Raw genomic sequence first — 45959 nt, 5'->3', positions numbered from 1 at the left:
TAAGTTTGAAATCTAAACTATAACTTTTATTCATAATTAAACACCCCAAAAGTTGAATTTTGTAGGTTCAACTTTTGGGGTGCAGTACAAATACAAGGGATAAATGGTCACTAGTTCCATTAGAAAACTTTTCGAATCATAGTGAAATTGATTGGACTAAGAGTGTTGAAGAAATTGATAAACAACTTTACCAAAAATATAAATTGGATGAAAGTGACATTGAATTCATTGAAAAAAAAGTGCAAAAAATGGAATGAATGTTAATTAAAACCGTACTGCAAAACCCATTGTAGTACGGTTTCATTTTTTCATGTCTCTCAAAATATAGTATAATAAAGAGAATGCGAATGAATAAGAACGTTATAAATGAAAGGTGATGAATCATGGTAATTCAATGGTATCCAGGGCATATGGCGAAAGCGAAACGTGAAGTGTCTGAACAATTAAAGAAGGTTGATGTTGTTTTTGAATTAGTAGACGCACGTATTCCTTACAGCTCAAGAAACCCGATGATTGATGAAGTTATTCAAAATAAGCCGCGTGTGGTGATTATGAATAAAAAAGATATGGCAAACTTAAATGAATTAGCCAAATGGGAAGAATATTTCAAAGGTAAAGGTTATTTCCCAGTAGCTGTAGATGCTAAGCATGGCAAGGGTTTAAAACAAGTAGAGCAAGCTGCGATTGAAGCAACAAAAGAAAAGTTCGAACGTGATAAAGCAAAAGGTTTAAAACCGCGTGCAATTCGTGCCATGATTGTCGGTATTCCGAATGTAGGGAAATCTACTTTAATTAATAAACTAGCAAATAAAGCGATTGCGAAAACAGGTAATACTCCAGGCGTTACCAAGCAGCAGCAATGGATTAAAGTCGGAAAGTCGCTTCAACTGTTAGATACACCGGGGATTCTTTGGCCGAAATTCGAAGATCAGATTGTCGGTAAGAAATTAAGCTTAACAGGTGCAATCAAAGACAGTATTGTGCATTTGGATGATGTTGCGATTTATGGATTAGAGTTTTATAAAGCACATGCAATTGAAGCTCTGCAAAAGCATTATAATGTGGATTTAGATACTGAAGCAGAAAATCTAGAATGGTTTGATGCGATAGGGCGCAGACGCGGATTATTGCAGCGCGGAAATGAAGTGGATTATGAAGCGGTCATTGAATTGCTGATTAATGACATCAGAAATGCCAAATTAGGTACACAAAGTTTTGATATTTATAAAGAGATGGCAGATGAAATCAAATAATGGGACAGTCGATTAAAGAAATCAAATCCTTGCTTCAATCTATTGACAGTATAGAAATACTGGATGCACATGAATGGAACCAAGATACTAGAAAAGGTGTACAACAAGCACTTTTAAGCCGCAGGAAACAACTCTTAAAAGCACAAGCGCTGATAGACAAATATGAAACGATGTCAGTATATGAAAATGAAATATTGTCTCAAGATGCACAAGCTGTAATCTGCGGGATCGATGAAGTCGGCAGAGGACCATTAGCAGGTCCGGTTGTCGCATGTGCTGTGATCTTAAACGCTGGTCATGCTTATTATGGATTAGATGATTCGAAAAAAGTTTCACCTGCTAAAAGACTGGAACTTAAAGCAGCACTTGAACAACAAGCGACGTATGCTTATGGTTTGGCAACACCCGAAGAAATTGACGACTTGAATATATATCAAGCGACTCAAGTCGCAATGATGCGAGCGATAGAAGCTTTGCCAAAACAACCGACGCATCTTTTAATAGATGCAATGGAGCTGCCATTAGATATTGCGCAAACTTCGATAATCAAAGGGGACGCGAAAAGTGTCTCAATCGCAGCTGCGAGCATTATGGCAAAAGAATATCGTGATGCTTATATGCGTGAATTAAGTGCAGAATATCCAGGTTATGATTTTGAACATAATGTAGGCTATGGCACAAAAGCACATCTAGCAGGAATAGATAAGCTTGGAGTTACTCCAGAACACAGAAAATCTTTTGAACCTATTAAATCACTTACAACTAAAAATGATTGAAAACAAGGTTGGTGCAAATTGTAAAAATTGGTGCCAACCTTGTGTAATATTCAGAGTAATTTGAAAAACTACTATAATAGTTACAATCTCATATCTACCAAGGTTTCAAGGGATAATTAAAAAATTAACAAAATTGACAAAATAAGCCTCTTTCAGTTTACAATAGCGCTTTCATTTTCTATAATTAACAGTGTACTTAACCTAAGAAACAGGAGGATGGAGAATGAATATCCACGAGTATCAAGGAAAACAAATCTTTCGTTCAATGGGCGTTCCAGTTCCAGAAGGACGTGTAGCATTCACTGTTGACGAAGCAGTAGAAAAAGCTAAAGAATTAGACACTGATGTTTATGTTGTAAAAGCACAAATCCACGCTGGGGGTAGAGGTAAAGCTGGCGGTGTTAAAATCGCTAAGTCATTATCAGAAGTGGAAGCTTACGCTAAAGAATTATTAGGTAAAACTCTTGTAACTCACCAAACTGGACCACAAGGTAAAGAAGTTAAACGTTTATATATTGAAGAAGGCTGCGATATTCAAAAAGAATATTACGTAGGTTTCGTTATTGACCGTGCGACAGATCGCGTTACTTTAATGGCATCTGAAGAAGGCGGTACTGAAATTGAAGAAGTAGCGGCTTCAACACCAGAAAAAATCTTCAAAGAAACTATCGATCCTGTTGTTGGTTTAGCACCATACCAAGCACGTCGTATTGCTTTCAATATCAATATTCCAAAAGAATCAATCAACAAAGCGGCTAAATTCTTAATCGCTTTATACAATGTATTTATCGAAAAAGATGCTTCTATCGTTGAAATCAACCCGCTTGTAACTACAGGCGACGGAGATGTTTTAGCATTAGATGCTAAAATCAACTTTGACGATAACGCATTATTCAGACACAAAGACATTTTAGAATTCCGTGATTTAGAAGAAGAAGATCCAAAAGAAATCGAAGCTTCTAAATACGATTTATCTTACATTGCTTTAGATGGCGACATCGGTTGTATGGTTAACGGTGCCGGCTTAGCTATGGCAACAATGGATACAATCAATCACTTCGGAGGCCATCCTGCAAACTTCTTAGACGTAGGCGGCGGCGCTACAAAAGAAAAAGTTACTGAAGCATTCAAAATCATCTTAGGCGATGATCATGTTAAAGGTATCTTTGTAAATATCTTCGGTGGTATCATGCGTTGCGACATTATCGCAGAAGGTATCGTAGCAGCAGTTAAAGAAGTAGACTTAACATTGCCTTTAGTAGTACGTCTTGAAGGTACAAACGTTGAGTTAGGTAAACAAATCTTAAAAGATTCAGGTTTAGCAATTGAGCCGGCAGCAACAATGGCTGAAGGCGCTCAAAAAATTGTCAAACTTGTCAAAGAAGTCTAAGGAAAGGATGAGACACTAAGATGAGCGTATATGTTGATAAGAACACAAAAGTAATTGTACAAGGTATCACTGGGTCTACAGCCCTTTTCCATACGAAACAAATGCTTGAATACGGTACTCAAATCGTTGCAGGTGTTACACCTGGTAAAGGCGGTCAAGTAGTTGAAGGTGTACCAGTATTCAACACTGTAGAAGAAGCGAAAAAAGAAACAGGAGCAAACGTTTCAGTAATCTACGTTCCAGCTCCATTTGCGGCTGACGCAATTTTAGAATGTGCAGATGCTGAATTAGATTTAGCAATTTGTATCACAGAACATATTCCTGTTCTTGATATGGTTAAAGTTAAACGTTATTTAGAAGATAAACATACACGTTTAATCGGACCAAACTGCCCAGGTGTTATCTCTCCAGATGATTGCAAAATCGGAATTATGCCTGGCTATATCCACAAAAAAGGCCATGTAGGTGTTGTATCACGTTCTGGTACATTAACTTACGAAGCAGTGCATCAATTAACTGAAGAAGGAATCGGACAAACTTCAGCTGTTGGTATCGGTGGCGACCCAGTCAACGGTACAAACTTCATCGATGTATTAGATGCATTCAATAAAGATGAAGATACAAAAGCTGTTGTAATGATCGGTGAAATCGGCGGTACTGCTGAGGAAGAAGCGGCTGAATGGATTAAAGCTAACATGACTAAACCAGTTGTAGGCTTCATCGGAGGACAAACAGCCCCTCCAGGTAAACGTATGGGCCATGCTGGTGCGATTATTTCTGGCGGTAAAGGTACTGCTAAAGAAAAAATCAAAACACTCAATGAAAATGGTGTTAAAACAGCAGATACACCTTCTGAAATCGGTTCAACATTAATTGAAGCGGCAAAAGAAGCGGGTATCTACGAACAATTATTAACAGTTAAAAAAGACGCATAAGTTGCGTTGAAATGAATAGAGAGTCAGACACAGGTTTGCATTTTTTCGCAAATCTGTGTCTTTTCATTTTCATACTTGAGTATTCCTATAGCTATAGATTTATTTATCGTTTTACTTACATATAATAGTAGAAACTCCTAACATTAGGTTCTAATCAGAAAAGTGTTGTCTGAAATATTGATTTCTATGTATAATGACATCAAACAACATAGAAAGCAGGAAAGATATGCCTCATAAAACAATCGATTCAGAACTCCTCAAATTACGCTTTGCCGGCTATTCCACTAGGCAGATATATGCATTATTAAGCAGCAACACCGATTATTTTGATTTGACGCCTAAAGAAAAAATGACAAATCTTCGACATTTTTCAAATCATACTACTTCACGTTATGCCGCAACTTATTATCACAACTATTGTACGCTCAATGTTGAACAAATCCGACGCAAATTAGCTGACTCAAACATTGAGATTATTTCAATTTTTCATCCCCTTTATCCGAAACTGCTCAAAAATATTTATGATCCGCCATTGATTTTATTTTGCAAAGGCAACTTAGATTTATTGCGCGGGCAGAACTATTTAAGTATTGTAGGTTCCAGAGAAGCGACCTCATATACTGAGAAAGCTTTAAGAGTATTAATGGCTGATTTATCTTTGTATCCGTTTGTGATAGTCTCTGGTTTAGCAAAAGGAGGAGACTGCTTTGCACATCAAGCAGCATTGCATCATCATATGCCGACGATAGGTGTCTTAGCATTCGGACATTATCATCATTATCCGAAAGAAACAAAAGCAGTGCGTTCTATAATAGAAAGAAAAGGATTAACTATCAGTGAATATATTCCAAGCGATCCGCCGAAAAAATATAAGTTTCCAGAACGCAATCGTATTATCAGCGGATTAGCACAAGGTGTGATGATTACAGAGTCGAGGGAAAGAAGCGGAGCACAAATCACAGTGGATTTAGCTTTAGAACAAAACCGCAATGTTTATGTGTTGCCGGGCAGTCTCTTTCAATCATTAACACGCGGTAATTTAAAGCGTGCGCAAGAAGGTGCAAAGATTGTACTTTGTGCACAAGATATTATTGAAGATTATCAACAGATTGAGTGATACAATAGATGGAATTATCACTAATATTGATGTCAATCGTTGATATTCATGTAAATTAAAATATTGACAAATGTAAAATAAACCGTTTATCATTTATCTTTGTAACAAGGAACATTTAATTGGAGCAAAGGGGGATCCTACTTTGGCAGATAATTTAGTCATAGTTGAGTCGCCTGCAAAAGCAAAAACAATTGAAAAATATTTAGGGAAACGTTATAAAGTTATCGCTTCAATGGGGCATGTCAGAGATTTGCCGAGAAGCCAAATGGGCGTAGATGTTGAAGATGATTTTGAACCCAAATATATTACGATTCGTGGTAAAGGACCGGTCGTTGCTGAATTAAAGAGACATGCTAAAAAAGCAAAGAAAATCTTCCTAGCAAGTGACCCCGACCGTGAAGGTGAAGCAATTGCATGGCACTTAGCAAACATTTTAAAATTAGATGAAAATGCTAAAAACCGAGTTGTATTTAACGAAATTACTAAGGATGCAGTAAAAGAAAGTTTTAAAACGCCGAGAAGTTTAGAGCGTAATCTAGTCGATGCGCAGCAAGCACGCCGTATTGTAGACAGATTAGTAGGTTACAATATTTCACCGGTATTATGGAAAAAAGTTAAAAAAGGACTTTCAGCTGGGCGTGTACAATCTGTTGCGTTGCGTCTAGTGATTGACCGTGAAAATGAAATCCGTAATTTCAAACCAGAAGAATATTGGAAAATCGAAGGGAAATTCCGCTATAAAAAATCGACTTTCACAGCAAAATTCCTTCATTATAAGCACAAGCCTTATAAATTGAAAAATAAAGATGATGTAAAATTTGTGACGGATCAGCTTGACGGCGAGAATTTCGAAGTGACAAAAGTGACACGCAAAGAGAAAAAACGTAATCCAGCAAATCCATTCACAACTTCTACTTTGCAACAAGAAGCTTCTAGAAAACTAGGCTTCAAAACGAGAAAAACTATGATGGTTGCACAGCAGCTGTATGAAGGTATAGATTTAAAACGCCAAGGTACAGTCGGTTTGATTACTTATATGCGTACTGACTCTACACGTATCTCTGCAGATGCAAAAGCAGAAACGAAAGATTACATTACTGAAAAATACGGTAAAGAATATATTTCTCATCGCAAGGCATCAGGCAAACAAGGGGATCAAGATGCCCACGAAGCGATTCGTCCTACGAAAACTTTGCGTACACCTGATGAGATGAAAGCATATTTGACGAAAGACCAATATCGTTTGTATAAATTGATTTGGGAACGTTTTGTCGCAAGTCAAATGGCACCTGCTGTAATTGATACAGTAGCGATGGACATTGAGCAAAACGATATTAAATTCCGTGCGAATGGCCAATCTATCAAATTCAAAGGTTTCATGACTTTATATGTGGAATCAAAAGATGAAGAAGAAGAGCAAAATAAACGCTTGCCGATTATCGAAGAAGGCGAAACAGTCATTGCGACAAACATCGAACCTTCTCAACACTTTACACAACCGCCGCCAAGATATACTGAAGCGCGCTTGGTTAAAACGTTGGAAGAACTTAAAATCGGAAGACCTTCTACTTATGCACCGACGATTGACACCATTCAAAAGCGAAACTATGTTAAATTGGAAAGTAAGCGGTTTGTGCCGACAGAGTTAGGTGAAATCGTGCATGAACAAGTAAAAGAATACTTCCCTGAAATCATTGATGTCGAATTTACAGTCAACATGGAAACATTACTTGATAAAATCGCAGACGGCGATGAAAAATGGAGAAATGTTGTAGCGAATTTCTATGGCGGGTTCAAAGATGATGTAGAACGTGCTGAAAAAGAAATGGAAAAAATCGAAATCAAAGATGAACCGGCTGGAGAGGATTGCGAAAAATGCGGTGCTCCGATGGTAATTAAAATGGGACGTTACGGCAAGTTCATGGCTTGTTCCAACTTCCCAGATTGCAGAAACACGAAAGCTATCGTTAAAGAAATCGGCGTAAAATGCCCGAAATGCAAAGATGGCGAAGTCGTTGAACGCAAATCTAAAAAAGGAAGAATCTTTTACGGTTGTTCGAACTATCCAGAATGCGACTATATTTCATGGGACAAACCAGTAGGCAGAGATTGCCCTAAATGCGACCATCACTTAGTAGTACGTAAAAAAGGACGTTCAAGCCAAGTGGTTTGCTCAAATTGCGATTATAAAGAAGAAGTTCAAAAATAAAGCCAGAGTTGAGAGGTTGGACACAAAACGGCACTACGCTAATTGCGTCTTGCCTCTTTTCATCTGATTGAGGAGGATTATTAATGACAGACACAGTTAATGTAGTTGGTGCTGGTCTAGCAGGATCAGAAGCAGCGTATCAGCTGGCACAAAGAGGAATTAAAGTGAATTTAATCGAAATGCGTCCAGTAAAACAAACACCTGCGCATCATACGGATAAATTTGCGGAGTTGGTTTGTTCAAACTCTTTACGCGGTAACTCACTGACAAACGCGGTAGGTGTGTTGAAAGAAGAAATGCGCCGTTTAGATTCATTGATTATCAGAGCGGCAGATAATGCACGTGTGCCTGCTGGCGGTGCGTTAGCTGTAGACAGACATGATTTCGCAGGATATATTACGGATACATTGAAATCACATCCGAATATTACGGTTATCAATGAAGAAATCGAACAAATCCCTGAAGGCTATACAATTATTGCGACAGGACCTTTAACAACAGAAGGCCTTGCTAAAGAAATTGTAGACATTACAGGCGAAGATCAGCTTTACTTCTATGATGCAGCTGCGCCTATCATTGAAAAAGATACAATCGATATGGATAAAGTGTATTTGAAATCAAGATATGATAAAGGCGAAGCAGCTTACTTAAACTGTCCGATGACAGAAGAAGAATTCGATAGATTCTACGATGCAGTATTAAAAGCTGAAACTGCACCAGTGAATGAATTCGAGAAAGAAAAGTATTTCGAAGGCTGTATGCCGTTTGAAGTGATGGCAGAACGCGGACGCAAAACATTATTGTTCGGTCCAATGAAACCAGTCGGCTTAGAAGATCCTAAGACAGGCAAACGTCCATTTGCGGTCGTTCAATTACGTCAAGACGACGCAGCAGGCACGTTGTATAATATTGTCGGATTCCAGACACATTTAAAATGGGGTGCACAAAAAGATGTCATCCGTCTGATTCCTGGTTTAGAAAATGTAGATATTGTACGTTATGGTGTTATGCACAGAAACACATTTATCAACTCACCGGATGTATTAAGCGAAACGTATCAATTGAAAGGCCACGACAAAGTATACTTTGCAGGTCAAATGACTGGTGTTGAAGGTTATGTAGAAAGTGCCGCAAGCGGTTTAGTTGCGGGCATCAACGTTGCACATAAACTTCAAAACAAAGCAGAAGTCATCTTCCCGCGCGAAACAATGATCGGCAGCATGGCATACTACATTTCACATGCTAAAAACAATAAGAACTTCCAACCTATGAATGCAAACTTCGGTTTAGTGCCTTCATTAGAGAAACGCATTAAAGACAAAAAAGAGAGATATGAACAACAAGCAAATCGTGCGTTAACGTATTTAGAGAATTTTAAGCAAACATTGTGATAAATTATGAATATTTTGATAAAATGGATTTGTGTTTAGAAAACGTTTGCGGTTTCGAGACTTAAATCACTGCAGCTCCCTCTGTCGATATGCTACAATGCAAATGATGGAGGGGTTTTTATTGAATAAAATCCAAGACAATTTTTTATATATGCTGAAAGTTGAACGCTTTTTTTCTAAACATACTTTGAAATCATATCATGATGATTTAATTCAATTTAACAGCTTTTTAGAACAAGAGCATTTACAATTAAAATCTTTCGAATATAAAGATGCGAGAAATTATTTATCATATTTATATTCAAAAGGCTTGAAAAGAACAACAGTTTCTCGTAAAATTTCAACGTTACGGTCTTTCTATGAATATTGGATGACACAAGATGACACAATTATTAACCCATTTGTTCAACTCGTGCATCCGAAAAAAGAACAATACTTACCACACTTCTTCTATGAAGAAGAAATGAGTGCACTCTTTGAAACCGTAGAAGAAGATGGAACAAAAGGTATGCGAGATCGTGTCATTTTAGAATTATTATATGGTACTGGTATTCGAGTTTCAGAATTAGTGAACATCAAGTTAGAGGATTTAGATTTAAATTCGCCGGGTGTCAAAGTATTAGGTAAAGGTAATAAAGAACGCTTTATTCCTTTTGGAAATATGTGCAGAGAAAGTATCGAACGTTATCTTTCTGAGTTTGCGCCGATTAAGAAAGCAGCGCATGATTATCTGTTGGTTAATATGAACGGACGTCCGATTACAGAACGCGGCGTACGCTATGTATTGAATGACATAGTGAAGCGGACTGCAGGCGTGACAGATATTCATCCGCATAAGCTGCGCCATACGTTTGCGACACATATGCTGAATGAAGGTGCAGATTTAAGAACGGTGCAATCACTGCTCGGCCATGTTAACTTATCGACGACTGGCCGCTATACACATGTTTCTAATCAACAATTGCGCAAAGTGTATTTAAATGCACATCCTCGAGCTAAAAAGGAGAAATAGGAATGAATAATTCAATTCATGCGACTACAATATTTGCGGTACGGCAAAACGGCCATGCGGCAATGGCTGGCGATGGTCAAGTGACACTTGGACAACAAGTCATTATGAAACAAACTGCACGCAAAGTCCGCAGACTTTATAACGGCAAAGTCTTAGCAGGGTTTGCAGGCAGTGTGGCAGATGCATTTACGTTGTTTGAAAAATTCGAAACGAAATTGCAAGAATTCAGCGGCAATTTGGAACGAGCAGCTGTTGAACTTGCACAAGAGTGGAGAGGCGATAAACAGCTCAGACAATTAGAAGCAATGCTGATTGTAATGGATAAAGATGCCATTTTGGTTGTCAGCGGTACTGGAGAAGTGATTGCTCCGGATGACGATTTAATTGCAATCGGTTCTGGCGGCAACTATGCTTTAAGTGCTGGACGTGCTTTGAAACGCCATACGGAAATGGAAGCAAAAGACATTGCTTATTCAAGTTTGAAAGTCGCTTCAGAGATTTGTGTCTTCACAAATGACAACATTATTGTCGAAGAATTATAAATACATTAAACATTAAGACAACGCTATTTTTTCCAGTTCATGGGAAGAAGGTAAAATATATATTGGAGGTTGATCAACGAATGGATGCTAGCGCTATTAAACTTACCCCTAAAGATATTGTATCTCAACTCAATGAGTACATTGTCGGACAAGATGACGCTAAGAAAAAAGTAGCCATTGCTTTGAGAAACAGATATCGCCGAAGTCAGTTGGACGAAGAATTAAAACAAGAAATCGTTCCTAAGAACATTTTGATGATTGGTCCAACTGGTGTGGGTAAAACTGAAATCGCAAGAAGAATGGCTAAAATCGTTGGTGCACCGTTTATCAAAGTTGAAGCAACGAAGTTCACGGAGGTAGGCTATGTAGGACGCGACGTCGAAAGCATGGTACGTGACTTGGTTGATGTAGCTGTAAGACTTGTTAAAGACGGCAGGAAAGAACAAGTTAAAGATGAAGCGGTCAAAAAAGCAAATGATAAATTAGTGAAATTACTTGTACCAAGTATGAAGAAAAAAGCGAACCAAAATGCAGGAAATCCTTTTGAATCATTATTCGGAGGCATGATGCCGAACTTTGGCAATAATGATGAAGAAGAGGAAGAACCGCCGACAGAAGATATTAAAACAAAACGTTCTGAAATTCGCAGACAATTATTAAACGGCGAATTAGAAGAAGAAAAAGTACGTATTAAAGTGGACCAAGATCCTGGCGCAATGGGTATGCTTGGTACCAACCAAAATCAACAAGTTCAAGATATGATGAATCAATTAATGCCTAAGAAAAAAGTGGAACGTGAAGTTCCGGTTAAAACTGCACGCAAGATTTTAGCAGATAACTATGCAGATGAACTTATCGATCACGAGACAGCAAACCAAGAAGCGTTGGAATTAGCTGAGCAAATGGGTATTATCTTTATTGATGAAATAGACAAAGTAGCAAGCAATAATCAAGCTGGCGGACAAGATGTTTCAAGACAAGGTGTACAAAGAGATATCTTGCCGATTGTCGAAGGAAGCGTTGTACAAACGAAATACGGCAGTGTGAACACAGAACACATGCTCTTTATCGGAGCAGGTGCGTTCCACGTATCAAAACCAAGTGATTTGATTCCTGAATTGCAAGGGCGCTTCCCGATTCGTGTTGAACTTGAAAGTTTATCAGTCGAAGACTTTGTGAATATTCTTAAAGAGCCTAAACTTTCTTTAATCAAGCAATATGAAGCGTTATTGCAAACAGAAGAGGTTACGGTCAACTTTACAGATGAAGCTATCACACGTCTCGCTGAAACTGCTTTCCAAGTCAATCAAGATACTGACAATATCGGAGCAAGACGTTTACACACGATTTTAGAAAAAATGTTAGAAGATCTTTCTTACGAAGCACCTGGAATGCCTAATGCGGTAGTAGAGATAACAGCACAATATGTTGATGACAAGTTGAAATCTATTTCTACGAATAAAGATTTAAGTGCATTTATCTTATAAACTTATAATTATAAATACAAAAGGAGAGGAAAAATGAGTTTACTTTCAAAAACAAGAGAATTGAATACACTGTTGCAAAAACATAAGGGAATTGCTGTTGACTTTAAAGACGTTGCGCGAAAAATCAGCGAGGTTACTGTAACAAACGTATTTATTGTTTCACGCAGAGGTAAAATTCTTGGCGCAAGCTTAAATGAATTGCTTAAAAACAGTCGAATCAATCAAATGTTAGAAGACCGCCATATCCCAGCTGAATATACTGACAAATTAATGGATGTTAAACAAACTGAATCAAATATCGGAATCGATGATGAGTTATCTGTATTCCCTCCGGAAAACAGAGATGCGTTTATCGACAGCAAAACAACAATCTTCCCAGTACTTGGGGGAGGTGAGCGTTTAGGTACGTTAGTACTTGGACGTGTAACAGACGGCTTTGACGAGAATGATTTAGTATTAGGCGAATATGCGGCTACTGTATTAGGTATGGAAATCTTGCGTGAAAAACACAGCGAAGTCGAGCAAGAAGCACGCGATAAAGCTGCAATCAACATGGCAATTAATTCATTGTCTTATTCGGAAAGAGAAGCTATCGAGCATATCTTTGAAGAACTTGGCGGCAAAGAAGGTTTATTAATCGCATCTAAAGTTGCAGACCGTGTCGGCATTACGAGATCAGTAATCGTTAACGCATTGCGTAAATTAGAAAGTGCTGGTGTGATCGAGTCTCGTTCACTTGGTATGAAAGGTACTTTCATCAAAGTTAAGAAAGAACAATTCTTAGATGAATTAGAAAAAACGAAATAATCGTTGATTAACTGACAACTTAACTTTTAAATATTGCTTTATGCAGAGCAATATGTTATATTTAATGACGGCTATAGAGCCGATAACGCACATAAACTGCTGAAATGCAAAGGGTGCGATGTGATTTTCGTCGTTTTTGTATGAGCGGTTTATGGAGGAAAATAACCAAATTGGAGGATTTTAATCATGGCAGTAATTTCAATGAAACAATTGCTAGAAGCAGGTGTTCACTTCGGTCACCAAACACGCCGTTGGAACCCAAAAATGAAAAAATATATTTTCACTGAAAGAAATGGTATTTATATCATCGACTTGCAAAAAACAGTGAAAAAAGTTGACGAAGCTTACAACTTCTTAAAACAAGTATCTGAAGACGGCGGTAAAGTCTTATTCGTAGGTACTAAAAAACAAGCGCAAGAATCTATCAAAAATGAAGCTGAGCGCGCTGGTCAATTCTACGTTAACCAAAGATGGTTAGGCGGAATCTTGACTAACTACAAAACAATCTCTAAACGAGTTAAACGTATTTCTGAAATTGAAAAAATGGAAGAAGACGGCTTATTCGAAGTATTACCTAAAAAAGAAGTAGTTGAAATCAAAAAAGAATACGACCGCTTAATCAAATTCTTAGGTGGTATTCGTGATATGAAATCAATGCCTCAAGCATTATTCGTAGTTGACCCTCGTAAAGAGCGCAACGCAATTGCTGAAGCACGTAAATTACACATCCCGATCGTAGGTATCGTTGATACTAACTGCGACCCAGATGAAATTGATTACGTAATTCCAGCAAACGACGATGCTATCCGTGCCGTTAAATTATTAACTGGCAAAATGGCTGACGCAGTCTTAGAAGGTCAACAAGGTGTTTCTAACGAAGAAGTAGCTGCTGAACAAAACATCGACTTAAACGAAGATGACAAAGGTGAAGCAAAAGAAACTGAAGAAACTTCTGTTGAATCAAACTAAGAATAATTCAAAATGGGTGATAAGATCTAGAGGCTTATCACCTTTTTTTAAAAATAATATTAATAAAATTTGAAGATTATGTTGATGCACTTGACGTGCACAGCATGAATTTTGAAAATAAAAGAATAATCAGATATTGCAAGTTTAAAGCAAGGCAAATAGAGTTATATTTATACAGAGAACTGATATACTATATTTGACTGATTATATTATGTTATATAAATGGAGGAAAATTGAATGGCACAAATTACAGCTAAATTAGTTAAAGAATTGCGCGAAAGAACTGGCGCAGGTATGATGGATTGTAAAAAAGCATTAGTAGAAACTGATGGCGACATTGAAAAAGCAATCGACTACCTACGTGAAAAAGGTATTGCTAAAGCTGCTAAAAAAGCAGACCGTATCGCTGCTGAAGGTATCACTTATGTTGGAGTTGAAGGCAACGATGCTGTAATCGTAGAAATCAACTCAGAAACTGACTTCGTAGCACGTAACGAAGGATTCCAAGAGCTAGTTAAAGAAATCGCACAACACATTCTTGAAACTAAACCAGAATCAGTTGAAGCATTGTTAGAAACAAAATTAGCTACAGGCGACACTGTTTCTGAACGTATCAACAAAGCAATCTCAACTATCGGTGAAAAATTAAGCTTACGTCGTTTCGCTATCAGAACTAAAGGCGACAACGATGCATTCGGTGCATACGAACACATGGGCGGCCGTATCAGCGTATTAACTGTAGTAGAAGGTACTACTGATGCTGAAGCTGCTAAAGACGTTGCAATGCACATCGCTGCTATCAATCCTAAATATGTTTCTTCTGATCAAGTAAACGAAGAAGAACTTGCTCACGAAAAAGAAGTATTAAAACAACAAGCATTAAACGAAGGCAAACCAGAAAAAATCGTTAAAAAAATGGTTGAAGGCCGTTTACGCAAATATTTACAAGAAATTTGTGCAGTTGACCAAGACTTCGTTAAAGATCCAGACGTTACAGTTGAACAATTCCTTAAATCAAAAGGCGGTAAATTAACTGACTTTGTACGCTATGAAGTAGGCGAAGGTATGGAAAAACGTAGCGAAGACTTTGCTGATGAAGTTAAAGGACAAATGAAATAATAATCTATTAAAATGTTGAACAAGAAAGAAGACACCCTTGTATATCTATATAAATGCACACATTTGTATTGGACGTACCGCTATGTGTCTTCTTTACTTGTATCACATACATATTTTTACTATAGAGAGGATAAGAAAATGGCTGAAACTTCTAAATACAATCGCGTTGTCTTGAAATTAAGCGGAGAAGCACTAGCAGGAGATAAAGGATTCGGTATTAATCCGATTATTATTAAAAGTGTTGCAAAACAAATTGCAGAAGTCGTAGAATTAGACTGTGAAATCGCAGTCATTGTCGGCGGCGGCAATATTTGGAGAGGTAAAACTGGCAGCGACTTAGGTATGGATCGCGGAACTGCTGACTACATGGGTATGTTAGCAACAGTAATGAATGCATTAGCACTTCAAGATAGTTTAGAACAACTTGACTGTGATACACGTGTATTAACATCAATCGAAATGAAACAAGTTGCAGAACCTTATATTCGACGTCGTGCAATCAGACACCTAGAGAAAAAACGTGTTGTAATTTTTGCTGCAGGTATTGGCAACCCTTACTTCTCAACAGATACAACAGCTGCATTGCGTGCGGCTGAAGTAGAAGCTGATGTAATTTTAATGGGTAAAAATAATGTTGACGGTGTTTATTCAGCTGACCCTAAAGTTGATGAAAATGCTGTAAAATATGAGCATTTGACATATATTCAAATGCTGCAAGAGGGTCTTCAAATCATGGACTCTACAGCTGCATCATTCTGTATGGATAACAATATTCCGTTGAATGTGTTCTCAATTACTGAAGAGGGTAATATTAAACGTGCAGTAATGGGAGAAGAAATCGGAACAACAATAACTAAATAAATTTGAGGTGTAAGAAAGATGAGTGACATTTTAAGCGAAACGAAATCAAGAATGAAGAAATCAGTTGAAAGTTTATCACGTGAATTAGCTACAATTAACGCAGGTCGTGCTAACTCTAACTTATTAGCAGGCGTTAATGTTGATTACTACGGTGCACCAACACCAGTACAACAATTAGCAAGCATCAACGTACCTGAACCGCGTTTATTAGTAGTTTCACCATATGATAAAACTTCATTATCTGATATTGAACGTGCGATCAACGCAGCTAACTTAGGCGTAAACCCTACAAGCGACGGGGAAGTAATCCGCATTACTGTTCCGGCTTTAACAGAAGAACGCCGTAAAGAATTAGTTAAAGACGTTAAAAAAATGGGTGAAAACGCTAAAGTTTCTATCCGCAACATTCGCCGCGACAGCAACGACGAATTGAAAAAAGACGAAAAGAACGGCGACATTTCTGAAGATGAATTACGTACATTAACAGATAAAGTTCAAAAAATCACTGACGATTCTATCAAAGAAATCGAACAAGTATTAGAAGATAAAGAAAAAGACATTATGTCTGTTTAATTCATTGAAATTATCTTAACTGGAAAAGTTAAAAATAATGTGACAAAAACTGTACCAACTCAGACTTTGGTACAGTTTTTTAATTGTTCTATTCATTGCGTTTAACGAGTGTGATAAAATGATAGATAATTGCATGAATAATCTATTATAATGTAACAGAGATAGATTGAGCTCGGAGGATAGACCATGTTTAAAAAGCTAAGAAATAAAAATCAATCTGAAAGCGAGAATTATCATTCAGAATTAGATTTACATAATATACCCGAACATATAGCAATTATCATGGATGGTAATGGCCGTTGGGCAAAAAAACGTAAGATGCCAAGAATTAAAGGGCATTATGAGGGAATGCAAACCATCAAGAAAATTACAAGAGCAGCAAGTGATATAGGCGTGAAGTATTTAACTTTATATGCCTTTTCTACAGAAAATTGGTCCCGTCCTGAACAAGAAGTAAACTATATCATGAATCTGCCTGTCAATTTCTTAAAAACCTTTTTACCTGAGTTGATAGAGAAAGATGTGAAAGTGGAAACAATCGGTTTTACGGATGATTTACCAGAATCAACGTTGAAAGCAATCAACCACGCTAAAGAAAAGACAGCTGATAATAAAGGTTTGAAATTGATTTTTGCGATCAACTATGGCGGCAGAGCAGAAATTGTCGATAGTGTTCGTCGAATGTTTGATGATATGGTCAAACAAGGATATAATAGCGAGGATATCACTGAAGCAACAATTCACGATTATCTGATGACAAGCAACTATCCTGATCCTGAATTATTAATTCGTACATCAGGCGAACAACGTATCAGCAACTTCTTAATCTGGCAGATTTCGTACAGCGAATTTATTTTCAATCAGAAATTATGGCCTGATTTTGATGAAAATGAATTGTATGATTGTATTAAGATTTATCAAAAGAGACAACGTCGTTTCGGCGGGCTATTATAATTATAAGGTAGGAGTAAAATATGAGAGTTAGAACGGTCACGGCAATTATTGCCCTAATCATCTTTTTACCGATTTTAATCATCGGCGGACAAGTACTCATGTACTTTTCATTTTTACTAGCATTTATCGCATTAAAAGAATTACTAAATATGAATAAAATCCGTTTTATTTCTATACCTGGGATTATCAGTGCACTGGCTCTGGTCATAATTATGCTGCCGCAAGGATTAGGTTCATGGGTATTAGCTGTTCAGTTAAAAGGGCTCATTATTATGAGTTTTGTCATTTTAAGTTATACTGTGACATCAAAGAACCGTTTCAGCTTTATAGATGCTGCCTTTTGTTTAATGGCTGTCGCATACGTAGGAATAGGGTTTATGTACCTTTACGAAACACGTGAAGAAGGTTTAGCTTATATCTTATTTGCATTTTTAGTAGTATGGACAACAGACACTGGCGCATACATTTTCGGCCGTACATTAGGAAAGCATAAACTTTGGCCTGTCATCAGTCCGAATAAAACAATTGAAGGCTTTATCGGCGGTGTGCTTTGCAGCTTATTAGTCCCTGTTATCATGCAGCTGTTTATCGATTTCCCGGTTAATATTGTGCTGATGCTGGCAATCACAATCGTATTAAGTATGTTCGGACAACTGGGCGACCTTGTAGAATCTGGTTTCAAACGCCACTTCGGTGTGAAGGACTCAGGAAGAATTTTACCGGGTCACGGCGGTATACTCGATCGCTTCGACAGCTTTATGTTCGTCTTACCATTATTAAATATTCTATTATTGCAAAATTAAAAAGTGAGGCATGCGACAGTGCAAACAATCTTACATCGTTTGCTTGAGGCATGCCTCTTTTCTGTTTCATGCCGTTTATTCATTGTATGTTCGGATGAATTTGATTAAAATGATTTTATGAAACTATAGAAGCAAGACCAAAAAGGTTACATAGAAAATGTACCAATTTATTAAGTAGGAGTGGCCAACTTTGCTAATAACATTATTATCTTTTATTATCGTATTCGGTGTTATTGTCTCAGTCCATGAGTATGGTCACATGTTCTTTGCGAAACGTGCAGGAATTATGTGCCCCGAATTTGCGATTGGCATGGGACCTAAAATATTAAGTTTTAGAAAAAACGAAACATTATATACTATTCGACTATTGCCGGTCGGCGGTTATGTCCGCATGGCAGGAGACGGACTGGAAGAAGCGCCTGTTGAACCAGGCATGTCTGTCAAAATCAAATTAAACGACAAAGATGAAATTACACATATTCTGTTAGATGATCAGCATAAATTCCAACAAGCAGAAGTCATTGAAGTGAAGAAAATTGATTTCAAAGATGAAATGTATGTTGAAGGGATTACATCTTATGACGATGAACGTCATCGCTTCCATATTGCGAAAGAAGCTTATTTCGTAGAACACGGCAGTTTGATTCAAATTGCGCCGAGAAACCGTCAATTTATGCATAAGAATCCATTACAGAAGTTTTTAACACTTTTTGCAGGACCATTATTCAACTTCTTATTAGCAATCGTGATTTTTATCGGTTTAGCTTATTATCAAGGTACGCCGAACAATGTGATTAAATCAGTTGCAGATCATACGCCGGCACAAGAAATAGGATTAAAACCGGGGGATAAAATCGAGCAGATCGGTGATCATAAAATCGAGAAGTTTAAAGACATTAAAAATGCTTTAGATGAAAATAAAGGCAAAAAAATAACAATTGCTTATGAACGCGACGGTAAACAGCATAAGGCTGAATTCAAACCGAAAAAAGTAACACAGAAAACTTCCAAAACGACATCTGAAACCTTTTATATCTTAGGTTTCCAACCTGATAAAGAACATTCTTCGCTAACAGCACCGCTTGTATCCGGAGTTGAACAATTCTTTAAAGCAGGAACATTAATCTTTACAGCGATTGTCGGCATGATAGCCAGTATCTTTACAGGCGGCTTCTCCTTTGACATGTTAAATGGACCAGTAGGTATCTATCATAATGTTGATACTGTCGTAAAAACTGGTATCATTAACTTGATAGGATGGACAGCCTTATTAAGTGTCAACTTAGGATTAATGAACTTATTGCCGATACCTGCGTTAGATGGCGGAAGAATACTCTTTGTATTATATGAAGCAATCTTCAGAAGACCTGTAAACAAAAAGGCCGAAACTTATATTATCGGTGCAGGGGCAATTTTTGTGATTATTATTATGATATTAGTAACATGGAATGACATACAACGTTATTTCTTATAAGAAACGGAGGACCTTAGTTTTATGAGACAGTCAAAAGTATTTATACCAACGATGAGAGAAGTGCCGGCAGAAGCTGAAGCTTTAAGTCATCAGTTATTGCTGAAAGCAGGATTAATCAAACAAAGTACAAGCGGGATTTACAGTTACTTGCCGCTGGCTACACGTGTACTGAACAATATTACATCAATTATCAGAGAAGAAATGGAAAAGATTGATGCGGTAGAAATTTTAATGCCCGCATTACAGCCTTCAGAATTATGGGAAGAATCAGGTCGTTGGGATGCTTATGGCAGTGAATTAATGCGTTTGACAGACCGTAACGGCCGCCAATTCGCATTAGGACCAACACACGAAGAAGTTGTCACTTCTATCGTACGTGATGAATTAAAATCTTATAAGCAGTTGCCATTAACATTGTTCCAGATTCAATCTAAATTCAGAGATGAAAAACGTCCGAGATTCGGTTTATTGCGCGGCCGCGAATTCATCATGAAAGATGCGTACTCATTCCATGCTGATGAAGCGTCATTAGATGAAACATACCACGAAATGTATGATGCATACGGCAGAATCTTCAAACGTGCAGGTATCAATGCACGTCCGGTAGTCGCAGATTCAGGCGCAATCGGAGGCAGCCATACACACGAATTTATGGCACTGAGCGAAATCGGTGAAGATACGATTGTATACAGTGAAAACAGCGACTATGCCGCAAATATTGAAAAAGCAGAAGTCGTTTACGAACCGAACAATAATCAAGAAGCATTGCTTGAGTTGGAAAAAGTAGAAACGCCTAATGCGCATACTGCACAAGAAGTAGCGGATCTGCTTAATCGTCCGCTTGATCAAATTGCGAAATCTATGGTCTTCAAAGTAGATGGAGAATTTATTATTGTTTTAGTACGCGGTCATCATGAAATCAACGATGTGAAATTAAAAGCATACTTCGGTACAGACAACATTGAACTTGCAAGCCAAGATGAGATTGTTAACCTTGTCGGTGCTAACCCAGGGTCAATCGGACCGATCCAAGAAAAAGGTATTAAAATCTATGCGGATAATTTCATTCAAGAAATTTCAAACTTAGTTGTCGGCGCGAATGAAGATGGCTACCACTTCATTAATGCAAATCCTGAACGCGACTTTAACGTAGAGGCATTCGGAGATTTCCGCCTCATCCTTGAAGGCGAATCATTAAGCGACGGCTCAGGCGCCGCGAAATTCGCAGAAGGTATCGAAGTCGGCCAAGTGTTCAAACTAGGCACGAAATACTCAGAAGCAATGAATGCGACATTCTTAGACAACCAAGGTAAAGCACAACCGTTAATCATGGGCTGCTACGGTATTGGTGTTTCAAGAACATTAAGTGCAATCGTTGAACAAAACAATGATGACAATGGTATTATCTGGCCGAAATCAGTAACACCATTTGAAGTCCACTTAATCACAATCAATCCTAAAAAAGAGGACCAACGTGAATTAGGCGATCAGCTTTACAGCGAATTGCAATCTTCTTTTGATGTGTTATATGACGATCGTAAAGAACGTGCAGGCGTTAAATTCAACGATGCAGACCTTATCGGTATTCCAGTTCGTGTTGTTGTAGGTAAACGTGCTGCAGAAGGTATTGTAGAAGTGAAACGCCGAGATACAGGCGACAGCGACGAAGTGGCTGCGTCAGAATTGCTTGATTATGTTAAAGATTTATATGCACAAATCTAATTGCATTGATAAAAGGGTCGAGGTACATAAGTACTTCGGCTTTTTTGTTATATACATAGCAATACAGTTCATAGATTTTAAGAATGGATGAAAATTTGGTATAATATTTTAGAACTTCAGAACGTAAGAAAATTCAACCGCGTTTTTAGAACGTGGTTCAAATTTTTCGTTTTACATGGGTGTTATGCGTACACACCCTGACAAAGCTGCAGCCCTGAATCCTATGAAAGATGTAATAATAACTAAGGTGGTAATTGTCTTGGCAATGACGAATCAAGAAAAATTTAAAGTGCTGGCTGATCAGATTAAAATAGCAAATCAGCTGGAGACAGATATATTAGAAAAAAGTGAATTGAACCGCATTGATGTGTCGCAAAAAGAACGCACATGGCTCTTTCAAATTACACTGCCTCGTTTCCTCTCTTATGAAGACTACATGTTATTTACACACGCATTGATTGAAGAATTTAAAGAAATCGCAACGATTGATTGGCAATTTGTGGTTGAAGATACACAAAACCAAGATGAATTTGCGATGAAATATTTCAATCATTGTATTGATCAAACACGCTTGTCTCCAAAAGTAAAAGGACAATTAAAACAAAAACGTTTAATCATGTCAGGCAATGTATTAAAAGTAATGGTTTCAAATGATATAGAACGTGATTATTTCCATAAAGCTTGCAACGGCAGCTTAGTCAAAGCATACAGACAATGCGGCTTTGACGTTAATAAAATTATCTTTGAAACAGATATTGCAGATCATGATAATGAATTGGCATCGCTTGAAGCTTATATTCAAGAAGAAGATCAGCAAAGTGCCAAAGAAGCGACAGAAAAACTAGAAAAAATGAAAGCTGAGAAAGCTAAACAACAAGATAATAACGAAAGTTCAGTGGACAAATGTCAAATCGGCAAACCAATTCAAGTGGACAATGTCCGTTCGATTGATTCGATTATTGAAGAAGAATTCAAAGTCGCGATCGAAGGGGTAATCTTTGATATGAATATCAAAGAATTAAAAAGCGGACGCCATATTGTGGAATTGAAAGTAACCGACTATACCGACTCGCTTGTGCTGAAAATGTTTACGCGTAAAAACAAAGATGATTTAGATCACTTCAAAGCGTTAAGCGTCGGCAAGTGGGTACGTGCACAAGGCCGTATTGAAGAAGATACATTCGTTCGCGACTTAGTAATGATGATGTCTGATATTGAAGAAATCAAAAAGACGCCTAAACAAGATAAAGCAGATGAAAAACGTGTAGAGCTGCATCTGCATTCTGCGATGAGTCAAATGGACGGTATTAACCAAATCGGTGATTATGTAGCACAAGCTGCGAAATGGGGTCATCCTGCGATTGCGGTGACAGACCATAATGTGGTACAAGCTTATCCGGATGCATTCAGTGCCGCAGAAAAGAACGGCATTAAAATGATTTACGGTATGGAAGGTATGCTTGTGGATGATGGTGTACCGATTGCTTATAATCCGACAGACCGCAATTTAAAAGAAGCAACTTATGTTGTATTCGACGTCGAAACAACTGGACTTTCTAACCAATACGATAAAATTATTGAGTTAGCTGCGGTTAAAGTACATGACGGAGAAATCATTGATAAGTTTGAACGTTTCAGTAATCCGCATGAACGTTTGTCTGAAACGATTAAGAATTTAACACATATCTCTGATGAAATGCTTGTCGATGCACCTGAGATAGATGATGTACTGACAGAATTTAAAGAATGGGTCGGAGATGCAATCTTTGTAGCGCATAATGCTTCGTTCGATATGGGCTTTATTGATACAGGTTATGAACGTGCAGGACTTGGCAATTATACGAACGGTGTTATTGATACTTTAGAATTATCACGTACGATTAACACAGAGTTCGGTAAACACGGCTTGAACTTCTTAGCTAAGAAATACGGTGTAGAACTGACACAACATCACCGTGCCATTTATGATACCGAAGCAACTGCTTATATCTTTATGAAGATGTTGAAACAAGTAGATGAATTAGGTGTTAAGAATCATCAAGATATCAACCAATCTCTATCTAATGAAGATGCGTATAAACGTGCACGACCAAGCCACGTGACGATTTTAGTTCAAAACCAGCAAGGACTTAAGAACTTATTCAAAATTGTCAGCGAGTCTTTAGTCACATATTACTATCGTACACCGAGAATTCCGCGTTCATTATTAGACGAATACCGCGAAGGTTTATTAATCGGATCTGCGTGCGATGAAGGTGAAGTCTTTACTGCAGTGATGCAGAAAGATCAATCTCAAGTAGAACGTATTGCGAAATACTATGATTATATTGAAGTGCAGCCGCCTGCGTTGTATCAAGATCTAATCGATAGAGAATTAATCCGAGATAACGAAACAATGGAAGAGATATACCAACGTTTGTTAAAAGCGGGAGAAGCGGTTAATATTCCAGTCGTTGCGACAGGGAATGTTCACTACTTGAATGAACATGACGGCATTGCACGTAAAATTTTGATTGCCTCTCAACCAGGTAACCCGTTGAATCGTTCTACTTTGCCAGAAGCGCATTTCAGAACAACAGATGAAATGTTAGATGCGTTTCATTTCTTAGGCGAAGAGAAAGCAAAAGAAATCGTAGTCGATAATACGAATAAAATTGCGGATATGATTGAACGTGTAGTACCAATTAAAGATAAATTGTATACACCGCGTATGGAAGGTGCGAATGAAGAGATTCGTGAAATGAGTTATAACAATGCTCGTAAATTATACGGTGACGACTTACCGCAAATTGTAATTGACCGACTTGAAAAAGAATTGGAAAGTATCATCGGTAACGGATTCTCTGTTATCTATCTGATTTCGCAGCGTTTGGTTAAGAAATCCTTGAATGACGGCTACTTAGTAGGTTCTCGTGGTTCTGTAGGTTCTAGTTTCGTTGCGACGATGACTGAGATTACAGAAGTAAATCCATTACCGCCGCATTATATTTGTCCTAAGTGTAAAAAAAGCGAATTCTTTAATGACGGGTCTGTCGGTTCTGGATTCGACTTACCAGATAAAAAATGCGAATGCGGTGCTGAAATGATTAAGGAAGGCCAAGATATTCCGTTCGAAACATTCTTAGGATTTAAAGGGGACAAAGTACCTGATATCGACTTGAACTTCAGCGGGGAATATCAGCCAGAGGCCCATAACTATACGAAAGTGCTGTTTGGTGAGGATAAAGTATTCCGTGCAGGTACAATCGGTACGGTTGCTGAAAAAACAGCTTTCGGTTATGTTAAAGGATATTTAAATGACCAAGGTATTCATAAGCGCGGTGCTGAAGTAGACCGCTTAGTTAAAGGCTGTACAGGTGTTAAACGTACAACCGGACAGCACCCGGGCGGTATTATCGTAGTTCCTGACTATATGGATATTTATGATTTCACACCAATCCAATATCCGGCTGATGATCAATCTTCAGCATGGATGACAACACACTTCGACTTCCACTCGATTCACGATAACGTGCTTAAACTTGATATACTGGGACACGATGATCCGACAATGATCAGAATGCTTCAAGATTTATCTGGTATTGATCCTAAAACAGTACCAGTCGACGATAAAGAGACGATGCGTATTTTCAGTACGCCAGAATCGTTAGGTGTCAGCGAAGAGGATATTATGTGTAAAACAGGTACGTTCGGTGTACCTGAGTTCGGTACAGCTTTCGTGCGTCAAATGCTGGAAGATACAAAACCGACAACGTTCTCAGAGTTGGTTCAAATCTCCGGATTATCACATGGTACTGACGTATGGTTAGGCAATGCGCAAGAATTAGTACGTTCAGGCACATGCGACTTATCTGGTGTTATCGGTTGTCGTGATGATATTATGGTGTACTTGATGTATGCCGGATTAGAACCGTCGCTAGCCTTCAAGATTATGGAGGCAGTTCGTAAAGGTAAGGGCTTGCAAGAAGAATGGGAAGAAATTATGAAAGCCAATGATGTACCGGATTGGTATTTGGATTCATGTAAGAAAATCAAATACATGTTCCCTAAAGCCCATGCGGCAGCCTATGTATTGATGGCAGTACGTATCGCTTATTTCAAAGTGCACTATCCACTGTATTATTATGCGTCATACTTTACAGTTCGTGCTTCTGACTTTGATTTATTAACGATGATTAAAGATAAAGAAGGAATTAAAGCAACTGTTAAAGATATGTATTCTAAATATATGGAACTGGGCAAGAAAGAAAAAGATGTCTTGACTGTGCTTGAAATCATGAATGAAATGGCGCATCGCGGTTTCCGTATGCAGCCGATCAGTTTAGAAAAGAGCCAAGCTTTTGAGTTTATTATTGAAGGGGATACATTAATTCCGCCGTTTATTTCAGTACCGGGATTAGGTGAAAACGTAGCAAAACGTATTGTTGAAGCGCGTAATGAAGGACCGTTCCTTTCAAAAGAAGACTTGAATAAAAAGGCAGGCTTATCTCAAAAAGTCATTGATTATTTAGATGAACTTGGTTCATTGCCAGGTTTACCTGATAAAGCACAATTGTCTATTTTTGATATGTAATGACCAAGAAAGTGTTAATTGGGCTTCAATTGGCATTTCAATACGCTCTGTGTTATAATCATAGTGCGTAAAAAATGAACTTTAGTCACAAAGAGTGGGGTTTACCCGCTCTTTTCTATTTGCTTAAAAGGAGGTCAGCATGAGTAAAATCACTGAACAAATCGAAGAAATTATTCAACCGGTATTAGATGATTTGAATTTTGAACTTGTAGATATTGAATTCGCAAAAGAGGGTAAAGATCGCTTCCTTCGCATCTCTATTGATAAAGAGGGCGGTGTTGATTTGAATGACTGCACACTTGCATCTGAAAAAATCAGCGAAGCGATGGATGAAGCAGATCCGATTGAACAAATGTATTATTTAGACGTAGCGTCGCCAGGTGCTGAACGTCCTATCAAAGACGATAAGGCGTTTCGCAATGCAGTCGATCAACCTGTATTTGTTTCACTTTATGCCCCGATTGAAGGCGAAAAAGAATGGTTAGGCGTCTTGAAATCTGTAGACGACGATCACATTGTTATGCAAGTACAAGTGAAAGAAAAGAAAAAGGAAGTTGAAATCCCAAGAAATAAAATTGCTAAAGCACGTCATGCAGTTTTGATTTAACCTGAGTAGGAGGATTTAACCGTGTCAAATGAATTATTACTAGCAGTAGAGTATTTAGAAAAAGAAAAGAAAATTCCTAGAGAAGTGTTAATCGATGCCATTGAAGCTGCATTGATTACTGCTTATAAAAAGAATTATGAATCTTCACGTAACGCACGTGTAGAATTAAATATGGATGAAGGTACTTTCAAAGTCATCGCAAGAAAAGAAGTTGTAGAAGAAGTTTTTGATGATCGCGATGAAGTCGATATCAGCACTGCATTGGTGAAAAACCCTGCATATGAAATCGGCGATATCTATGAAGAAGATGTTACACCTAAAGACTTCGGCCGTGTCGGCGCACAAGCAGCAAAACAAGCTGTTATGCAGCGTTTGCGCGATGCTGAAAGAGAAATTCTTTATGATGAATTCATCGATAAAGAAGAAGACATCGTAACTGGTATTATCGACAGAGTCGACCATCGTTATGTGTATGTCAACTTAGGACGTACTGAAGCAGTATTATCTGAAGCTGAAAGAAGTCCGAATGAAAGCTACATTCCTAACGAACGCATCAAAGTGTATGTCAACAAAGTTGAACAAACAACAAAAGGTCCTCAAATCTATGTATCACGCAGTCATCCTGGATTGCTGAAACGTCTTTTCGAACAAGAAGTTCCGGAAATCTATGATGGTGTGGTAGTGATTAAATCAGTAGCACGCGAAGCGGGCGACCGTTCAAAAATCAGTGTGTACTCAGAAAATGATGATATCGATGCAGTAGGTGCATGTGTAGGTGCAAAAGGTGTACGTGTTGAAGCTATCGTTGAAGAATTAGGCGGAGAAAAAATCGACATCGTACAATGGGATGAAAATCCTAAAGTATTTGTTAAAAATGCGTTAAGCCCATCACAAGTACTTGAAGTTATCGTAGACGAAGACAATCAATCTACAACTGTTGTTGTGCCGGACTATCAATTATCATTAGCAATCGGTAAACGCGGTCAAAACGCACGTTTAGCCGCAAAACTTACTGGTTGGAAAATTGATATCAAATCTGAAACAGATGCACGAGAAGCTGGTATTTATCCAGTACCGGAACAAGACGAAACAGAAGATGCTGCACAAGAAGATCTTTCTGAAGAAGTTGTAGTAGCGCAAGTAGAAGAAGTACCTGAAGTTTCAGAAGAAGATGAAGTTGTAGTACAAGAAGACAACTCAGAAGAAGCTGAAACAGAAGAACAAGACGATAAAAAAGACGTAGAAGAATAATTTGGAGTGAATGCCTTTATGAAGAAAAAGAAGATTCCAATGAGAAAGTGTATACTTTCAAATGAAATGCGTCCGAAAAATGATATGATTCGTGTGGTAATTAATAAAGAGGGAGAGATTTCTGCCGATGCGACAGGCAAGAAACCAGGCCGCGGTGCTTATGTTTCTAAAGATGTCGCATTAGTGGAAAAGGCTCAGCAAAAGGCCGTTTTAGAAAAGTTCTTTAAAGCTGATGCTGAAACTTTAGCGCCTGTCTATAAAGAAATCATACGTCTCATCTATAGAGAAGAGATTCCAAAATGAATAAGAGCAACATCTTGAATTTTTTAGGATTGGCAATGCGGGCTGGTAAAGTCAAATCAGGTGAATCAGTCATCTTAGCAGAAATTAAGAAGAAAAAAGTACCTTTAGTGATTTTGTCTGAAGATGCTTCTGACAGAACAACTAAAGATATCAGCCAAAAATGCGAAAGTTACCACGTTCCGTTGCGTATATTCGGTACTAGAGAAGAATTAGGCCAAGCACTTGGCAAATCTTCTCGCGTGAATATAGCTATAATGGATAACGGTTTTGCCAAAAAGCTATTATCAATGATAGATGAATAACGTAAGGAGTGATTATATGAGTAAAAAGAGAATTTACGAGTATGCAAAAGATTTAAAATTAAAAAGTAAAGATGTTATTGATGAATTGAAAAAGATGAACGTTGAGGTGTCTAACCACATGCAAGCGTTAGAACCAAATGAAATCAAAGCCTTGGACAAAAAGTTCAAACCGGGTTCATCTCAAGATAAGCAAGACAATAAAGCTGCTCAAAATAATCACAAAAAACATCAAAACAATAAAGATAAAAACAATAATAATAGCGGAAATGCTAAAAAGAATAATAAAAAAGGCAACAAGAACCAAAACAACAAAAACAATCATAAAAATAATAAAAACAAACGCAATAATCAAAAACAAGCACCAAAACCGGAACCAGTTAAAGAAATACCTGAAAAAATCACTTATTTAGAAGGTATTACTGTTGGCGAGTTAGCAGATAAAATGAATATTGAATCATCAAGCATTGTGAAAAAATTATTCTTGCTTGGTATCATGGCTAACATTAACCAATCATTAGACGATGAAACAATCGAATTAATCGCTGATGATTATGGTGTAGAAGTTGAAAAAGAAATTGTTATCGATGAAGAAGATTTAGATATCTACTTCGATGATGAAGAAGAAGATCCGGATGCAGTAGAACGTCCTGCAGTTGTGACAATCATGGGACACGTTGACCATGGTAAAACAACATTGCTTGACTCTATCAGAAACACACACGTGACTGACGGCGAAGCAGGCGGTATCACACAACATATCGGTGCTTATCAAATCACTAACGACGGCAAGAAAATTACTTTCTTAGATACACCAGGACACGCAGCGTTCACAACAATGCGTGCACGCGGTGCGCAAGTGACAGATATCACTGTATTAGTTGTAGCGGCTGATGACGGTGTAATGCCTCAAACAATTGAAGCAATCAACCATGCTAAAGAAGCAGATGTGCCGATTATCGTAGCAGTCAACAAAGTCGATAAACCGACAGCAAACCCTGATCGTGTAATGCAAGAATTGACTGAACACGGTTTATTCCCAGAAGATTGGGGCGGCGACACAATCTTCGTACCGCTTTCAGCGTTAAGCGGCGACGGTATCGAAGACTTGTTAGAAATGATTGTCTTAGTTTCTGAAGTACAAGAACTTAAAGCAAACCCTGATAAACGTGCAGTAGGTACAGTGATTGAAGCAGAATTAGACAAATCACGCGGACCAGCGGCATCATTATTAGTTCAAAACGGTACATTACATGTCGGAGATGCGATTGTAGTGGGTAATACATTTGGCCGTGTACGTGCAATGGTGAATGATTTAGGTAAACGTATTAAATCTGCAGGACCATCTACACCTGTTGAAATTACTGGTATTAATGATGTACCGCAAGCAGGTGACCGCTTCGTAACATTCTCAGATGAAAAACAAGCACGCCGTATCGGTGAAGCACGTCATGAAGAAAGCATTCTTCAACAACGTCAAGAAAGCAAAAACGTAACATTAGACAACTTATTCGAACAAATGAAACAAGGCGAAATGAAAGACCTTAACGTTATTATCAAAGGTGACGTACAAGGTTCTGTAGAAGCATTAGCCGCTTCATTAATGAAAATCGATGTAGAAGGTGTTAACGTTCGTATCATCCACACAGCAGTAGGTGCGATCAACGAATCAGACGTAACACTTGCGAATGCCTCTAACGGTATCATCATCGGTTTCAACGTTCGACCAGATGCAGGTGCGAAACGTGCAGCTGAACAAGAAAACGTAGACTTGCGTTTACACCGCGTCATCTACAACGTTATCGAAGAAATCGAATCTGCGATGAAAGGTATGCTTGACCCTGAATACGAAGAGAAAGTAATCGGACAAGCAGAAGTACGTCAAACATTCAAAGTTTCTAAAGTCGGCACAATCGCTGGCTGTTATGTGACTGACGGTAAAATCACACGTAACGCAGGTGTGCGTGTTATCCGTGACGGCATCGTAACGTTCGAAGGTCAACTAGACACATTAAAACGTTACAAAGATGACGTTAAAGAAGTCGCACAAGGTTATGAGTGCGGTATTACAATTGAAAAATACAATGACTTAAAAGTAGATGACATCATTGAAGCTTATGAAATGGTTGAAATCGAAAGATAAGCTTGTTACTTTAATGAAAAGCACTTCCAATAGGGAGTGCTTTTTCATGTGTAAAAAGGGTAAAGTATCCTATTAATCAGCGGGGAGGTTATCAATGTTATGAACAATTTATGGTTTAACTTGCATAGTGACGACTTAGAAAGAAGCAAAGTCTTCTATAAGGCAATCGGTTTTGAAATCATGGAACGTCCTGAACAAGAAGGGATAATGTTTGGGATAAAAGCTGATAAAGGTTCACCGATTATGGTCGTCGCTGCACAACAATTTGAAAAATATATCCATCGAGTACCGTATGGTAATGATGCCTTGATTTCATTATCAACAGATACTAATGAAGAAGCAGACGCACTGGCAAAAGAAGTTCAAAAAGCCGGCGGAAAAGTCATCGATCAGCCGAAAACACGCAACGGTTTTTACGGCTTCACTTTCGAAGATATCGATGGCCATTTCTTTAATATCATCGTGATGTCTGAATAAAAAAAATAAAGATTTTCTATCAATCTATCCAATCTGATGACAGCGAAGCACTGAAATCAGGTTGGATTTTTTGATAGCTTACACCTTTGTTGTCACTTTACTCGATATATGAGAATGATTTTACCTAATAAATGAGAAAAGCAACGCACTACAGCTCTGGATAGCACTGTGCTCTTTTTGATTAAAATCTTCAATTAAAAAGTATCGTAATTTTTCTTCGAAATTTTGAAAATCTATTAAATCGCTAGGAGTATCATTATTGTTTATATATCCAGGAAGTTGTTCTAAGAAAGTTTGGTTAACTGTCTGAAAAAAACCTTTCTATTTTCCAGCGACCACGAGGGACACCATCTTTAGAAAACATCAAGTTAATTTTCGAATCAATAGCGACTTGTTCCATGTGATGCGAGGTAAAGTCACTCCTGTGATCTGTGTAGAATTTTTCGGGTCTACCACATATTGGCCAATTGGTATTATTCTTATTTCATATTGCTTGGTGTAGTGTTAATGCTTATTTTCTGTACACTCTTTACGTTACCCATTTTTCATTGTAAAATATATATAAATTATATTTGAGGAGGTGTCTAAATGTTTCTTATAGCTTTTTGTTGCAGATATTTACAAATCATACGCAACAAATTTTCGATTTTAATTCCAAAATTGGTGAAGTCTGTCTTTTTTGAAATTATTAATCGGTCTATAAGGAACTGACACTATATACTTCTTCCTTATAGATAACATGGAGGAAGAAAAATGAATATACTAAATGCCTCGAATGTTTCTAAAAGTTATGTAGAAGAAACTTTATTCGATAATATTAAGATGACCCTTAATTCTGGTGAAACTATAGGATTAGTAGGACGTAATGGTGAAGGGAAAACCACTTTATTAAAGTTACTAGCTGGGTTAGAAACACTTTCCCAAGGTGTTATTAGTTGGAAGAAAAATGTGAGGATAGGTTATTTAAACCAAATACCTGATTATGAAAAAAGTATATGTGTTTATCAATGTTTGAAATCTGTATTTCAAGAGTTAAATACTATATCAAAACAGCTTGAAATTATAGAAAATAAAATGAGCGAAGATATAGAAGATATAAGTACACTAATGTCTCGTTATGGTGAGTTACAGACATATTATGAAGACAATGGTGGTTATGAGATAGACGCTAAAATACGTAAAGTGACTCATGGTTTAAATATCGCTCATTTACTTGAAACAGAGTGGGGAGATTTATCAGGGGGAGAACGTACAAAAGTAGGCCTTGCTCAAATGTTAATTAAGCCTACAGACTTGCTGCTTTTAGATGAACCAACAAATCACCTTGATTTTAAATCTATAGAATGGTTGGCTAACTATATAGAAAGTTACGAAGGTGCTGCTGTAATCGTTTCACACGATCGTTACTTTTTAGATGAAACAGTCAATCAAATTATGGAAATAGATCAAAAAACGCTTCATACTTATAATGGAAATTACTCATATTTTATTGAAGAAAGAGAAAATAGACTATTAGCTGAATTCGAAGCCTATAAAACACAACAAAAGAAAATAAAAAAAATGAAAGAGTCTATAAAGCAATTAAGAACATGGGCAAGCCAAGCCAAACCACCGAATGCTGCAATGTATCGTCGAGCTAAAAGTATGGAAAAAGCTTTGAATCGCATTAAACGATTAGAAAGACCAACTTTAGATTCAAAAAAAATGAATATGGAACTAGAAGAAGATAAGCGCGTTTCTAATAGAGTGATTGAAATGGAAAATGTTGCTAAAGGATATGACTATTCATTATTTGAAAATGTAAATATGTTAATCAGAAGAGGCGAACATGTCGCTATTATAGGAGATAATGGTACTGGTAAATCAACATTGTTAAAAATGATTTTAGGAATTACTTCAGTAGATGAAGGTTCAATTAAAACTGCAAACAATTTAAAAATCGGCTATCTTTCACAACATGAATTTGAAAATGATAACAATGATACTTTGTTGAATACAATTCGTGAAAAAGTCAATGTATCAGAAGAACAAGCTAGACATATTTTAGCTAATTTTATGTTTTATGGTAAAGACGTGTTTAAAAAGGTTAAAGATTTAAGTGGAGGAGAAAAAATAAGATTAAGATGGGCACAAATTGTAAACACTGATTATAATTTACTTGTTTTAGACGAGCCTACAAACCATTTAGATATAGATGCCAAGGAAACCATAGAAGATGCTTTATTAGATTATGAAGGAACTATAATTGCAGTTTCGCATGATAGATATTTTCTTAACAAGCTATTTAATACTACTTACTTGTTAAAAGATAAAACATTAGAGAAGTTTGAAGGTAACTATGATTATATTAAAGAAAAAGAATTTTTATAAGTAATTGATACTTTAAGATTTAAAAGGATGGCGCTTAGCTATCCTTTTTCTCATTTATTAAGTAAAGTCATTCTCATATATCCAGTAAAGTGACAACCTTTGTATGTTTCAATTTTGTAAATTTTAAAACGCTTACTTACTTGCAATGTTAATTATATGTAAATTATAAATGATAAAATATAAAAATGATTGCGTAATTCTTTTGGAGCGCATATGATTATCTCAAGTTAATCAATTGATGGTAAGGATTATGAAAAGAAAGAAACCATACTGAGCCATTGAGTATTAATGTATTAAACATTTGAGTAGGTGAACAACTATGAAAACAATATTTGGGCACAGAGGTGTTCCGAGTGTTGCACCAGAGAACACATTAGCCGCTTATGAAGCAGCGGCAGAGATTCCAGAATTACAATGGATTGAAGTAGATATTGCGATTACTTCCGATGAGCAATTAATTTTAATCCATGACGACTACTTAGCACGTACAACTTCTATTGCAGGAGAGGTCAGCGAAACGCCTTATGCTCGCATCAAAGAAGCAAGTGCCGGTTATTGGTTCGGTACAAGATTCAAAGATGAAAAAGTATTGACGTTTGATGAATTTATCCAATTCATTAACCAAGCAAAGTTGAATGTCAATATTGAGTTAAAAGGGATTACAGGTAAAAACGGACCGAAATTAATGGAAGCTTTGATGCGTCAGTTGCCTGAGAAAATGGCACAATTCGACGCTGATATCGAAATTCTATTCTCTAGTTTTAATCTTCCGTTATTAAAAGCAGTACAAGAACAGCTGCCGCAGTATCCGCGTGCAGTATTGTATGAAACGTGTGCATTTTACGAAGATTGGCGTACTGTCTTGGCATTTGCGGATACTAAAATTCTGCATCTTGAAGACAAAGGTTTAACATCAGCTTTTGTCAGTCAAGTGAAATCAGAAGGCTATACGTTGAATGTATATACTGTCAATGACATTGATCGTGTCAACCAATTGTTTAACTTTGGTGTCGATGGTGTCTTTAGTGATGTTCCTCAAAAACTTGTTCATTTACAAGATATGGAAAGCGAGGAATAATCATGCATTGGCTACTTAATAAATTAGGAATGAAAGATAATAAAGCATTAATCGGTTATTTAACAGTTGTAACAGCAGGACAATTGATTTATTCAGGATTTGAAGCATTCAAAGGTTCATTTTATAATACCTTGCTTCAAGTGCTGCATTTATCTAATGCACAATTAGGTGCAGTATTCAGTTTGATCGGGATTTCTATGTTTTTCTATATTCCTGGCGGATGGATCAACAACCGTTTTTCAATTCGTTCGATTCTAATCACAGGTTTATTGATTCGATTTGTGACAATGACTTATATTATTTTATTTGCGCCTGGATTTGAAACATTAAAAGTGATTGCGGTCATTTGGGGCTTAACAGATGCGTTCTTCTGGCCGGCAGTATTAAACGGTGTCATCTTCTTTACAGATAAACAGCACCGCGGTTTAGGTTTTGGTTTGTTAGAAGCGATTCACCGTTTAGAAGAAGTGGTTATGAGCTTGCTTGTTGTAGCAGTCATGGCATTAATCAGCGGCTTAGTTGTATTTAAAGGTGCGATGTTTACATACAACTTATTAATTCTGCCGATGATATTCCTGATTTGGAAATACATTCCGAAAAATGGTATCTCAGCTGAAAAAATCGAACATGAGCATTTAGGAGAAAAATCATTAGATGCCTTAAAAGGATTATTCTATGTATTAATTCAACCTAAAGTATGGTTAGCAGCCATTGCGGCGATGTCTATTTACTGGGGGTACATTATTTTAGTATACAGTGTACCTTACTTACAAAATCAATATCATCTTTCAACTGCACAAACTGCAGTGTTCGGTGTATTGAATACTGGTTTTGTAGGGGTATTAGCGGGTGTAATTGCAGGTGTGATTTCTGACTATGTCTTTAAATCTACGACTAAAATGATCTTTGTGGCATTATTCTTGTCATCTATCGTGTTGTTAATAGTGGTCTTCTTTAAAACAGGCTTAGTCCTCAGCATGATTTTATTATTTACTTTCTCATTAACGACTTTCTTGTCTAAAAGTGTTATTTTGGCGCCGATTTCTGAATTCAAGCTTCCTGAGAAATATTCAGGTTCCGCAATGAGTGTCGGATCATTTATGGCTTATGCGCCGATCTTCTGGGTGTATACGATGAATGGTCAGCTGTTAGATGAATTTAAAGGCCATGAATTTGAAGCTTATCAAATGATTTTTAAAATCGGTATTGCAGTATCAGCTGCAGGTAGTTTAGCGGCGTTGATTTTAGTGATTTTGATGAATAAAGAAAAACGAAAAGAACGTTCGAAAGCAGCACAATCATAAATTAAACAATGTAATTGAAAAGATTCCTCTTTAATCATTAATTTGATGAAACAAAGAGGAATCCTTTTCGTTTCATTAGACGTTAATTTTTGAAATGAATTTAAAAAATGAAATGAACTTTTCACTCCAATAAAGCGCTTTTATTGACACTTCGGCATTCGAGTTTGTCGTGTTAGAAGACTTAGATGAAGAAAAAATGCTTTAGTTATCATGATTTGAGAAGTTTATCACTAAAATTTTGTTAAGACACTTTCACAATGTAAATGAAACGTTAACTTTATTTTGAAATGAACACTAATACGTTTACGCAAAATTAACATGCTTAACTGTTCATTTACATTATGAGTGGAGGAGAAAGAGATTAATCATTAGATATAAAGGGAAAACCTTTGTCAAAGGGGCGATTTTAGTTTATAATCTTGGATTGAACTGAATCGTTCATTGTTCAAATAAAGAGGTGAAATACACATGAGTAAAATGAGAGCTGAACGCGTTGGTGAACAAATGAAACAAGAGCTAATGGATATCATTAACACGAAAGTTAAAGACCCGAGAATCGGATTTTTAACGATCACTGACGTACAAGTTACAAATGATTTATCTCAAGCAAAAGTCTACTTAACTGTTCTAGGCAAAGAAAAAGAAGTAGATGATACTTTCAAAGCTTTAGAAAAAGCAAAAGGCTTTATTAAATCCGAATTAGGTTCAAGAATACGTTTAAGAATGGTTCCTGAATTATTCTTTGAATATGATCATTCTATTGAATACGGAAATAAAATCGAAAAAATGATACAAGACCTTCATAAAAACGACTAAGTTGATGAGGGATGAATGAAACAGCTGGGCACATAATTAAGTGTCCGGCTGTTTTTTTTAATCAAATTCTAATAATTCTCTAATTCTTTACAAATTTAACCTCCTTAATATAAATGTTAATCGTATTTCAAGGAGGCTGAATTTATGAAAATAGCAGTAATTCCCTCAGGCTTTAAAGAAAGTTTAAGCTCAGCAGAGGTAGGAAAAGCAATTAAAAATGGTTTACATTCGGCAGATGAGAGTCTGAATGTAAAGGTGATTCCAATGGTAGATGGCGGAGAAGGTTTCGCCCAAACCATCACTCAAATTAAAAATGGACAATTATATACTATCCATGTACAAGATCCATTAGGTCAAAAACGTAAAACACATTATGGAATGTTTTATGAGAACAAACAAAAGGTAGCGGTAATAGAAATGGCAGCCATCGCAGGTTTAAGACATGTGCCTATGCACCAAAGAAATCCGCTTCACACTTCCACTTACGGTGTAGGAGAAGCAATGCTTCACGCACTTGACCACGGCGCAGAACGTATCTTAATCGGCTGCGGTGATTCTGGTACATCAGACGGCGGCGTTGGCATGGCACAAGCTATCGGTGTGCGTTTTAAAGATAAACAAGGCCGAAATATTCATGTTCATGGCGGCGGTGCAATTCATCATATTGATCAAATCGATGTCTCACAAGTAGATTCGCATGTTCTAGAAACACAAATAGACGTGGCAGTGAATTGGTCTAATATTCTATGCGGACCAAAAGGTGTTGCGAGAGTATTCGGCCCGCAAAAAGGTGCAAGTCCGGACGAAGTAGAACACTTAGCAAACAATTTAGAGCATTTAGCAGAACGCATCAAACAGACAACAGGACAGAAAGTTGCTTATAAAAATGGTTCAGGTGCATCAGGCGGATTAGGTGCAGGTTTGATGGCATTTGCGCACGCGACGTTATATCCGCGCTTTGACTTGATTCAGCAATACTTGCATATTGAACCTGTGATTGCACAAGCTGACTTGATTATTACCGCTGAAGGCTGTTTAGATTATCAAACACCAAATGGTAAAATTCCAGCAGAAGTTGCACGCATTGCGGAAAAATATGATAAACCAGTGATTGCTTTAGCGGGTACAATCGGCAAACAAGCAGAATTCAATTATCAAAGCGGCATTGATGCATTCCACAGTATTATCAAAGCACCTTCATCATTAGATGTATCAATTGAATACGCAGAACAATGGCTTGAAGAGTGTGCACGTAATATCTTCAAATCTATTCAAATCGGTGCGGCAATCAACCAAGCGCAACATGAACAAAGTCCAAGTATTAAAACAAGTCATCATTTCGTGATGCAGCAATGAGTTATTCAAAATTAATCGCTACACTGCTTTATCTTATTTTTACAATTTGGCTCTTTTTAGAAACCAATATGTCTTATCTCGGGCAATTGAGTGTAGCATTATTTATTTTATCTCTAGGACTTTTTATCTTCAGCAAAATGCCGGCTGGCTTATCAGCCATGCTGGTAGTATGTTTAGGAGTATTGCTTGGACTGCCTGAATCGATTTTATATGAATCGTTAGAAGAGCATGTGATTTGGCTGATGATTGGTGCGTTTATTATCGGCGGTGTAGTAGAAACAAGCGGTTTGCTGGATCGTTTAATCCGATGGATAGAAGTCAAATGCACATCTGAGAAAAGATTGAATGTTTTAGTCTTTTTATTCATTCAGATTTTATCTTTGATAATTCCGTCAACTTCCGGACGTGCAGCTGCACTATTGCCGGTTTATCAGGCTTTTACCGATCGTTTTAGTGCCAATCGCCGATACCTTGGCTTATTAATGCCGATTTTAGTTTTAATGGGAACGAATTTATCTTTGATTGGTGCAGGAAGTCATTTAATCGGTATAGGTTTATTAGAAAATCAAGCAGACCAGTCTATTACGTATTTGCAATTCTTAATTTGGGGCTTGCCTTTTGGGATTGTGATTGGCATTATCAGTCTGCTTATGATAAAAAAGATTTATATGAAGCCGATTGAAGCAGAAGTAACAGAAAAAGCAATGGAACCCGTGCATGAAAAGCATCCTTTTTCGACTAAGGAGAAAAAAGCGCTGGTATTGATTGGTTTAACTGTTCTGCTTTGGATTACTGAACCTGTGCACCAGTTTGATATTGCTTTTATCACTATATTGATGAGTTTGATTATGATGCTTCCTAAAATCGATTTGATCGGATGGCGAGAAGCATTCAACAGAGTATCATGGAGTTTGATATTCTTTGTGGCAGGTGCTACAGCACTCGGTAATCTTTTAGCGAAATATAAAGTGTTGGATGTTATTCAGCATAATTTATTTAAAGTGATGCATCATTTAGAACTGACAAATACGTTTGTGCCGTTAGTATTGATTGTAGTAATTTCAGTAACATCTCATTTATATATTACGAGCCATACTTCACGTGCAGTTGTGTTCATTCCGTTATTGATTGTATTCGGCAAAATGTTCGGATTGAATCTGACGGCAGTGGTATTTATGGCATTAATCGGTATGAACTATTGCTTAACATTTCCTGTCAGTTCCAAAGCTTTACTATTGTTTTATGAAAATAAAGAGAAGCCATTTACAATTAAACAGCTGATGCATTTAAGCATGTGGTTGATGCCATTGTACATGATTGCGATGATTGTAATGTATTATGTCTTTTGGCAGCATGTTGGACTTGCGCTGAAGTAGGAGTGAATAAAGAGTGGAGACCGTATTGATTGTTGAAGATGATGAAAAGATTGCACGTGTCATTGAATTAGAACTCACTTATGAGGGATATGACGTGCATATTGCTTATACAGGCAAAGAGGCATTAAAGCTTTATCATGAGCATGAAATAGATGCTGTGCTGCTTGATGTTATGATTCCTGAATTGAATGGACTAGAGGTACTGAGACGTATCAGAAATGAAGATGCACACGTTGTCATTATTATGCTTACAGCGAGAGATGCGGTAATGGACAAGGTGAGCGGATTAGACTCTGGTGCGAATGATTATATTACTAAGCCTTTTGAAATTGAGGAATTATTAGCACGGATCAGAGCACATCTGAAGCAGCAGCAACTAAATCAGCCGGAACCAGATGAAACTTTAAAATTCAGAAACATAGAGCTGCATCCGCAATCACGAGAAGTCTATTTAAACCAGATTTTGGTTGAGCTGACACAAAAAGAATACAATCTGTTGTATTACTTTATGAGTAATAAGAACATCGCCTTAGAGCGTGCACAAATACTTGAATATGTTTGGGGTTATGACTTTATTGGAGATACGAATATTGTCGATGTCTATGTCAGATATCTCAGAAAGAAATTAGATACAACGGATACTTCTATTATTTCAAGTGTCAGGGGTGTCGGTTATATGATGAGAGATGAGTCATGAAGTTAGGCACACAACTCCAAATTTATATCACTTTAATGATTGCGATTGTGGTAATTATTACGAATTTCACAATTTATTTCATTTATCGGACGACTTCTTTAAACGCTGAAACAGACCAGCTTGAAGACAAAGCAGTCAGTACGATGAAAGAGTTGCGTAAAGCAAAAGAGAACAACACTGATAAAGAAAGTGTCTTGCAAAGTTTGATATTAACGGATGGTTATATCGCTATTGTCGGTCAAGACAATGAAAATAAATTCCAAGTCACTTCTAATACCAAATACAAAGACTTAAGCGAACCTTATAAAAACAAGCAATATAAAAAAGCCGTTGAAAAAAGGGAACATCACTTTGTAGTGGTGAGTATCCCTGTGATTTGGAAAGATGGTGAGGTCAGCAATCTGCAGATCTTTGAGAATATCGATTTCAAATACAGCAAATACGATATTTTGAAGATTGTATTGACACTGTCGACTTTATTTATCTTATTAATTGTGTTCTTGCTTAATCGCTTATTGACACAAATTATTTTACAGCCGATTAATCAGTTGATCGAAAAGATGAAGAAGACGATTGATACGAATCATTATGTGATTATGGATATTAATGAAAAAGACACAAAAGAATTGCAAGAGCTGACTAAAACTTATAATGAAATGATGAAAAACTTGCGCGAACATGATGAAAAGCAGCAAACCTTTATTTTGAATGCTTCTCATGAATTGAAAACACCGATTACGGTAATTAATTCTTATAGTAAAATGCTGAAGCGGTTCGGCAAGACAAGAGAAGATATTTTAAATGAAAGTATCGAAGCCATCAGCAGCGAAGCGCAACGCATGAAATATTTAACTGAACAAATGCTGGATTTAGCAAAAGTAGAACGCAACAGCCATCCTTCTGAACGAACAGCAGTCGATATCAATGCTGTGATGGAACAAAAAGCTTTACGTTTATCTAAAGCTTATCAACGTGAAATTACTTTTTCATCGGATAACCAAGCATTTGCTTTTGTGAATGAGGACCAATTCAAACAACTCATTACTATCTTTTTAGATAATGCGATTAAGTATAGTCAAGAAGAAGTAGAGATAACAACAAAAACGCAGTCAGATGAAATTCATGTCCAAATTAAAGACAAAGGCATTGGAATACCGCAAGCGGATTTAGAACAGATTTTCACTAAGTTTTATCGTGTTGATAAAGCCAGAGCCAGAGAATCAGGCGGTTCCGGTTTAGGTTTATATATTGCCTATGAGTTAGCCAAACGTAATGCTATTGAGATTGAAGTTGAAAGTGAGTTGGATGTTGGAACAACGTTTATTTTGAAAATGAAAAAGGTGACACCAGATGATTATCAAAAAGATGATTAAAATACTTTTGATTGTGATTATCTGTTTATTAATCGTGATTTTAGGTGCCATTATTTATTTCAAGTCGGGACAAACTGATATTACAAAACAAGAAGCAGAGAGAATTGCGGATGAACGTTATGACGGCAAAATACTGTCATCGGGTTTGAATCGAGATAAAACCGCATATAAGATTAAGCTGCTGGATGAAGGTTTGCATTACGACTTAGAGGTAGATAGGAAAAACGGCACAATTAAAAATGTGCATACAGAAAAAATAAAAAAAGAATCCAAATCAAAGTCTAAACCTGATAAAAAAGAAACCTCGCACAAATCATCTGATTCACCGCCTTACATTAGCGAAAATGAAGCGAAGGCTATTGCACAAAGAGAAGTGCCGGGGCAATTCATTTATATAAATTTAGAGAATGATATTAAGCCGCCATTATATGTGGTTCAGCAAGTGGTAGATGATGATGAAGGTGCAATAGTTAAAATCAATGCACTGAATAAAAGTGTCGTTTCAGTTTCATGGTTTGAAATAGAGGATAACGATGATGATATGGATTAATATAGATGCGATAAGTGAGAGCAACGTGCTTTCATTTATCGCATTTTTCTTGGTCTATAATTCAGAGCTGATTTCATGTAAAATAGATGAGGTATGAAACAGAGATGAGGTGTTGTTGATGGAAGGTATTTTACCTGTATTTAAGGAACGCGGTTTAACCAGCCATGATGTGGTCTTTAAATTACGTAAAATTTTACATACGAGAAAAGTGGGACACACGGGTACGCTGGATCCAGAAGTGAATGGAGTATTGCCGATATGTGTCGGAGGCGCAACAAAAGTCAGCGATTATATCATGGAGATGGGCAAAGCCTATCAAGCCACAGTGACGATAGGGTTCAGTACTACAACAGAAGATCAAACCGGTGATGTATTAGAACAAAAAACAGTGACAGAAGATTTGACAGAGGAACAGATTGATCAAGCGATTGCGGAGTTTAAAGGTGAAATCGAACAGATTCCGCCGATGTATTCATCAGTTAAGGTGAATGGACGAAAACTCTATGAGTATGCGAGAAATAATGAAACGGTTGAACGTCCGAAACGAAAAGTTCACATTTATGAAATCGAACGAAATTCAAAAGTACATTATGAACAAGGGATGTGTACTTTTGACTTATTGATCCGCTGCGGCAAAGGAACTTACATCAGAACACTTGCGACAGATATCGGAGCAAGCTTAGGTTATCCAGCGCATATGTCGCAATTGACACGTATTGAAAGCGGCGGGTTTTCTATTGAAGATAGTTTAACTTTGGATGAGATTGATGCATTATATAAGCAAGACGCGTTACAGGAAAAGCTATTTCCGATAGAATATGGTTTGAAAGGGTTGCCTCATATTCAAATTGACGACCCATCAATCAAACAACGTATCTTAAATGGACAGAAATTCTATAAAAATGAATTTTCTGAAGTGATTGATTCAGTTACGGTCATGGAAGACAGTGAAACCAACAAGGCACTTGCCCTCTATATACCGCATGCTGAAAAACCAAATGAAATCAAACCGAAAAAGGTATTTAATTAAAGGAGCATCGCGAAAAATGAAAGTAATTGAAGTTACACATCCGATACAACCTGAGCAATATATACAAGAAGACGTTGCTATGGCATTGGGATTTTTTGACGGCTTGCATAAAGGTCATGCACAAGTCTTTCATGCTTTAAATGACATCGCACAAAAAAACAATTTGAAAAAAGCAGTCATGACTTTTGATCCGCATCCATCAGTGGTGTTGAATCCTAAACAAAAGAGAACAGATTATTTAACACCTTTAACAGATAAAATCGATATTTTAGAATCCTATGATATCGATTATGTAATTATTGTCAATTTCACATCAAAATTTGCGGATGTTTCGATTGAAGAGTTTGTGAATAACTATTTAGTCGCAAATCATGTCAAAGAAGTCATTGCCGGCTTTGATTTCACTTTCGGCAAACACGGCAAAGGCAATATGTCTGTACTCCAAGAATATAAGGCAAACTTTAATACAACGATTGTGAGTAAACAAGAAATGTTCTCTGAGAAAATATCAACAACTGAAATTAGAAAAGCATTAAAAGAAGGCAATTTACAAAAAGCAAATGACGAATTAGGTTATCGCTACCGCATTAAAGGAACAGTCGTTCAAGGTGAGAAACGCGGCAGAACTATCGGTTTCCCAACAGCGAATATTGAACCGAGCGATGACTATGTACTGCCGAAAAAAGGTGTGTATGCGGTCAGCTTGGAAATCGGTGCTGAACACCGCATTTACAGAGGCGTATGCAATGTGGGTGTCAAACCGACATTCCACGACCCTAAGAAATCACATATTGTCATCGAAGTGAATATCTTTGATTTTGACGAAGATATTTATGGTGAACGTGTGGTTGTCTTTTGGCACCATTACTTAAGACCTGAAATCAAATTCGATGGGATTGATCCGCTTGTTGAACAGATGAATAAAGACAAAGAACAAGCAAAATATCTATTAGCAGTTGATTTCGGAGATGAAGTATCTTATAATATCTAAGTCGGAATGATTGCTTCGAGCAATCAAAATGATATAAAGTCCTCACTCTTGGCAGGTCGAGACTCCGACGCCTGGCTCAGACTGGGGAGACTACAAATTAAAAGGAGGAAATTGACTATGGCAATTTCACAAGAACGTAAAGACGAATTAATCAAACAATACCGTGTACACGAAACTGATACTGGATCACCAGAAGTACAAATCGCAGTATTAACTGCAGAAATCAATGCTTTAAATGATCACTTACGTACACACAAAAAAGACCACCACTCTCGTCGTGGTTTATTAAAAATGGTAGGTCGTCGCAGACACTTATTAAACTACTTACGTAAAAAAGATATTCAACGTTACCGTGAATTAATCAAATCATTAGGTATCCGTCGTTAATCTTTTTAATAAGTAATTAAGCAGATACCAGTTAGAGGAAAGGACCATCGTTGGTTGCTTTCCTTTTTTTATAGCTTGGATACTAAAGTTCGTATAAAAACAATCATGTAAATGATATGATAGACTTATTAATGTAAAAGAGGTAGCAAGAGAAAGGAGATTCCTAATGTCTCAAGACAAGAAAGTGTTTAAGACCGAATGGGCAAACCGTCCGTTAACAATTGAAACTGGGCAAATGGCAAAACAAGCGAACGGTGCGGTACTTGTAAGATATGGTGATACAGTCGTATTATCTACAGCAACTGCATCTAAAGAACCGCGTGATGGTGATTTCTTCCCATTAACTGTCAACTATGAAGAAAAAATGTATGCGGCTGGTAAAATTCCAGGCGGCTTTAAAAAACGTGAGGGACGTCCTGCAGATGAAGCGACTTTAACAGCGCGCTTAATCGACAGACCGATTCGTCCATTATTCCCTAAAGGATACCGCCACGATGTTCAAATCATGAATATCGTATTGAGTGCAGACCCGGATTGTTCGCCGCAAATGGCAGCAATGATCGGTTCATCAATGGCACTAAGCGTATCTGATATTCCATTCCAAGGACCGATTGCAGGTGTCAATGTCGGTTATGTGGACGGAAATTATGTCATCAACCCTACACTAGAACAAAAAGAACAATCACGTTTAGATTTAGAAGTAGCCGGACATAAAGATGCGGTAAACATGGTAGAAGCGGGCGCAAGCGAAATCACTGAGAAAGAAATGTTAGATGCGATTTTCTTCGGCCATGAAGAAATTAAACGTTTAGTTGCATTCCAAGAAGAAATTATCGAATATCTGCAACCTGAAAAATCTGAGTTCGTTCCTGTTGAACGCGACCAAGAGGTTGAAGAAAAAGTAACAGCACTTACACAAGAAAAAGGTTTGAAAGAAGCAATTCAAACGTTTGATAAAAAAGAACGCGAAGATAACATCGATGCAGTACGCGATGAAATCATCGCCGAATTCGAAGATGAAGAAGATCCGGACAACGAAGCATTGCTTTCTGAAGTCAATGCGATTTTAAATGACTTAGTCAAAGAAGAAGTACGTCGTCAAATCGCTGATGAAAAGGTACGTCCTGATGGTCGTAAGCCGGATGAAATCCGCCCATTAGAATCAGAAGTCGGTTTATTGCCTCGTGCACACGGTTCAGGTTTATTTACGCGTGGTCAAACACAAGCGTTATCAGTATTGACATTAGGCGCTTTAAGCGAATATCAGCTTATCGACGGTCTTGGACCAGAAGAAGAAAAACGTTTCATGCATCACTATAACTTCCCTAACTTCTCTGTAGGGGAAACAGGTCCTGTACGTGCACCTGGACGCCGCGAAATCGGGCATGGTGCATTAGGCGAACGCGCATTGCGTTACATTATTCCAGATACACAAGACTTCCCATACACAGTACGTATTGTGAGTGAAGTATTGGAATCTAACGGTTCATCATCACAAGCATCTATTTGCGGTTCTACACTTGCTTTAATGGATGCCGGTGTGCCGATCAAAGCACCTGTTGCCGGTATTGCGATGGGACTTGT

Annotated in this window: 39 protein-coding genes and 1 pseudogene (1 of these 40 cut by a window edge); 39 read left to right on the top strand and 1 reads right to left on the bottom strand. The window is 37.3% G+C overall.

What is annotated here, in order from left to right:
- The first annotated feature begins 383 nt into the window (after window positions 1–383).
- From ylqF to DVJ99_RS05620, 26 genes are all read left to right on the top strand, one after another.
- A complete protein-coding gene (ylqF, locus tag DVJ99_RS05745; RefSeq protein ID WP_114603492.1) occupies window positions 384–1253 on the top strand; it encodes a ribosome biogenesis GTPase YlqF in 870 nt (289 codons plus the stop codon).
- Entirely contained in the window at window positions 1253–2029 is a 777-nt protein-coding gene (locus DVJ99_RS05740) for a ribonuclease HII (RefSeq protein WP_114603491.1), read from the top strand. Before ylqF ends, DVJ99_RS05740 begins: the two co-directional genes overlap by 1 nt.
- 223 nt (window positions 2030–2252) lie before the next feature.
- Window positions 2253–3419, top strand: coding sequence for an ADP-forming succinate--CoA ligase subunit beta (gene sucC / locus DVJ99_RS05735; RefSeq protein WP_105992976.1), 1167 nt, complete (start codon window positions 2253–2255; stop codon window positions 3417–3419).
- Between the two features lie 20 nt (window positions 3420–3439).
- Window positions 3440–4354: a succinate--CoA ligase subunit alpha gene (gene sucD / locus DVJ99_RS05730; RefSeq protein WP_114603490.1), complete on the top strand. Its 915-nt coding sequence runs from the start codon at window positions 3440–3442 to the stop codon at window positions 4352–4354.
- Window positions 4355–4580: 226 nt separating this feature from the next.
- A complete protein-coding gene (dprA, locus tag DVJ99_RS05725) occupies window positions 4581–5471 on the top strand; it encodes a DNA-processing protein DprA (RefSeq protein WP_114603489.1) in 891 nt (296 codons plus the stop codon).
- Window positions 5472–5613: 142 nt separating this feature from the next.
- Window positions 5614–7680 (top strand): type I DNA topoisomerase, encoded by a 2067-nt coding sequence (gene topA, locus DVJ99_RS05720; protein WP_114603488.1) that lies wholly within the window; start codon window positions 5614–5616, stop codon window positions 7678–7680.
- Between the two features lie 83 nt (window positions 7681–7763).
- Complete coding sequence (gene trmFO, locus DVJ99_RS05715) at window positions 7764–9071, top strand: FADH(2)-oxidizing methylenetetrahydrofolate--tRNA-(uracil(54)-C(5))-methyltransferase TrmFO (protein WP_114603487.1); 1308 nt, start codon at window positions 7764–7766, stop codon at window positions 9069–9071.
- Between the two features lie 121 nt (window positions 9072–9192).
- Complete coding sequence (xerC, locus tag DVJ99_RS05710) at window positions 9193–10083, top strand: tyrosine recombinase XerC (RefSeq protein ID WP_105992971.1); 891 nt, start codon at window positions 9193–9195, stop codon at window positions 10081–10083.
- 2 nt (window positions 10084–10085) lie between these two features.
- Entirely contained in the window at window positions 10086–10625 is a 540-nt protein-coding gene (gene hslV / locus DVJ99_RS05705; protein ID WP_114603486.1) for an ATP-dependent protease subunit HslV, read from the top strand.
- 80 nt (window positions 10626–10705) lie between these two features.
- Complete coding sequence (hslU, locus tag DVJ99_RS05700) at window positions 10706–12112, top strand: ATP-dependent protease ATPase subunit HslU (RefSeq protein WP_105992969.1); 1407 nt, start codon at window positions 10706–10708, stop codon at window positions 12110–12112.
- A gap of 33 nt (window positions 12113–12145) precedes the next feature.
- The gene (codY, locus tag DVJ99_RS05695; RefSeq protein ID WP_114603485.1) at window positions 12146–12919 is read left to right on the top strand and encodes a GTP-sensing pleiotropic transcriptional regulator CodY; all 774 of its coding nucleotides are present in this window, start codon (window positions 12146–12148) and stop codon (window positions 12917–12919) included.
- A gap of 186 nt (window positions 12920–13105) precedes the next feature.
- Window positions 13106–13888, top strand: a complete 783-nt coding sequence (gene rpsB / locus DVJ99_RS05690) for a 30S ribosomal protein S2 (protein ID WP_105992967.1) — start codon at window positions 13106–13108, stop codon at window positions 13886–13888.
- Window positions 13889–14125: 237 nt separating this feature from the next.
- Entirely contained in the window at window positions 14126–15007 is an 882-nt protein-coding gene (tsf, locus tag DVJ99_RS05685) for a translation elongation factor Ts (RefSeq protein ID WP_114603484.1), read from the top strand.
- A gap of 138 nt (window positions 15008–15145) precedes the next feature.
- Window positions 15146–15868 carry a UMP kinase gene (gene pyrH / locus DVJ99_RS05680; protein WP_105992965.1) on the top strand — a complete coding sequence of 241 codons (723 nt, stop codon included), beginning with the start codon at window positions 15146–15148 and terminating at the stop codon, window positions 15866–15868.
- An 18-nt stretch (window positions 15869–15886) separates the two neighbouring features.
- Window positions 15887–16441 (top strand): ribosome recycling factor, encoded by a 555-nt coding sequence (frr, locus tag DVJ99_RS05675; protein ID WP_105992964.1) that lies wholly within the window; start codon window positions 15887–15889, stop codon window positions 16439–16441.
- Window positions 16442–16627: 186 nt separating this feature from the next.
- Window positions 16628–17395 (top strand): isoprenyl transferase, encoded by a 768-nt coding sequence (locus DVJ99_RS05670; protein ID WP_105992963.1) that lies wholly within the window; start codon window positions 16628–16630, stop codon window positions 17393–17395.
- Window positions 17396–17415: 20 nt separating this feature from the next.
- Window positions 17416–18198 (top strand): phosphatidate cytidylyltransferase, encoded by a 783-nt coding sequence (locus DVJ99_RS05665; protein WP_114603483.1) that lies wholly within the window; start codon window positions 17416–17418, stop codon window positions 18196–18198.
- 190 nt (window positions 18199–18388) lie between these two features.
- The gene (rseP, locus tag DVJ99_RS05660) at window positions 18389–19672 is read left to right on the top strand and encodes an RIP metalloprotease RseP (protein WP_114603482.1); all 1284 of its coding nucleotides are present in this window, start codon (window positions 18389–18391) and stop codon (window positions 19670–19672) included.
- 21 nt (window positions 19673–19693) lie between these two features.
- Window positions 19694–21394 carry a proline--tRNA ligase gene (locus DVJ99_RS05655; RefSeq protein WP_114603481.1) on the top strand — a complete coding sequence of 567 codons (1701 nt, stop codon included), beginning with the start codon at window positions 19694–19696 and terminating at the stop codon, window positions 21392–21394.
- A 265-nt stretch (window positions 21395–21659) separates the two neighbouring features.
- Complete coding sequence (locus DVJ99_RS05650) at window positions 21660–25967, top strand: PolC-type DNA polymerase III (protein WP_114603499.1); 4308 nt, start codon at window positions 21660–21662, stop codon at window positions 25965–25967.
- Between the two features lie 139 nt (window positions 25968–26106).
- Complete coding sequence (rimP, locus tag DVJ99_RS05645) at window positions 26107–26574, top strand: ribosome maturation factor RimP (RefSeq protein WP_114603480.1); 468 nt, start codon at window positions 26107–26109, stop codon at window positions 26572–26574.
- A gap of 21 nt (window positions 26575–26595) precedes the next feature.
- Window positions 26596–27825: a transcription termination factor NusA gene (nusA, locus tag DVJ99_RS05640; protein WP_114603479.1), complete on the top strand. Its 1230-nt coding sequence runs from the start codon at window positions 26596–26598 to the stop codon at window positions 27823–27825.
- An 18-nt stretch (window positions 27826–27843) separates the two neighbouring features.
- Window positions 27844–28128, top strand: a complete 285-nt coding sequence (rnpM, locus tag DVJ99_RS05635; RefSeq protein WP_114603478.1) for an RNase P modulator RnpM — start codon at window positions 27844–27846, stop codon at window positions 28126–28128.
- The gene (locus DVJ99_RS05630; RefSeq protein WP_105992956.1) at window positions 28125–28430 is read left to right on the top strand and encodes a YlxQ family RNA-binding protein; all 306 of its coding nucleotides are present in this window, start codon (window positions 28125–28127) and stop codon (window positions 28428–28430) included. The genes rnpM and DVJ99_RS05630 overlap by 4 nt, the downstream gene beginning before the upstream one ends.
- A gap of 16 nt (window positions 28431–28446) precedes the next feature.
- The gene (gene infB, locus DVJ99_RS05625; protein ID WP_114603477.1) at window positions 28447–30570 is read left to right on the top strand and encodes a translation initiation factor IF-2; all 2124 of its coding nucleotides are present in this window, start codon (window positions 28447–28449) and stop codon (window positions 30568–30570) included.
- 99 nt (window positions 30571–30669) lie between these two features.
- Window positions 30670–31047, top strand: a complete 378-nt coding sequence (locus DVJ99_RS05620; protein WP_114603476.1) for a VOC family protein — start codon at window positions 30670–30672, stop codon at window positions 31045–31047.
- Window positions 31048–31200: 153 nt separating this feature from the next.
- Here DVJ99_RS05620 and DVJ99_RS05615 read toward each other — a convergent pair.
- Window positions 31201–31558, bottom strand: a pseudogene (locus DVJ99_RS05615) (Mu transposase C-terminal domain-containing protein); the annotation flags it as partial.
- Window positions 31559–31800: 242 nt separating this feature from the next.
- Here DVJ99_RS05615 and abc-f point away from each other — a divergent pair.
- The 13 genes from abc-f to pnp form a co-directional block, all read left to right on the top strand.
- Window positions 31801–33417, top strand: a complete 1617-nt coding sequence (gene abc-f / locus DVJ99_RS05610; RefSeq protein ID WP_114603475.1) for a ribosomal protection-like ABC-F family protein — start codon at window positions 31801–31803, stop codon at window positions 33415–33417.
- 319 nt (window positions 33418–33736) lie between these two features.
- The gene (locus DVJ99_RS05605; protein ID WP_105992953.1) at window positions 33737–34495 is read left to right on the top strand and encodes a glycerophosphodiester phosphodiesterase family protein; all 759 of its coding nucleotides are present in this window, start codon (window positions 33737–33739) and stop codon (window positions 34493–34495) included.
- Window positions 34496–34497: 2 nt separating this feature from the next.
- A complete protein-coding gene (locus DVJ99_RS05600; protein ID WP_114603474.1) occupies window positions 34498–35799 on the top strand; it encodes an MFS transporter in 1302 nt (433 codons plus the stop codon).
- A gap of 468 nt (window positions 35800–36267) precedes the next feature.
- The gene (gene rbfA, locus DVJ99_RS05595) at window positions 36268–36615 is read left to right on the top strand and encodes a 30S ribosome-binding factor RbfA (RefSeq protein ID WP_105992951.1); all 348 of its coding nucleotides are present in this window, start codon (window positions 36268–36270) and stop codon (window positions 36613–36615) included.
- Between the two features lie 144 nt (window positions 36616–36759).
- Window positions 36760–37971: a glycerate kinase family protein gene (locus DVJ99_RS05590; protein WP_114603473.1), complete on the top strand. Its 1212-nt coding sequence runs from the start codon at window positions 36760–36762 to the stop codon at window positions 37969–37971.
- Window positions 37968–39347: an SLC13 family permease gene (locus DVJ99_RS05585; RefSeq protein ID WP_114603472.1), complete on the top strand. Its 1380-nt coding sequence runs from the start codon at window positions 37968–37970 to the stop codon at window positions 39345–39347. Before DVJ99_RS05590 ends, DVJ99_RS05585 begins: the two co-directional genes overlap by 4 nt.
- 13 nt (window positions 39348–39360) lie before the next feature.
- Window positions 39361–40044, top strand: coding sequence for a response regulator transcription factor (locus DVJ99_RS05580; protein WP_114603471.1), 684 nt, complete (start codon window positions 39361–39363; stop codon window positions 40042–40044).
- Complete coding sequence (locus DVJ99_RS05575; RefSeq protein WP_114603470.1) at window positions 40041–41417, top strand: sensor histidine kinase; 1377 nt, start codon at window positions 40041–40043, stop codon at window positions 41415–41417. The genes DVJ99_RS05580 and DVJ99_RS05575 overlap by 4 nt, the downstream gene beginning before the upstream one ends.
- Entirely contained in the window at window positions 41395–41967 is a 573-nt protein-coding gene (locus DVJ99_RS05570; RefSeq protein WP_114603469.1) for a PepSY domain-containing protein, read from the top strand. The genes DVJ99_RS05575 and DVJ99_RS05570 overlap by 23 nt, the downstream gene beginning before the upstream one ends.
- A gap of 115 nt (window positions 41968–42082) precedes the next feature.
- On the top strand, window positions 42083–42997 hold the full coding sequence (gene truB / locus DVJ99_RS05565; protein WP_162912141.1) for a tRNA pseudouridine(55) synthase TruB: 915 nt from the start codon (window positions 42083–42085) through the stop codon (window positions 42995–42997).
- 16 nt (window positions 42998–43013) lie between these two features.
- Complete coding sequence (locus tag DVJ99_RS05560; protein WP_105992944.1) at window positions 43014–43988, top strand: bifunctional riboflavin kinase/FAD synthetase; 975 nt, start codon at window positions 43014–43016, stop codon at window positions 43986–43988.
- A gap of 117 nt (window positions 43989–44105) precedes the next feature.
- Window positions 44106–44375 (top strand): 30S ribosomal protein S15, encoded by a 270-nt coding sequence (rpsO, locus tag DVJ99_RS05555; protein ID WP_105992943.1) that lies wholly within the window; start codon window positions 44106–44108, stop codon window positions 44373–44375.
- Between the two features lie 166 nt (window positions 44376–44541).
- Window positions 44542–45959: the 5' portion of a polyribonucleotide nucleotidyltransferase gene (pnp, locus tag DVJ99_RS05550; RefSeq protein WP_114603467.1), read on the top strand. Its footprint extends 691 nt past the window's final position; the window shows 1418 of its 2109 coding nt (coding positions 1–1418); it begins with the start codon at window positions 44542–44544; the stop codon falls past the right edge of the window.

The sequence above is a fragment of the Staphylococcus sp. EZ-P03 genome (assembly GCF_003344575.1).
Lineage (GTDB): Bacteria > Bacillota > Bacilli > Staphylococcales > Staphylococcaceae > Staphylococcus > Staphylococcus simulans_B.
This window is presented reverse-complemented; position numbering and strand designations above follow the sequence as displayed.

Bases quoted from the DNA above. Each gene is read 5' to 3' on its own strand.
- ylqF (WP_114603492.1), top strand. From the start codon at position 384: ATGGTAATTCAATGGTATCCAGGGCATATGGCGAAAGCGAAACGTGAA.
- DVJ99_RS05740 (WP_114603491.1), top strand. From the start codon at position 1,253: ATGGGACAGTCGATTAAAGAAATCAAATCCTTGCTTCAATCTATTGAC.
- sucC (WP_105992976.1), top strand. From the start codon at position 2,253: ATGAATATCCACGAGTATCAAGGAAAACAAATCTTTCGTTCAATGGGC.
- sucD (WP_114603490.1), top strand. From the start codon at position 3,440: ATGAGCGTATATGTTGATAAGAACACAAAAGTAATTGTACAAGGTATC.
- dprA (WP_114603489.1), top strand. From the start codon at position 4,581: ATGCCTCATAAAACAATCGATTCAGAACTCCTCAAATTACGCTTTGCC.
- trmFO (WP_114603487.1), top strand. From the start codon at position 7,764: ATGACAGACACAGTTAATGTAGTTGGTGCTGGTCTAGCAGGATCAGAA.
- hslV (WP_114603486.1), top strand. From the start codon at position 10,086: ATGAATAATTCAATTCATGCGACTACAATATTTGCGGTACGGCAAAAC.
- hslU (WP_105992969.1), top strand. From the start codon at position 10,706: ATGGATGCTAGCGCTATTAAACTTACCCCTAAAGATATTGTATCTCAA.
- codY (WP_114603485.1), top strand. From the start codon at position 12,146: ATGAGTTTACTTTCAAAAACAAGAGAATTGAATACACTGTTGCAAAAA.
- rpsB (WP_105992967.1), top strand. From the start codon at position 13,106: ATGGCAGTAATTTCAATGAAACAATTGCTAGAAGCAGGTGTTCACTTC.
- tsf (WP_114603484.1), top strand. From the start codon at position 14,126: ATGGCACAAATTACAGCTAAATTAGTTAAAGAATTGCGCGAAAGAACT.
- pyrH (WP_105992965.1), top strand. From the start codon at position 15,146: ATGGCTGAAACTTCTAAATACAATCGCGTTGTCTTGAAATTAAGCGGA.
- frr (WP_105992964.1), top strand. From the start codon at position 15,887: ATGAGTGACATTTTAAGCGAAACGAAATCAAGAATGAAGAAATCAGTT.
- DVJ99_RS05670 (WP_105992963.1), top strand. From the start codon at position 16,628: ATGTTTAAAAAGCTAAGAAATAAAAATCAATCTGAAAGCGAGAATTAT.
- DVJ99_RS05665 (WP_114603483.1), top strand. From the start codon at position 17,416: ATGAGAGTTAGAACGGTCACGGCAATTATTGCCCTAATCATCTTTTTA.
- DVJ99_RS05655 (WP_114603481.1), top strand. From the start codon at position 19,694: ATGAGACAGTCAAAAGTATTTATACCAACGATGAGAGAAGTGCCGGCA.
- DVJ99_RS05650 (WP_114603499.1), top strand. From the start codon at position 21,660: ATGACGAATCAAGAAAAATTTAAAGTGCTGGCTGATCAGATTAAAATA.
- rimP (WP_114603480.1), top strand. From the start codon at position 26,107: ATGAGTAAAATCACTGAACAAATCGAAGAAATTATTCAACCGGTATTA.
- rnpM (WP_114603478.1), top strand. From the start codon at position 27,844: ATGAAGAAAAAGAAGATTCCAATGAGAAAGTGTATACTTTCAAATGAA.
- DVJ99_RS05630 (WP_105992956.1), top strand. From the start codon at position 28,125: ATGAATAAGAGCAACATCTTGAATTTTTTAGGATTGGCAATGCGGGCT.
- infB (WP_114603477.1), top strand. From the start codon at position 28,447: ATGAGTAAAAAGAGAATTTACGAGTATGCAAAAGATTTAAAATTAAAA.
- DVJ99_RS05620 (WP_114603476.1), top strand. From the start codon at position 30,670: ATGAACAATTTATGGTTTAACTTGCATAGTGACGACTTAGAAAGAAGC.
- abc-f (WP_114603475.1), top strand. From the start codon at position 31,801: ATGAATATACTAAATGCCTCGAATGTTTCTAAAAGTTATGTAGAAGAA.
- DVJ99_RS05605 (WP_105992953.1), top strand. From the start codon at position 33,737: ATGAAAACAATATTTGGGCACAGAGGTGTTCCGAGTGTTGCACCAGAG.
- DVJ99_RS05600 (WP_114603474.1), top strand. From the start codon at position 34,498: ATGCATTGGCTACTTAATAAATTAGGAATGAAAGATAATAAAGCATTA.
- rbfA (WP_105992951.1), top strand. From the start codon at position 36,268: ATGAGTAAAATGAGAGCTGAACGCGTTGGTGAACAAATGAAACAAGAG.
- DVJ99_RS05590 (WP_114603473.1), top strand. From the start codon at position 36,760: ATGAAAATAGCAGTAATTCCCTCAGGCTTTAAAGAAAGTTTAAGCTCA.
- DVJ99_RS05585 (WP_114603472.1), top strand. From the start codon at position 37,968: ATGAGTTATTCAAAATTAATCGCTACACTGCTTTATCTTATTTTTACA.
- DVJ99_RS05575 (WP_114603470.1), top strand. From the start codon at position 40,041: ATGAAGTTAGGCACACAACTCCAAATTTATATCACTTTAATGATTGCG.
- DVJ99_RS05570 (WP_114603469.1), top strand. From the start codon at position 41,395: ATGATTATCAAAAAGATGATTAAAATACTTTTGATTGTGATTATCTGT.
- DVJ99_RS05560 (WP_105992944.1), top strand. From the start codon at position 43,014: ATGAAAGTAATTGAAGTTACACATCCGATACAACCTGAGCAATATATA.
- rpsO (WP_105992943.1), top strand. From the start codon at position 44,106: ATGGCAATTTCACAAGAACGTAAAGACGAATTAATCAAACAATACCGT.